Genomic DNA, 53,385 nt, shown 5'->3' with positions numbered 1-53,385 from the left:
GTGAAGGCGGCTGGCTGGCGCCGCGGGTGACGTTGTATCACGACGTCACCATCGGCAAGCGAGTGGTCATCCAGTCGGGTGCCGTGATCGGCGGCGAAGGCTTCGGCTTTGCCAATGAGAAAGGCATCTGGCGCAAGATTGCCCAGATCGGCGGCGTCACCATTGGTGATGACGTGGAAATCGGCGTCAATACCGCCGTCGACCGTGGTGCGCTGTCCGACACGCGGATCGGTGACGGGGTAAAGCTCGACAACCAGATCCAGATCGCCCACAACGTGCAGATCGGTGACCACACGGCCATGGCGGCTTGCGTGGGCATTTCCGGCAGTACGCGCATCGGCAAGCATTGCATGCTGGCCGGCGGCGTAGGCCTGGTAGGGCACATTGATATTTGCGATAACGTATTTGTTTCCGGGATGACGATGGTGACCCGTTCGATCACTGAACCCGGTTCCTATTCATCCGGCACAGCCATGCAGCCTTTGGCTGACTGGCGCAAGAGCGCTGCGCGTATCCGTCAGCTCGATGACATGGCCAAGCGTCTTCAGCAGCTGGAAAAACGCGTCGATACCGTGACCTCAGGTGGCCAGCCGACATCAGAAGGCTGATACCATTCCCTGAGCAAGAGTGAACAGTCGCTAGCTGGCTCCTCTTTGGATTGCAAAAGGAGCGTGTGGTCAGCACCTGCGCTCCCTATTCTTATTACAGGCTTCCCCCCCGAAATGATGGACATCAACGAGATTCGCGAATACCTGCCTCACCGTTACCCGTTCCTCTTGGTGGACCGAGTGACGGATCTGGACTTCGAGGCCCAGAGCATTCGTGCCTACAAGAATGTCAGCATCAACGAGCCGTTTTTCAATGGCCACTTCCCGGCGCACCCGATCATGCCGGGTGTCCTGATCATCGAAGCCATGGCCCAGGCGGCCGGCATCCTTGGCTTCAAGATGCTCGATGCCAAGCCGGCCGACGGCACCCTGTACTACTTCGTCGGCTCCGACAAGCTGCGTTTCCGTCAGCCGGTACTGCCGGGTGACCAGTTGGTGCTGGAAGCCAAGTTCCTCAGCCGCAAGAGCATGATCTGGAAATTCGAGTGCCGTGCCCTGGTCGACGGCAAGCCGGTTTGCTCGGCAGAGATCACCTGCGCGGAACGCTCCCTATGAATTCGATTGATCCTCGGGCCATTATCGACCCGTCGGCCAAACTGGCCGATGGCGTCGAGGTCGGCCCTTGGTCGATCGTTGGCCCCGATGTGGAAATCGGGGAGGGCACCGTTATCGGCCCGCATGTTGTGCTCAAAGGCCCGACCCGCATCGGCAAGCATAACCGTATCTTTCAGTTTTCCTCGATCGGTGAAGACACCCCGGACCTCAAGTACAAGGGTGAACCGACGCGCCTGGTGATCGGTGACCACAATGTGATCCGTGAAGGGGTGACCATTCACCGTGGTACCGTTCAGGACCGTGCTGAAACCACCGTGGGTGACCACAACCTGATCATGGCCTATGCCCACATCGGCCACGACAGCGTCATTGGCAATCACTGCATCCTGGTCAACAACACGGCCTTGGCCGGCCATGTGCATGTGGGTGACTGGGCGATCCTGTCCGGCTACACCCTGGTGCACCAGTACTGCCATATCGGTGCCCACGCGTTTTCCGGCATGGGGACGGCGATTGGCAAGGACGTTCCGGCCTTTGTTACCGTGTTTGGCAGCCCGGCCGAAGCCCGCAGCATGAACTTCGAGGGCATGCGCCGTCGCGGTTTCAGCGACGAGGTGATCCATGTGCTGCGCCGCTGCTACAAGATTGTCTACCGCCAGGGCCTGACCGTCGAAGACGCGCTCAAGGAGTTGGCGGAAATGGCCGCGCAACACCCTGAGGTCGAACTGTTCCGCCAGTCGATCGTGAACTCCGCCCGCGGCATCACCCGCTGACATGGCCCCGCTTTGCGTAGCCTTGGTCGCAGGTGAGGCCAGCGGCGACATTCTGGGTTCCGGCCTGATGCGTGCCCTGAAGGCGCGCCACCCGGATGTGCGTTTCATTGGCGTTGGCGGCCCGTTGATGGAAGCCGAAGGCCTGCAATCGTACTTCCCCATGGAGCGCCTGGCTGTCATGGGCCTGGTCGAGGTACTGGGGCGCCTGCGCGAGTTGCTCAAGCGCCGCAAGTTGCTGATCCAGACGCTGATCGACGAAAAGCCGGATGTATTCATCGGCATCGACGCCCCTGACTTCACCCTCAATATCGAGCTGAAACTGCGTCAGGCCGGGATCAAGACCGTGCATTACGTCAGCCCGTCGGTCTGGGCGTGGCGGCAGAAGCGCGTGCTGAAGATTCGCGAAGGCTGCGACCTGATGCTGACGCTGTTGCCGTTCGAGGCGCGGTTCTATGAAGAGCAGGGCGTGCCGGTGCGTTTTGTCGGCCACCCGTTGGCCGACACCATACCGCTTGAAGCCGACCGCCCGGCCGCGCGCGCTGCGCTGGGCTTGGGCGAGGGGCCGGTAGTGGCCCTGATGCCGGGCAGCCGGGGTGGGGAAGTCGGGCGACTGGGGGCATTGTTCCTTGATGCCGCAGAGCGCTTGTGCCAACAGGTGCCGGGCGTGCGCTTCGTGCTGCCCTGCGCAAATGCCGCGCGGCGTGCCCAGGTTGAACAGATGCTCGAAGGGCGGCAACTGCCGCTGACGCTGCTTGATGGCCAGTCGCATCAGGCACTGGCGGCCTGTGACGCGGTACTGATCGCCTCCGGTACCGCCACCCTGGAAGCGTTGCTGTACAAGCGGCCTATGGTGGTGGCCTATCGCCTTGCGCCCTTGACCTACTGGATTCTCAAGCGCCTGGTGAAAAGCCCCTACGTGTCATTGCCTAACCTGCTTGCCCAGCGCGAACTGGTGCCCGAGCTGCTGCAAGACGCTGCGACCAGCGAAGCCCTGGCCAATACCCTTGCGCCGCTGGTGCGTGATGGCAGCCGGCAGACCGAACGTTTCGACGAAATTCACCGCACCCTGCGCCTTGACGCCTCCAATCAGGCGGCCGAGGCGGTACTGGCCCTGCTCAAGGACCGCTGACATGCAAATTGGACTGGACTTCAACCTGGTCGAGGACCTGGTCGCCGGCGTCGACGAAGTGGGCCGTGGCCCACTGTGTGGCGCGGTGGTAACGGCGGCGGTGATCCTCGACCCTGCGCGCCCGATCCTTGGCCTGAACGATTCGAAGAAGCTCACCGAAGCCAAGCGCGAGGCGTTGTTCGACGAAATCCGGGAAAAGGCGCTGAGCTTCTGTATCGCCCGTGCCGAAGTCGAGGAAATCGACCGCCTCAACATCCTGCATGCGACCATGCTGGCCATGCAGCGCGCCGTGGAAGGCCTGCACATTACACCGAAGCTGGCCCTGATCGATGGCAACCGCTGCCCGAAGCTGGCCGTACCGGCTTCGCCAGTGGTCAAGGGCGATAGCCAGGTGCCAGCTATCGCGGCGGCTTCGATCCTGGCCAAGGTGACCCGAGACCGGGAGATGAGTGCCTTCGAGCTGATTTACCCAGGGTATGGCATGGGTGGGCACAAGGGTTACCCCACGCCGGTGCACCTCGAGGCCCTGGCACGGTTGGGGCCTACGCCCATTCATCGGCGTTCCTTTGCCCCGGTGCGGGCGGCCTGGGAAGCACGCGAAGGCGTCACCGATTCCCTGATCTGACCTGGTGGGGCCGCTTTGCGGCCCTTCGCGGCGGTTCGGCGCACCAACTTGCCCGCTCCACAGGTGCGGCGTCGTTCCCGAGAGCAGTGATATCCCTGTGGGGGCGGGCAAGTCGGTGCGCCGAACCGCCGCGAAGGGCTGCGAAGCAGCCCCAAATCCCATCCCCATTTAAGCTACAATCCCGCCCTTGTCGTTCAGCACTGCTACAGGATCTTCCATGTCGGTTCCCTTCGTTCACCTGCGCGTCCACTCCGAATTCTCGCTGGTCGACGGCCTGGTGCGGGTCAAACCGCTGGCCAAGGCGCTGGCGGGGATGAACATGCCGGCGGTGGCGATCACCGACCAGAGCAACATGTGCTCGCTGGTGAAGTTCTACAAGACCGCCATGGGCGCCGGCATCAAGCCGATATGCGGCGCCGACCTGTGGCTGGCCGGTGCCGACCCGGAAGCGCCGCCGTCGCGCATCTGCTTTCTGGCCATGGACCCCAAGGGCTACCGCAACCTCACCGAGTTGATCTCGCGTGGCTGGACCGACGGCCAGCGCAATGGCCTGGTCATCCTGCAGCGCGAATGGATCGCCCCTGCCAGTGAAGGCCTGATTGCCCTGTCTGCGGGCAAGGAAGGCGACATCGGCATGGCCTTGCTGGCCGGCCGGGACGATGAAGCCCAGGCCCTGCTGCAAGACTGGATGGGCATGTTCCCCGATCGCTTCTACGTTGAAGTGCAGCGCACCAACCGCGCCCGTGACGAAGAGTACGTGCACGCTGCCGTAGCGCTGGCAGACAAGCTCGGCGCCCCGCTGGTGGCTACCAACGACGTGCGCTTCCTCAAGCAGTCCGATTTCGACGCCCATGAAACCCGCGTGTGCATTGGCGAAGGCTGGACCCTCGACGACCCGCGCCGCCCGCGTGGCTACAGCGATCAGCAATACCTGAAGTCGGCCGAGGAAATGGCCGAGCTGTTCAGCGACCTGCCTGATGCCATCGCCAACACGGTCGAAATCGCCAAGCGGTGCAATATCCAGGTTCAGCTGGGCAAGTACTTCCTGCCCGACTTCCCCACGCCCAATGGCATGGGTATCGACGATTACTTGCGGCATGTGGCCCACGAAGGCCTGGAAGAGCGCCTGGCGGTGCTGTGGCCGAAAGAGACCACGCCCAATTACGAAGAAAAGCGCCAGGTGTACCTGGACCGCCTGAAGTTCGAGCTGGACATCATCATCCAGATGGGCTTCCCCGGTTACTTCCTGATCGTTATGGACTTCATCAAGTGGGCCAAGAACAACGACGTGCCGGTGGGCCCGGGCCGTGGTTCGGGTGCTGGCTCGCTGGTGGCGTACGTACTCAAGATCACTGACCTCGACCCGCTGGCCTACGACCTGCTGTTCGAGCGCTTCCTCAACCCTGAACGTATTTCCATGCCCGACTTCGACGTCGACTTCTGCATGGACGGCCGTGACCGGGTGATCGACTACGTGGCCGAGGCCTACGGCCGCAACGCAGTGAGCCAGATCATCACCTTCGGCACCATGGCCGCCAAGGCGGTGGTGCGAGACGTGGCGCGGGTGCAGGGCAAGTCCTACGGCCTGGCCGACCGCCTGTCGAAGATGATCCCGTTCGAAGTGGGCATGACCCTGGAGAAGGCCTACGAGCAGGAAGAGATCCTGCGCGACTTCCTCAAAGGCGATGAAGACGCCCGCGAAATCTGGGACATGGCCCTGAAGCTGGAAGGTGTGACCCGGGGCACCGGCAAGCACGCCGGTGGTGTGGTTATCGCGCCGACCAAGCTTACCGATTTTTCGCCGATTGCCTGTGATGAAGAAGGCGGTGGCCTGGTAACCCAGTTCGACAAGGATGACGTCGAGGCTGCCGGCCTGGTGAAGTTCGACTTCCTTGGCCTGCGTACGCTCACCATCATCAAGTGGGCGATGGAGATCATCAACCGCGAGCAGGCGAAGAACAACCTGCCCGACGTCAACATTGACTTCATCCCGCTGGACGACCGCAAGACGTACGAGCTGTTGCAAAAGGCCGAGACCACGGCGGTGTTCCAGCTCGAATCGCGCGGCATGAAGGAGCTGATCAAGAAGCTCAAGCCCGACTGCCTGGAAGACCTGATCGCACTGGTGGCACTGTTCCGTCCAGGCCCGCTGCAATCGGGCATGGTGGACGACTTCATCAACCGCAAGCACGGCCGCGCCGAGCTGGCTTACCCGCACTCCGACTACCAGTATGAAGGCCTCAAGCCGGTACTGGCACCGACCTACGGCATCATCCTGTATCAGGAACAGGTGATGCAGATTGCTCAGGTGATGGCAGGCTATACCCTGGGCGGCGCCGACATGCTGCGCCGGGCGATGGGTAAGAAAAAGCCCGAGGAAATGGCCAAGCAGCGCGGTGGTTTCATCGAAGGCTGCGTGGCCAACAATATCGACGCGGACCTTGCCGGTAACATCTTCGACCTGGTAGAAAAGTTCGCAGGTTACGGGTTCAACAAATCCCACTCCGCGGCTTATGGCCTGGTGTCGTACCAGACCGCCTGGCTGAAAACCCACTACCCGGCGCCGTTCATGGCCGCGGTACTGTCGGCGGACATGCACAACACCGACAAGGTGGTGGTGCTGGTCGAGGAGGTGCGCAGCATGAAGCTGCGCCTCGACGCGCCGGATGTGAACTTCTCCGACTTCAAGTTCACCGTCAACAACGACGGGCGCATCGTCTATGGCCTGGGTGCCATCAAGGGCGTGGGTGAAGGCCCGGTAGAGGCAATTGTAGAGGCCCGTGCCCAGGGCGGCCCGTTCAAGGACCTGTTCGACTTCTGTGAACGGATCGACCTCAAGCGGGTCAACAAGCGCACCCTGGATGCGTTGATCCGAAGTGGCGCGCTGGACCGCCTGGGGCCGCATTTCCATGACGAGATCAAGGCCTATCACGCCAACATCGACATCAACCGTGCAACCTTGATCTCCGCGTTGGGTGAAGCCATCAAGGCTGCCGAGCAGGCAGCCCATACCGCTGACAGCGGCCATGTCGACCTGTTCGGCAGCATGTTCGGCGAGGCGGATGTCGATGTTTATGCCAACCACCGCAAGGTGCGTGAACTCACCCTCAAGGAGCGCCTGAAGGGTGAGAAGGACACCCTTGGCCTGTACCTCACCGGCCACCCGATCGACGAATACGAGGCCGAAATCCGCCGCTTTGCCCGCCAGCGCATCGTCGACCTGAAGCCGTCGCGTGAAACCCAGACTATCGCCGGCATGATCATTGCCCTGCGGGTGATGAAGAACAAGAAGGGCGACAAGATGGGCTTTGTGACCCTGGATGACCGCTCTGGGCGCATCGAGGCATCGTTGTTCGCCGATGCGTTCATGGCGGCACAGTCCTTGCTGCAGAACGATGCCATGGTGGTGGTGGAGGGCGAGGTCAGCAACGACGACTTCTCCGGTGGCCTGCGCCTGCGGGTCAAGCAGGTGATGACCATGGAAGATGCGCGCACCAAGCTGGCCGAAAGCCTTCGGCTTAAGGTGGCGCACGACGCATTGAAGGGCGACCGCCTGAAGTGGCTGGGCGAGCTGATTACCCGCCATCGCGGTGCCTGCCCGATTACCCTGGAATACACCGGCAGCGATGCCAAGGCCATGCTGCAGTTCGGCGACCAGTGGGCAATCGACCCGGCCGACGGGCTGATTCAGGCGCTGCGTGACCAGTTCGGGCGTGAGAACGTCTTCCTGCAATATCGTTGAACCGAAAAAAATTTAATCTCGACCTGAATGCGCCTGATCCCTTAAGGTAGGGCGCCAAACGGATCAACCGGCCGGCCGCCTGGCCGTAGACCCAAGACGGATGACTATGAACCCGAATTTTCTCGATTTCGAACAGCCGATTGCCGACCTGCAAGCCAAGATCGAAGGCCTGCGCCTGGTAGGCAACGACAATTCGCTGAACATCAGCGATGAAATTGCCCGTCTGCAAGACAAGAGCAGCACCCTGACCGAAAGCATCTTCGGCAACCTGACCAGCTGGCAGATCGCCCGTCTGGCCCGTCATCCACGTCGTCCTTACACCCTGGACTACCTGGAACACATCTTCACCGAGTTCGAAGAGCTGCACGGTGACCGCCACTTCTCCGACGACGCCGCCATTGTGGGTGGTACCGCACGCCTGGACGGCAAGCCGGTCATGGTCATCGGCCACCAGAAGGGCCGTGAAGTACGCGAGAAGGTGCGCCGCAACTTCGGCATGCCGCGCCCGGAAGGCTACCGCAAGGCTTGCCGCCTGATGGAAATGGCCGAGCGCTTCAAGATGCCGATCCTGACCTTTATCGACACCCCGGGTGCCTACCCGGGCATCGACGCCGAAGAGCGCAACCAGAGCGAGGCAATTGCCTGGAACCTGCGTGTGATGGCTCGCCTGAAAACCCCGATCATCGCGACCGTGATTGGCGAGGGTGGTTCTGGCGGTGCACTGGCCATCGGTGTGTGTGACCAGCTGAACATGCTGCAATATTCCACCTACTCGGTGATCTCGCCGGAAGGTTGCGCTTCGATCCTGTGGAAGACTGCCGACAAGGCGGCCGATGCAGCAGAGGCCATGGGCATCACTGCCGAGCGCCTGAAGAGCCTGAACATCGTCGACAAGGTGATCCAGGAACCGTTGGGCGGCGCCCACCGCGACCCTGTCAAGATGTCGGAAAGCATTCGCGCCGACCTGGTGCAGCAGCTGGACATGCTCAGCAAGTTCGACAACGACGCGCTGCTGGCCCGCCGTTACGAGCGCCTGATGAGCTACGGCCTCTGATTCACTGATTTAGCCCAGGGGCCGCTTTGCGGCCCTTTCGCGACACAAGGCCGCTCCTGCAGGCGACCGCGTTTTCCTGTAGGAGCGGCCTTGTGTCGCGAAAGGGGTGCAAAGCCCCCCGGCAATCTCAAGCCAAGTGAGGAACAGATGATCAACCTCACCCCCTGGCTCAATGCCCCAGCCTGGTACATCGCCTTCTCCGGCGGCCTCGATTCCACTGTCCTCCTGCACCTGCTGGGCGACTACGTCCGCCACCACGCATCCCCCCCGCTGCGGGCGATTCATGTCCATCACGGTCTGCAGTCCGCCGCCGACGCCTGGCCGGCTCACTGCCAAGCCATCTGCGACAATCTCGGCATTGAACTCCGGGTCATCCACGTCCAGATCGCCCCCGGTGCCAGCCTCGAACAGGCCGCCCGCGACGCCCGCTATGCCGCGTTCGAGCAAGCCCTGAGCCCCGGCGACATCCTGTTCACCGGCCAGCACCGTGACGACCAGGCCGAAACCCTGCTGTTTCGTCTGTTGCGCGGCGCCGGCCTGCGTGGCCTGGCTGCAATGCCGGTGCAGCGGGCGCTAGGGCAGGGCAGTCTGGTCAGGCCTTTGCTGGCTTGTTCTCGGCAGCAACTGCAGGCCTATGCCCGAATGAAAGGGCTGGCCTGGATCGAAGACCCGTCAAACGCCGACACACATTTCGCCCGCAACTTCCTGCGTGGCGAGGTGCTCCCGCATTTGCAGCAACGTTGGCCGCAAACCACCCAGAACCTCGCCCGCGCCGCAGAGCACCTGGGCGAAGCCCTGGGGCTGCTGGACGAGCTCGCCCAAGGTGACCTTGCGTGCGCAGAAAGGGGGGCGCCGAAGGCCTGGGCCGGGTTGGACTCGCTCGACCTGGCATCCCTGGTCGCGTTGTCGCCCGCCCGTCAGCGCAATGCCCTGCAGTATTGGCTGAGCCTTCGCACCCGTTTGCCAGACACCCGGCACTGGGCTGGTTGGGCGGACCTGCGTGATGCTGCCGGGGATGCCCAGCCCGTCTGGCGGCTCGCCGACGGGCAACTGCTGCGCAGCCATGGGCGCATCTGGTGGCTGAGTGGTGACTGGCTACAGCTGCCCGTCGGCGAGCTGGCCTGGGTGAACCCCACCGGGCCGCTGGTGCTGCCAGGTAACGGCAGCGTGCGTCTTGCGGTCGCACAGCCGTTCGCAGACCTGCGCATCGCCTATCGCAAGGGCGGCGAAATGCTGGACGTCCCCGGCCGTGGGCGGCGCGACCTCAAGCGCCTGCTCAACGAGTTGCAGGTGCCGCATTTCCTGCGCCCACGCCTGCCGCTGCTGTATCAGGGCGAGTGTTTGCTGGCGGTGGCCAACCTGCCGGGGTTGGTGCAGGCGGATTGCCAGCTGCACTGGCAGTTACCGACGAACGCGCAAGGTTTGAGCTGAAGGGTACATTCGGGTAGACTACCCTCCCTTCTTGATACAGCTTCTGTGGGTTCCGCGAAAACACAGGAGTTGCCGATTACCAAGCAGTTTTTTGCTGGGCTGATTCTGGAAATGACGAGCGAGCTCCATGCCGGGGATACCCCTGGTCTGTACAGACGCGGCAGTTTTTCGAGATGCACTGTGATTGACGCAGGTGATCGGGGGCTTCGGCCTTCCTTCGCTTTCTCCGGCGGCGCTGGCCGCCTTAACGCAGACTTCTAGGGTTTTTCATGACGCGCTACATATTCGTCACGGGCGGTGTTGTTTCTTCATTGGGGAAAGGCATTGCCTCGGCTTCCCTGGCGGCCATCCTGGAAGCGCGGGGCCTGAAGGTCACCATGCTCAAGCTGGATCCGTACATCAACGTCGATCCGGGCACCATGAGCCCGTTCCAGCACGGTGAAGTGTTCGTCACCCACGATGGCGCCGAGACCGACCTCGACCTGGGCCACTACGAGCGGTTCATCCGCACCACCATGACCCAGAACAACAACTTCACCACCGGCCGCATCTACGAGCACGTGCTGCGTAAAGAGCGTCGTGGTGATTACCTGGGCGCGACCATCCAGGTCATCCCGCACATCACCGACGAGATCAAGCGTCGCATCATCAAGGGTGCCGGCGATGCCGACGTGGCCCTGGTGGAAATCGGTGGTACCGTGGGTGACATCGAGTCGCAGCCGTTCCTCGAGGCCATCCGCCAGCTGCGCGTCGAAGTGGGCTCCAAGCGCGCCATGCTGATGCACCTGACCCTGGTCCCGTACATCGCCACCGCGGGCGAAACCAAGACCAAGCCGACCCAGCACTCGGTCAAGGAGCTGCGCTCCATCGGCCTGCAGCCTGACGTGCTGATCTGCCGCTCCGACCACCCGGTCGATGCCTCGTCGCGTCGCAAGATCGCGCTGTTCACCAACGTTGAAGAGCGTGCGGTGATTTCGCTGGAAGACGTCGACACCATCTACAAGATCCCGGGCGTACTGCACGCACAGGGCCTGGACGATTTCGTCGTCGAGCGTTTCGGCCTGCAGTGCAGCGGCGCCGACCTGTCCGAATGGGACAAGGTGGTCGATGCCAAGCTCAACCCTGAGCATGAAGTGACCATCGCCATGGTCGGCAAGTACATGGAGTTGCTGGACGCGTACAAGTCGCTGATCGAAGCGATGAGCCACGCCGGCATCACCAACCGTACCAAGGTCAACCTGCGCTACATCGATTCGGAAGACATCGAGAACCAGGGCACCAGCCTGCTCGAAGGCGCCGATGCCATTCTGGTGCCGGGCGGTTTCGGCCTGCGCGGCGTGGAAGGCAAGATCACTGCGGTGCAATACGCCCGTGAAAACAAGGTGCCGTACCTGGGTATCTGCCTGGGGATGCAGGTGGCCGTGATCGAATTCGCCCGTAACGTCATGGGCTGGAAAGACGCCAACTCCACCGAGTTCGACCGCAACAGCGGCCACCCTGTGGTCGGCCTGATCACCGAGTGGGCCGATGCCACCGGTGCCGTCGAAACCCGCAACGAGGCTTCCGACCTGGGCGGCACCATGCGCCTGGGCGCACAGGACTGCCAGCTGGCTGCCGGTTCCAAGGTCCACGACTGCTACGGCAAGGACGTGATCACCGAGCGTCACCGCCACCGCTATGAAGTGAACAACAACCTGCTGCCGCAACTGGTCGACGCTGGCCTGGTGGTTTCTGGCCGTTCCGAAGATGGCGCGCTGGTGGAAGTGGTCGAGTCCAAGGACCACCCATGGTTCGTCGCCTGCCAGTTCCACCCGGAGTTCACCTCCACCCCGCGTGACGGCCACCCGCTGTTCAGTGGTTTCGTCAAGGCAGCCCTGGCTCAGAAGAACAAGGCCTGATCAATGACCCAGAAGATCATCCGCGTCGGTAACATCGAGATCGCCAACGACAAGCCGTTCGTCCTGTTCGGCGGCATGAACGTCCTGGAGTCCCGTGACCTGGCAATGAAGGTCTGCGAGGAGTACGTGCGGGTTACCGAGAAGCTCGGTATCCCCTACGTGTTCAAGGCCAGCTTCGACAAGGCCAACCGTTCGTCGGTGACGTCTTACCGTGGCCCGGGCATGGAAGAAGGGCTGAAGATCTTCGAAGAGATCAAGCGCACCTTCAATGTGCCGGTGATCACCGACGTGCACGAGCCTTACCAGGCCGAGCCGGTTGCCAAGGTATGCGACATCATCCAGCTGCCGGCCTTCCTGTCGCGGCAGACCGACCTGGTGGTGGCCATGGCCAAGACTGGCGCGGTGATCAACATCAAGAAGGCCCAGTTCCTCGCACCCCAGGAAATGAAACACATCCTGGCCAAGTGCGAAGAGGCCGGTAACGACCAGTTGATCCTCTGCGAGCGTGGTTCGAGCTTCGGCTACAACAACCTGGTGGTGGACATGCTCGGCTTCGGCATCATGAAGCAGTTCGAGTACCCGGTGTTCTTCGACGTGACCCACGCCCTGCAGATGCCGGGTGGCCGCGCCGACTCCGCGGGTGGCCGCCGCGCCCAGGTTACCGACCTGGCCAAGGCGGGCATGAGCCAGGGCCTGGCAGGCCTGTTCCTCGAAGCCCACCCGGACCCGGACAACGCCAAATGCGATGGCCCATGCGCCCTGCGCCTGGACAAGCTGGAGCCATTCCTGGCCCAGCTCAAGCAACTGGACGACCTGGTGAAAAGTTTTCCGACGGTAGAAACCGCGTAAAGCTCATTTCTCGGGTAAAGTACCGCCCGATCCACCCCTGACCAATCGGTCAGGGGCTCCCTTCACCCGGCCTGCCCACTGCAAATCCGCCTGGTGAACGGCAAGAATTTCTTAAGCTAAGTTGTTTTCGTCAATTCTGGAGTGCTTACAACAATGGCAAAAATCGTCGACATCAAAGGTCGTGAAGTTCTCGATTCGCGTGGCAACCCCACCGTGGAAGCCGATGTACTGCTCGACAACGGCATCATCGGCAGCGCTTGCGCGCCGTCCGGTGCTTCCACCGGCTCGCGCGAAGCGCTGGAGCTGCGTGATGGCGACAAGAGCCGTTACCTGGGCAAGGGCGTGCTGAAGGCTGTCGCCAACATCAACGGCCCGATCCGTGACCTGCTGCTGGGCAAGGACCCGGCAGACCAGAAAGCCCTGGACCGCGCCATGATCGAACTGGACGGTACCGAGAACAAGGCCAAGCTGGGCGCCAACGCCATCCTGGCTGTTTCCCTGGCTGCCGCCAAGGCCGCTGCCCAGGACCAGGACCTGCCGCTGTACGCGCACATCGCCAACCTGAACGGCACCCCGGGCCAGTACTCGATGCCGGTTCCGATGATGAACATCATCAACGGTGGCGAGCACGCCGACAACAACGTCGACATCCAGGAGTTCATGGTTCAGCCGGTAGGCGCCAAGACCTTCTCCGACGGCCTGCGCATGGGCACCGAAATCTTCCACCACCTCAAAGCCGTGCTGAAGGCCCGTGGCCTGAACACCGCCGTGGGTGACGAAGGTGGCTTCGCTCCTAACCTGGCTTCCAACGAAGACGCCCTGGGCGCCATCGCCGAAGCGGTTGAAAAAGCCGGTTACAAGCTGGGTACCGATGTGACCCTGGCCCTGGACTGCGCGGCTTCCGAATTCTATGAAGACGGCAAATACAACCTGTCCGGCGAAGGCAAGTCGTTCGACGCGGAAGGTTTCGCCGAATACCTGAAAGGCTTGACCGAGCGCTTCCCGATCATCTCGATCGAAGACGGCCTGGACGAGTCCGACTGGGCTGGCTGGAAGATCCTCACCGACAAGATTGGTGAAAAGGTACAGCTGGTTGGCGACGACCTGTTCGTGACCAACACCAAGATCCTGAAGGAAGGCATCGAGAAGGGTATCGGTAACTCGATCCTGATCAAGTTCAACCAGATCGGCTCGCTGACCGAAACCCTGGAAGCCATCCAGATGGCCAAGGCTGCCGGCTACACCGCAGTGATCTCGCACCGCTCCGGTGAAACCGAAGACTCGACCATTGCCGACCTGGCCGTCGGTACCGCTGCTGGCCAGATCAAGACCGGCTCGCTGTGCCGTTCCGACCGCGTTTCCAAGTACAACCAGCTGCTGCGCATCGAAGAGCAACTGGGTGCCAAAGCGGTTTACCGTGGTCGTGCCGAGTTTCGCGGCTAAGCAAGAGATGGTAAAAAGACAGCAGCCGGAGTTGTAGGAACGTTCGTACTGATCTTTCCTTCATCCCAACGGGTTTCTGTCAACGAAGCCTGGCCTCGGCCAGGCTTCGTGCTATTCGAGGCCCCGAAGTAACAAGTACGCGGCAGCCTTTTTAACCTGGATAACGTGATGCGCAGTCCCTATTGGGTGTTCCTCGTTCTGCTCCTGCTGCTGGGTGGCCTGCAGTACCGCCTGTGGGTGGGTAATGGCAGCCTGGCGCAAGTGACCGAACTGAAGCAGCAGATTGACGAGCAGCATGCCGAGAACGAGCGCTTGCTTGAGCGCAACCGCGTGCTCGATGCCGAAGTGCTGGAGCTGAAAAAAGGCATGGAGACCGTTGAAGAACGGGCTCGCCACGAATTGGGAATGGTCAAAGAGGGCGAAACCCTCTTCCAGTTGCCACAGAAATGATCGATACCTTACCGGCCTTCTGGGCCGTGATTCCTGCTGCGGGCGTAGGTGCCCGCATGGCTGCCGACCGCCCCAAGCAATACCTGGAGCTGGCGGGGCAGACCATTCTCGAGCACAGCCTCGACTGTTTTCTTGGCCACCCGGCCCTCAAAGGCGTGGTGGTCAGCATTGCTGACGATGACCCGTACTGGCCGGCCCTGCGTTGCGCCAGCGACCCGCGCATCCAGCGCGCCGCGGGTGGGCGCGAGCGTGCCGATTCGGTGCTCAATGCCTTGCTGTGGCTGCATGCGCAAGGCGCCTCTGACAGCGACTGGGTGCTGGTGCATGATGCTGCGCGGCCGAATTTGGCGCGCAGCGACCTGGACAAGCTGCTGTCGGAGCTGGCGGACGACCCGGTGGGTGGCTTGCTGGCGGTACCGGCGCGCGATACCCTCAAGCGTGCCGATGGCAGCGGCCGGGTAAGTGCTACCGTGGACCGCAGCACCATCTGGCAGGCCTACACACCGCAGATGTTCCGCCTTGGGGCACTGCACCGGGCGTTGGCCGAGTGCCTGGTGTCGGATGTGGTCGTGACGGATGAAGCCTCGGCCATCGAGTGGTCCGGCCAGGCGCCGCGGCTGGTGGAAGGGCGCAGTGACAACATCAAGGTCACGCGCCCCGAAGACCTGGAGTGGTTGCGTCAGCGCTGGGCTGGGCGCCGCTGAAGTCTCAAGCCCGCGAATAGGCCGGTACAGGCAATGGATTCCTTCAAGCCAGCCGATATTCCGGCAACCCCGCCAACCCCTCCTTCAGGTAATCCACCAACCGTCGCACCTTCGGCGACAGGTGCCGCTGTTGCGGATACAACGCCCACACTGCCGTATTCGGCGGCTGGTGCGCTTCCAGCAACGACACCAGAGCCCCCGTATTCAAGTGCTCCAGGACGTAATAATCCGGCAACTGGCACAACCCCATCCCCTGCAACGCCGCATCCAGCACCGCCTGCCCACTGTTGCAGCGCCAGTTCCCTTGCACCCGCTGGCTAATCTCGCGCCCATCCTGCTGCAATGCCCACAAGTCCGAACTGCCCACCAGGCAATTGTGCCTCGCCAACTCTGACAGGCTGTGTGGTCGACCATAACGTTCCAGATAAGCCGGCGAGGCACACAGGTACATGCGCCGGGGTGCGAGGCGGGCGGCCACTAACCGAGAATCGGCCAGCCGCCCCAACCGGATGGCGAGGTCCATGCCTTCGTGCAGCAAGTCGAGGGTGTGGTTGCTCAACTCCACCTCCACGCGCAACTGCGGGTACAGCGCCATGAACCGTGTCACGAGCGGCACGATGAAGCGCTCGCCGTACGCTACCGCGCACGTCATGCGCAGCAACCCCTTTGGCTCGCTGGCCAAGTCGCCCATGGCGCGCAGGGCTTCCTCGCGGCCATCCTGAAGGCGTTGGCAATGCTGCAGAAAAGTTTGCCCGGCCTCGCTCAGGGTCACCCGACGGGTACTGCGGTAGAGCAGGCGCGTTTGCAGGCGCTCCTCCAGCCGGGCGATCTGGCGACTGATGTGCGACGAGGAAACCCCCAGGCGTTCGGCCGCTGCCGTGAACTGGCCAGATTCGGCCACGGCGACGAATTCGTCGATACCTTCCCAGCGGCTGCTCATTGATTATCCCTGTATGGCAATAATGTTTTGTCTTTGCCTGGATTATTCATCAAAAGGCTGTGAATTACACTGCAGCCTGAATCGACACTCTGTCTGGAGACCTTTGATGATCAAGTCCCGTGCCGCCGTAGCCTTCGAAGCCAAGAAACCCCTGGAAATCGTCGAAGTCGACGTGGCCATGCCCAAGGCCGGTGAAGTGCTGCTGCGCGTGGTCGCCAGCGGTGTTTGCCACACCGACGCCTACACCCTGTCCGGTGCCGACCCGGAAGGCATCTTCCCGTCGATCCTCGGCCACGAAGGTGGCGCGATCGTTGAAGCGGTAGGCGAGGGCGTGACCTCGGTAGCCGTTGGCGATCATGTGATTCCGCTCTACACCCCGGAATGCGGCAAGTGCAAATTCTGCCTCTCGGGCAAGACCAACCTGTGCCAGGCCATCCGTGCTACCCAAGGCAAGGGCCTGATGCCCGACGGCACCACGCGCTTCTCCTACAAAGGCCAGCAGCTGTTCCACTACATGGGGACCTCGACCTTCTCCGAGTACACCGTGCTGCCGGAAATTTCCGTGGCCAAGATCCAGAAAGAAGCACCACTGGAAAAGGTGTGCCTGCTGGGCTGCGGCGTCACCACCGGTATCGGCGCGGTGCTCAACACCGCCAAGGTCAAGCCGGGTGATACCGTGGCCATCTTCGGCCTGGGCGGCATCGGCCTGTCGGCGGTGATCGGTGCGGTCAAGGCCAAGGCCTCGCGCATCATCGCCATCGACATCAACCCGGCCAAGTTCGAGATCGCCCGCCAGCTGGGCGCTACCGACTGCATCAACCCGAAAGACTACGACCGCCCGATCCAGGAAGTGATCGTCGACCTTACCGACGGGGGCGTGGACTTCTCCTTCGAGTGCATCGGCAACGTGCAACTGATGCGTGCGGCGCTTGAGTGCTGCCACAAGGGCTGGGGCGAGTCGGTGATCATCGGTGTGGCCGGTGCCGGCCAGGAAATCGCCACCCGTCCGTTCCAGCTGGTGACTGGCCGTGTATGGCGCGGTTCGGCGTTCGGTGGCGTGCGTGGCCGCAGCGAGCTGCCAAGCTACGTGGAAATGTCCGAGAAAGGGGAGATCCCGCTGGATACCTTCATCACCCACACCATGGGCCTGGAGGATATCAACAAAGCCTTCGACCTGATGCATGAAGGCAAGAGCATCCGCAGCGTGATCCACTTCTGAGGTACGCCATGAGCCTGGATAACATCTCCTGCCAGAAAAGCTTCGGCGGTTGGCACAAGCGTTACCGGCATCACTCCAAGGTGCTGGGCTGCGACATGGTATTTGCCGTGTACTTGCCGCCGCAGGCCGAACAGGGTGAGAAGCTGCCGGTGCTGTACTGGCTCAGCGGCCTCACCTGCACCGACGAAAACTTCATGCAGAAGGCCGGCGCCCAGCGCCTGGCCGCCGAGCTTGGGCTGATCATCGTCGCCCCCGACACCAGCCCGCGCGGCGAGCAGGTGCCGGGCGACCCGGACGGCGCCTGGGACTTCGGCCTGGGGGCGGGCTTCTACCTCAATGCCACCCAGCAGCCCTGGGCCAAGCACTACCACATGCACGACTATGTGGTGGAGGAGTTGCCCGCGCTGATCGAAGCGCACTTCCCGGCATCGGGCGAGCGCAGTATCAGTGGTCACTCCATGGGCGGGCATGGCGCGCTGGTGTGCGCCTTGCGCAACCGGGGGCGTTACCGTTCGGTGTCGGCATTCTCGCCGATCAGCAACCCGATGGACTGCCCATGGGGCGAGAAGGCCTTCAGCCGTTACCTGGGTGACGACCGTGCGCGCTGGCGTGAGTGGGATGCCAGCGTGCTGTTGGCCGAAACGCCGGCCGGCGAGTGCCCGCCGTTGCTGGTGGACCAGGGCGACCGTGACGATTTTCTCGAAAAGCAGCTCAGGCCTGAAGCGCTGGAGCAGGCGGCACGCAAAGGGGGGCATGAACTGACCCTGCGCCTGCAGCCGGGTTATGACCACAGCTACTACTTCATTGCCAGCTTCATCGAGGAACATCTGCGCCATCATGCGGTGGCACTGGGGCGGGTGTAACAGCCCGGTCCAAAAGCCGCCAAACCCGCTGCAAAGCAGGTAGAATCACGCCCTGACTCATTCAGGGCGTTTTCTTATGCGTATTGGCCACGGCTACGATGTGCACCGTTTCTGCGACGGTGATTTCATTACCCTGGGCGGGGTGCGTATCCCCCACAAATACGGCCTGCTGGCCCACTCCGACGGCGACGTGCTGCTGCACGCCCTTAGCGATGCCGTGCTGGGTGCTGCGGCGCTGGGCGATATCGGCAAGCACTTCCCCGACACCGACCCACAGTTCAAGGGGGCCGACAGCCGCGTGCTGCTGCGCCATGTGGTCGGCATCGTCCAGGCCAAGGGCTGGAAGGTCGGCAACGTCGACGCCACCATTGTCGCTCAGGCGCCGAAGATGGCCCCGCACATCGAGACCATGCGCCAGCTGATCGCCGAGGACCTGCAGGTCGAGCTCGACCAGGTCAACGTCAAGGCCACCACCACCGAAAAGCTGGGCTTCACCGGCCGCGAGGAGGGTATTGCCGTGCATTCGGTCGCCCTGCTGCTGCCAGCATGACCGAACTGGAACTGCTGGGCCCGCGCGCATCGGGCGAACCCCTGGGCACCGCCATCCTCAAGGCGGTTGCCGAAGACTTCCAGGTCGACGAAGTGCTCGATATCCCGCTCTCGGGCCAGGGCGAGCACTTGTGGCTGTGGGTCGAGAAGCGTGACCTGAACACCGAAGAGGCCGCTCGCCGCCTGGCGCGCGCCGCCGGTGTGCCGGTGCGCACCATCAGCTATGCCGGGCTCAAGGACCGTCAGGCCCTGACCCGTCAGTGGTTCAGCCTGCACCTGCCAGGCAAGGCCGACCCTGACCTGTCACGTGCCGAGGATGCCAACCTGCGCGTGCTCAAGCAGGTGCGTCACCAGCGCAAGCTGCAGCGTGGCGCGCATTCGGCCAACGGCTTCACCCTGCGCCTGACGGCCCTGGCTGCGGATCACCAGGCGCTGGATGCGCGCCTGGAACAGCTGAAGCAGCACGGTGTACCCAACTATTTCGGCACCCAGCGCTTCGGTCACGACGGCGGCAACGTCCATGACGCCCTCGACTGGGCGGCGCGCAAAGCCTTGCCCGAGCAGCGCAATGTACGTTCGCGGCTGCTTTCGGCCGGGCGCAGCTACCTGTTCAATCAGGTGCTGGCTGCGCGTGTCGCTGAAGGTAGCTGGGCGCGGGCGCAGGTCGGCGACCTGCTGGCATTCACTGACAGCCGTAGCTTTTTCCCGGCGGGAGAGGCGGAATGTGCCGACCCGCGCCTGGCGATTCTCGATCTGCACCCGACCGGCCCGATGTGGGGTGAGGGCGCTTCGCCTGCTGACGGGGCCACTGCCCGCTTGGAAAACGCCGTCGGTGCAGAGCAACCGGCACTTTGCCAGTGGTTGGCCCAGGCGGGCATGGATCACGAACGGCGCATTTTGCGGCTCCCTATTGGCGGCCTGACATGGCATTATCCCGAGCCTGATATCCTGCAACTGGAATTCGTCCTGCCGGCCGGATGCTTCGCCACCGTGGTGGTGCGTGAAGTCGTGGATCTGGTGTCGGCAGGGCAGACGGACAGCCCATGCGTATTCTGATTTCGAACGACGACGGTGTTACCGCGCCCGGCATCGCCGCGCTGCACGCTGCGCTGGCGGATTACGCCGAGTGCTCGGTGATCGCCCCGGAGCAAGACAAGAGCGGCGCCAGCAGTTCGCTGACGCTGGACCGGCCACTGCACCCGCAAACCCTGGCCAACGGTTTCATCAGCCTGAACGGCACGCCGACCGACTGTGTGCACCTGGGGCTCAATGGGCTGTTGCCGCACACGCCGGACATGGTCGTGTCGGGGATCAACCTCGGTGCCAACCTGGGCGATGACGTGCTGTATTCGGGCACGGTCGCCGCAGCGTTGGAAGGCCGCTTCCTGGGTGGCACGTCGCTGGCGTTTTCGCTGTTGTCGCGCCAGCCGGACAATCTGCCGACCGCGGCCCATATCGCCCGCCGCCTGGTCGAGGCCCAGTCGCGCCTGGCGCTGCCACCACGCACTGTGCTCAACGTAAACATTCCCAACCTGCCGCTGGAGCACATTCGTGGCATCCGGCTCACCCGCCTCGGTCACCGGGCGCGGGCGGCGGCACCGACCAAGGTGGTCAACCCGCGCGGCAAGGAAGGTTACTGGATCGCCGTGGCCGGCGATGCCGAGGACGGTGGCCCGGGTACCGACTTCCACGCGGTGATGCAGGGCTATGTATCGATCACCCCGTTGCAACTCGACCGCACCTTCAATGATGCCTTCGAGCAGCTCGACGGTTGGCTGGAGGGCCTGCTCTGATGCGCGAGGACGATATGCTGCGCCGCGGCATCGGCATGACCTCCCAGCGTACCCGGGAGCGGCTGATCCAGCGTCTGTGCGAAGAGGGCGTTTCGAACACCAAGGTGCTCGACGTGATTCGTCGCACCCCGCGCCACCTGTTCGTCGACGAGGCACTGGCGCATCGTGCCTACGAAGACACCGCATTGCCCATCGGTCACAACCAGACCATCTCGCAACCGTTCATGGTTGCCCACATGAGTGAGCTGCTGCTCGAGGCCGGGCCGTTGGACAAGGTGCTGGAGATCGGTACCGGCTCAGGTTACCAGACGGCGATCCTGGCCCAGCTGGTGGAACGGGTGTTTTCGGTGGAGCGTATCAAGGTGCTGCAGGACCGGGCCAAAGAGCGCCTGGTGGAGCTGAACCTGCGCAACGTGGTATTCCGCTGGGGCGATGGCTGCGAAGGCTGGCCGGCGCTGGCACCGTACAACGGCATCATCGTCACGGCGGTGGCGCCAGAAGTGCCGCAGGCATTGCTTGATCAGCTTGCCCCCGGGGGGCGCATGGTGATTCCGGTAGGGGCGGCCGGCGAAGCGCAGCAACTGATGCTGATCGTGCGCGAGGAGCATGGATTCTCCCGGCGCGTGCTGGGGGCCGTACGCTTCGTCCCGCTGCTCAATGGTCCGCTGGCCTGAGGCTGGCGGGTATGACTCGCGCGGTATTTTTGCCCCAGCGGCGAATTCTTGCCGCTTCGCCCTGTCTATCTGGCGGTACGAAGCGCTAGCTCGCACCGGGGTATTGCAACAGCCTTTTGCACCCGCCTGCCAATAATGGCCGGCTTGGTTATAATTGCAACAATATTGCATTTCTTGTCTTCATATCGTTTTTCGGCACCATGAGGGGAGCGCGGGTGGGTCACACAGTCATTCGGCAGCGCAAGGACGGGTCGGGTTTCAAGCTTCTGGTGATTGCACTGGCCATGGGCACGCTACTGGTGGGTTGCTCGAGCACCAGCAGCAACAGCAGCGCGCGGGTGGTCGACCGCAATAACACCGTGCCCAAGCGCCCGGCGGTGACGTCCGGGCAGTACGTCGTCAAGCCGGGTGACACGCTGTTCTCCATTGCCTTCCGCTATGGCTGGGACTACAAGGAGCTGGCCGCACGCAACGGCATCGCGGCGCCTTATACCATTCGCCCGGGGCAAGCGATTCGTTTCAGCAGCGGTTCCAGCAGCAGTACCACGGTGGTGTCCAGCCCCTCTTCATCGAGCCGCACCACGGTCACCCGCAGGCCCGTGGGCACTACTGCCGTGACACCTGCCAACACCAGCAAACCGGCAACGCCGGCAACCTCCGCCAGTACGCCGGTTGCCACCACCGTGCCTGCGGCAGAGCGCGCGGTAGGCGGCTGGACCTGGCCTGCCAACGGCGTGCTGATTGGAAAATTCGCTTCAAACGGTAGTTTGAATAAAGGCATTGATATCGCCGGTGATTTGGGACAGCCTGTTTTTGCTGCGTCTGATGGTGCGGTGGTTTACGCCGGGAGTGGTTTAAGGGGCTACGGCGAGCTGATCATCATCAAGCACAGTGATACCTACGTCAGTGCCTACGGCCACAACCGCAGGCTGTTGGTTCGGGAGGGACAGCAGGTCAAGGCAGGGCAGTCGATTGCTGAAATGGGGTCTACGGGCACAGATCGGGTGAAGCTGCATTTCGAGATTCGCCGCCAGGGCAAACCCGTCGATCCACTCCAGTTCCTGCCACGCCGTTGATCGTTGTACCCGGCCTGTTCCTGTGATGTAGAGGGGACAGGCTCAAGCGCTGCCAGGGATAAAGGTGCCGCTCGAGTCTGAGTTCGAACTCAGCAAAGGACTATAACAATGGCTCTCAGTAAAGAAGTGCCGGAGTTTGACATCGACGATGACGTCCTCCTGATGGAGACGGGTATCGTTTTGGAAACGGATGTGGTGTCAGACGAACCTGCTGTATCTTCGGTTCGGACGAGGGCCAAGTCGGGCTCTTCGCTCAAGCAACACAAGTACATCGATTACAGCCGGGCGCTCGATGCCACCCAGCTGTATCTCAACGAAATCGGCTTCTCGCCGCTGCTTTCGCCGGAAGAGGAAGTGCATTTTGCGCGTTTGTCGCAAAAGGGTGACCCTGCTGGCCGCAAGCGCATGATCGAAAGCAACCTGCGCCTGGTTGTCAAAATTGCCCGTCGTTACGTGAACCGTGGCCTGTCGCTGCTCGACCTGATCGAGGAGGGCAACCTTGGGCTGATCCGTGCGGTCGAGAAGTTCGACCCGGAGCGTGGTTTCCGTTTCTCGACCTATGCGACCTGGTGGATTCGCCAGACCATCGAGCGGGCGATCATGAACCAGACCCGCACCATTCGCTTGCCGATCCACGTGGTCAAAGAGCTGAACGTCTACCTCCGCGCGGCCCGTGAGCTGACCCAAAAGCTGGACCACGAACCCTCCCCGGAAGAAATCGCTACGTTGCTGGAGAAGCCCGTCGCCGAGGTCAAGCGCATGCTCGGCCTGAACGAGCGGGTGTCTTCGGTGGATGTGTCGCTTGGCCCGGATTCGGACAAGACCCTGCTCGACACCCTGACCGACGACCGCCCGACGGACCCGTGCGAGCTGCTACAGGATGACGACCTGTCGCAGAGCATCGACCAGTGGCTGGGGGAGTTGACCGACAAGCAGCGGGAAGTGGTGGTACGCCGCTTTGGTCTGCGCGGGCATGAAAGCAGCACCCTGGAGGATGTTGGGCTGGAGATCGGCCTGACCCGGGAACGGGTGCGGCAGATCCAGGTAGAAGGGCTCAAGCGCCTGCGTGAGATCCTGGAGAAGAACGGCCTGTCCAGCGAGTCGTTGTTCCAGTAGCGACAGCCTGCTTCACAAAGCGCCCCGATGACCTCGGGGCGTTTTTGTGTGTGATGAAAACAGTCTTTCGTTTGCGTCTGTCGGGGGGCTACAAAGCAGTCCCGAGATGTATGGCGCTACCTCGGTAACATTGCATGTAAGCCTTTTCTTACTTGTTTTGTAAGCTATCTATGCAAGTCTCAGTAAATCATTGTCGTTTTCAGCCCCGGTATTTTTCCAACTCATTGAAAATCATGCGTTATTTTGCTGTGTGGAAATGTGTCCCATGTAATACCTTGTGAGGTTTCGCGCTTGCCCGCTCAGCTGAAGCCGCTAGTATTCGAACTGTGCACACGGACATGCACAGGCTTCCAGGGAGGAGGCCAAGGACATCGCAAGACGCGATTTCATCAGGATGATGTTTGGGACAAGCAGGGACTACGGAAAAAATGTGGGCGGGTCAAACCGCCCCTTTTTTTTGCCTGCAGGAAAACAAAAAAGGCCCCGAGGGGCCTTTTTCGTGTCTGGGCGCTATCAGCGCTCCAGGTCTGCAATCTTGCCGGTCTTGCCGTCCCACTCTTCAGCGTCCGGCAGGGCGTCCTTACGCTCGGTGATGTTCGGCCAGACTTCCGCCAGTTCGGCGTTCAGCTCGATGAAGTTCTCCATCCCGGCAGGGATTTCGTCTTCCGAGAAGATGGCTTGTGCTGGGCACTCCGGTTCGCACAAGGCGCAGTCGATGCACTCGTCCGGGTGGATGACCAGGAAGTTCGGGCCTTCGTAGAAGCAGTCCACCGGACAGACTTCCACGCAGTCGGTGTATTTGCATTTGATGCAGTTGTCGGTGACGACGAAGGTCATTTCTAGTTCTCTCCTCAGGCGACGGCGGCGGCCCTTCCTCTCAGGGCCGCGCGGTTTACAGGTATGTGGCTGCAGGCCAGGCTAATAACCTGCAGCACCAGCAAACCGCGGCGGATTCTACCAGCTTGTAGTGGCTGCCGTTATAACAGGTTCTTTAGTTGATATAACATTTCGATAGCTTGACGCGGGGTCATGTCGTCCAGCTGCAGCTTGCCCAGCTTCTCGATGGCCGGGTGTGGCAGGCTGGCGAACAGGTCGCTCTGGTGCGGCACTTGTGGCGTGTCCTTGGCTTTTTGGGCCGGGGCCGGCTCATGCGGCAGGCTGGTGGTTTCCAGGCGCCCCAGGTGTTCGCGGGCGCGCTGGATGACCGCCGTCGGCACGCCGGCCAGTTGCGCCACGGCCAGGCCGTAGCTTTGGCTGGCAGGGCCCGGCAGAACGTGGTGCAGGAACACGATACGTTCGTTGTGCTCGGTGGCATTGAGGTGCACGTTGGCCACCAGCGGCTCGCTCTCCGGCAGCACGGTGAGCTCGAAGTAGTGGGTGGCGAACAAGGTGTAGGCACGCAATTGCGCCAGGCGCTCGGCGGCGGCCCAGGCCAGCGACAGGCCGTCGAAGGTGCTGGTGCCACGGCCGACTTCATCCATCAGCACCAGGCTGCGGTCGGTGGCGTTGTGCAGAATGTTGGCGGTTTCGCTCATCTCGACCATGAAGGTCGAGCGCCCGCCAGCCAGGTCGTCACTGGAGCCGATGCGGGTGAAGATGCGGTCGACCAGTGACAGCTCGCAGCTGGCTGCCGGTACGAAGCTGCCGATGTGCGCCAGCAGCACGATCAGGGCCGTCTGGCGCATGTAGGTGGACTTACCGCCCATGTTCGGGCCGGTGATGATCAGCATGCGCGTGCTGTTGTCCAGGCCCAGGTCGTTGGCCACGAATGGCGTGGTCAGCACCTGTTCCACCACCGGGTGGCGGCCCTGCTCGATGCGAAGGCACGGCTCGTCGACGAAGCGCGGGCAGTTAAGGTCGAGGTTCAGCGCACGTTCGGCCAGGTTGCTGAGTACATCCAGTTCGGCCAGGGCGGCGGCGCTGTCCTGCAGCGGCGCCAGGTGGCTGATCAGGGTTTCCAGCAGGGCGTCGTAGAGCATCTTCTCGCGGGCAAGGGCGCGGCTTTTGGCCGACAGTGCCTTGTCCTCGAACGCTTTCAGCTCAGGGGTGATGAAACGCTCGGCACCCTTGAGCGTCTGGCGGCGGATGTAGTCGCCCGGTGCCTGTTCGGCCTGCTTGGTCGGCAGCTCGATGAAGTAGCCATGCACGCGGTTGTAGCCGACCTTGAGGTTGGCCAGCCCGGTGCGGGCCTTTTCCCGGGCTTCCAGGTCGATCAGGAACTGGCCTGCGTTTTCGCTGATGGCCAGCAGCTCGTCCAGCTCGCTGTCATAGCCGGCCTTGAGCACGCCGCCGTCGCGGATTACCGCCGGCGGGTTGTCGATGATTGCACGCTCCAGCAGGCTGGCCAGCTCCGGGTAGGTGCCGGTAATGGCTGCCAGGCGCGCCAGGTGCGGCGCCTCAAGCTCGGTCATGGCGTTTTGCAGCTCGGGCAACGCGCCCAAGGCATCGCGCAGGCGCGCCAGGTCACGAGGGCGGGCATTGCGCAGGCCGATACGGGCGAGGATGCGCTCGATATCGCCAATTTCCTTCAGTTGTGGCTGCAGCTTCTCGAAGCGGTAGTTGTCGAGCAGGCAACGGATCGAGTCCTGACGTGCTTGCAGTACTTTGAGGTCGCGCAACGGCCGGTTCAGCCAACGGCTCAGCAGGCGGCTGGCCATGGCGGTCTGGCAACGATCGACCACCGATTGCAGGGTGTTGTCACGCCCACCCGCCAGGTTGACGTCCAGCTCCAGGTTGCGCCGGCTGGCGCCATCGAGGATGACCGTGTCGTCCAGGCGCTCGTGGCGCAAGCTGCGCAGGTGCGGCAGGGCAGTGCGCTGGGTTTCCTTGGCGTAGGTTAGCAGGCAACCGGCGGCGCCAATGGCCAGGGTCAGCTTGTCGCAGCCAAAGCCTTTGAGGTCCTTGGTTGCGAACTGCTGGCACAGCGCCTTGCGCGCCGAATCGCGGTCGAAGTCCCACGGGGCGCGGCGGCGGGCGCCCGGACGCTTCTCGGCAGGCAGGTCGCGTGGCCAGTCGTCGGGGATCAATAGCTCGACCGGGTTCAGGCGCTCGAGTTCGGCCAGCAGGTTTTCCCAGCCCTTGATCTCCTGCACGCTGAAGTTGCCGCTGGTGATGTCCAGTACGGCCAGGCCGAACAGGCGTTCGTCACCGAGCAGCGCGGCAATCAGGTTGTCGCGGCGTTCGTCGAGCAGGGCTTCGTCGCTGACCGTGCCGGGAGTGATGATGCGCACCACCTGGCGTTCGACCGGGCCCTTGCTGGTGGCCGGGTCGCCGATCTGTTCGCAGATCACCACCGATTCGCCCAGCTTGACCAGCTTGGCCAGGTAGCCTTCCAGCGAATGGAACGGAATCCCGCACATGGGGATGGACTGGCCAGCCGACTGACCGCGCGCGGTCAGGGTGATGTCCAGCAGTTTTGCGGCCTTCTTGGCATCTTCGTAGAAGATCTCGTAGAAGTCGCCCATGCGGTAGAACATCAGTTGGTCCGGGTGCTGGTTTTTCAGCTTCCAGTACTGCTGCATCATTGGTGTGTGGTCGGAAAGACTGGACATTCAAGGCCTTACAGCTGTTCGTCTATTAGACAATCGCGATCTGTCTAAAATTAAGTCGGGTATTCTGCCAAGATTCGTCCGCTTTTGGGACAGAGATTTCATCAGATAAAGCGTGATTGCATATTGGCACTGCCATTTCACCCATGTACCATTCGCGTCCGAATCAAGCGTTGGTAGGCGAAGCATTGGAAGCTGCAGCAAATGATCAGCTGGACGAAATCGTAAGGGTTCCCGCCAAAATTCGGCTGGAGCTTCCCAACGAAATCTCTCGTGCCTCGGTTCAGCCTGTCATAGATCAGCTGAACGCAGCACAGCCTGGTAGCAGCTTCGAGCTACATCTACGCCACAACGGCGGCGGGTGTGTAGCAACGATGATTGATCTGATCGTGGCACTGAACGAGACCAAGGGAATGGTGGAAATCACCTTTGGTCGATACGTCATGAGTGCTGCTGCCACTATTTGGCTATGGTTCTTGGTAAGAGCCACCGAGAACGTGCGATCTCTGCCTCCCCTCAAGCCTGGTGTGGTGATGTACCACCGGCCGAGGAGAACGCAGCAAGGAGAATATCTCTGCTTTGCAGACGAGGTTGAGCCTGAGCATCCGCTCAAGGAACCCTTGCAGCAGCAGTTCAAGCTGTTCGATGACCTCTTTATGGATGTCTATACAGCATTGCTTTTAATGGCTCCTGATGGTTCTGTAAGAGACGCCCCATCAGAAAGCTTGATTTGTGAGGAGGACGGGCTAACGTATCGTCATTGGCTAGCCCGACTCAAAGACGCATACCTGGGGAACCAAGACGTTTTGATTCCCGTCTGATAGAAATGAAAGACAGTGAGAAAGTGAGAAAGGGAATGGGAGATATGCATATGGTTGGGAAATCGTTGCGAAATCTAAGGCCCATGTCGCAGACAGCGCGAAAGGAAAACCTTGAGAAATCTCGAAAGTCGATCGCTGATTTCAAGCAAGCATCGCGTGATATTCACCAAATTTGTGCTGCCAACGGTCTGGCTGAGCCAGTACTGATGGCCTGATCCTTTGATCAGAAGCACAGAAAAGGCCCCTCATTTGAGGGGCTTTTTCGTTGGGCTGGATACGGATGTTTTTTCCAATGCGACTGACCTTGGGCCGGTTGCAACTTTGATATCTCGAAGGCGCAGATAGCGCTGAGTCATCCGGCCATCTGTGTGGCCACCCAGCCTCTGGGCATCATTACCCTGTTTGTCGGTATCGGTCAGCGACTTGGCTCTAAGGTCGTGGATGGTAGCTCCGGTGACTTTGGCCTTATCGCAGGCCTTCTTGAATGCATCCTTCACCGTTTCATAGGAGACCGGCTTGCCACCGCCCCGGGTGCAGAACAAGGTGAGCCCGCGAACCTTCCTGGGTATGGCCTTGGCCCTCGCGATCAGCTGCTCCAAGTCCGGTGTCATGCCCACGATGAGCTTGGCCCCAGTCTTCTGCTGGTCGAAGGCGATGCCCTTTTCGCTGATGTCCGAGAGTTTGATGGCCAGCACATCGCCAATGCGCTGCCCTGTGAGGTAGCACATTTCGAGAATCGACCGGATGTACGGGGACGCTGCGCCGCAAATCGCCGCAAATTCCTCGTCGGTGATGTACCGGTCCCGCTTCTTCTCGGCATGCCGCTTGATGCCGGTGCAGGGGTTGGAGTCGATAATCTGCTGTTCCAGCGCGTAGGCGAACACCATCCGCAGGAACGAGATCACCCGGTTGGCCATGTTCGGCGTGTCGGACATGTGCAGCTTGAGTGCGGCCACATGCCTCGGCAGCACCTGGCGTGGCTCAAACTCTGCCAGGTTTTTCTTGAGCTTCAGGGCTGCGGCCTCGTACTGCTTCACGGTGTTTTCCGCCAACCGCCCACGCATCGCGTCCAGCGCGTCATCGATCAGCTTCGGCATTCCGCCCTGTCCGTTACCGCCCATGATCTTGGCGTAGGCGAGCAGGGCGCCCTGGTAGTCCTTGTCCAGGCGCTCCCACTTTCCTTTCCTGACCAGGTAGTACGCGCCGTGCTTCATGTACATGCACGGCGGAAGATGCCTGTCCTTCTTTCGCGGCCTCATCGGTCGTCCCTTCTATCAAAACCGGAGTTCCGGTCCTTTCTTCTCAGCATGCCCGCCCAGGCGGGCGAGCACGACTTGTCTCAGCACCTTCGGCTTGCCGTCGGCGCCCAGCACATACCCAAATTTCTCTGCCTGCAACCAGCGGACCTGGTCCTTGGGGCGGAGGTAGCCCGTCATGTCGGCTACCTCATCCGGGGTCATGAACATGGTTTGTCTCCACGCCGCCGGTGGCGGCAGGTTGGTGGTCAGGCCGGAATCTTTTCGAGCACCGCGTCAGCCACCTTGATAGCGGATTGGGCGTCGTTGACGTAGGCAGGGTCGAAGCCACCGGCGTAATGGATAACGCGCTGGCAGGCGTCCAGTTCTTTGCGCGCCAGGCGCAGCGCCTGGGTCAGTTCCTCCTGCAGCGCACCCTCGGCACGGCCTATATCCCAGAACTCTTTGCCCCAATGGCCTTCCGGCGGAGGGTTGCTGTTCTGTTTGCCGAAGGCCATGGCGCCGATGATGGCGTCACAGAGCAGACGCTTGTAGATGTTCTCGCCATCAAGGCCGAGGCCACCGCGCCGACGCAGAGTGCTGACGACCTCGTCGACGTTCAGGCCGCTGTCCTTGAGCACGATGTCGAGCTCTGGTTTGTCGGTGGTGTAAATCACCAGGGCCAGCTTGGCCTCTGGCCAGAGCGCAGCGGCCAGGCGTTCCAGGCAGTCGTTTGCGGTTTGGTGGAATCGATCAGTTGCGGACATATGGAATCCTCGCCCGCCCATGTCGGCGGGCTCATGTGGTTTAATCGGGATTCAATAGGAGGAACGATATGGCCAAGGAAACTAGAAAGCCGTGGGGCTACGCAGCTGTCACACTGATACCAACTGGTATCGGGTTCGCTTTCAGTGGGCTGATGACAGAGCAGCCTGCATTCATCTATAGCGGCCTTGGCATGGCCATACCGGGTGTGTTGCTGGCTGTGACGCATTTCTGGTCGGCGCGCCGGCGGGCTTGAGTAGTAGGGGGAGGGGTTAGGCTTTCCGAGGCGTTTCGCCGGCTGTCCGGGCTTTCAGCATCAGCGCTTCTATAGGTTCCCGTTTTTCTGGATGCTTCCTGTGCCAGGCAGCATCACCAATCACATAATCGCCACCAGGTGAGCCGCGCCTGATTCGCTCGGGGTATTTACCGTGCTGGCGGTACCACTCAAGCTCGAAAAGTCTTGGGTTGCTCATCGCAGCCCCCTGTAGATCAGGTAAGCCATGTAGGCGAGGGCTATCATGGCTTCCACCTCTTGCCGACGCGGTACACCATCATCATGTTGTGATGGATCGGAACTTTGAGGACGTGATCGAAGAACTCGCCCTTTCCAGAGATGAATCCGGTAGGCACCTTGGTTCCTCCGGCGCCGAATTCACGCCAGCATTCTTCGCCGCCGTTATTTTCCCAGTAGGAGCGCTCGCGTTTTGGGATCTCATCGTAGGTTTTTTCGAACACGGAGATATCCGGGATATCACAGATCCGGCGCCATGCGGGATTGCGTTTGCACCATTCAGCAGCATGCTGAGAGGCTTGATCGACAGAGTAGAATTCCTTGGTGCTTTGTTCGGTCATAGCATCAGCTCCTTCGGCACCTGGACGGTATCGCCTAGCATCAACGCAACCACCACACCGCAGGCCGCTATGGTTTCAGTGGTCCCGCCCATGAGCACGTCCTTATCATCGATCGTTCTCCAGGCTGCCCAGCAGTCCGAACCGTGCTGAGGGGCGTGAAGGCTGATGTTGTGCTTGCGTATCAGGGCGCCGGCCAGCGACCAGTTCTCGTGTGGGTCATACCGAACATCGCGGATGGTGACCTCGCCGGTGTAGCGCACGAAGACCCGCCACGGGTTGCCGTAGATTGGCGGGGCGAGGAGCACGTCGAGCCCTTCAGCTTTGCCGACGGCCCAGGCCAACTGCTCGCCAACCAGGTCGGCTGTCTTCACTTCGATCAGGTCGGTCATGGCCGTTCACCTCGAAACGCCCGGTATCCGGCGGCGATTGTCTCTCCGAAAAGCAGCCAGGCCACCCACGCTGCACACAGTGGGTACCAGGCCCAGTCCGGCACGAACTGGAGCTGCCAGATGAAGGGGAGGCCGATGGCGAGCACGATCAGGCAGAAGACAATCATGAACAGGTGAAGCCCCAGATCACGCTTACCGGTTCGGTTCATGGCAGATAGCGCGGCGCGCAGTCGCTCTTTTGTAGGGCTCACAGTTGATACCTCTCATCAATCCAGCGCCCAGGCGCCAGAGCGGGTGTAGGTTCGGGTTGGGTTTCGTGCGGGGAGAGCTGGCGCTCGTGATGGGTAACGCAAGGCGCCGCCTGCTCGTCCTTGTGGTGACTCATCCACGATGCGCCGATCAGCGCGCCAATGGCGCCGTAGGTCAGAACCTCGATCAGCCAGCCGATCATGCGTGCACCTCGCTTGCGCCGGCGCCGGTGGCCAGCAGCAGGAGGCAGAGGGCGAGGCGGTTCATGATGGTTCGTTTCCTTCACGCATGGCGCGCAGCTTGTCGCGCTTAATGATTTCGGTGCACTCCTGCAACCCGTGGCAGCATTGATCTGGCATGCCTTCGTTGAAGGTGTAACAACAGTCCGCGCAAACCCAAGGGCATTCGCCGTGGGCGGCGCGATCTGTCCAGTCGCGCGTAACCTGGTCCAGCGCACTGATGTAATCCGGCAGCTTGTTTGCGGGCATTTCGGTGACGGTGATTTCGAAGTCGCTCATATGCTTACCTCGCCGTTGTAGCGCTTGTAGTCTTCACCGAACTCCCAGCAGTAGGTCGCCGGCCAAGCGCCTGGCGTGCCTGCCTCGACGAACACGTATCGGTGCGCAAACTCTCCAGAGCGATCCGGCACCGTCTTGCACCATTTGTGCTGCGGGCCACCCAGGAACCAGCCCGGGTGTTCCTTCACGGCTTCAGCCATGAACACATCCAGGTCGTGGTGACCCTTGCTCATAGCGATATATGTGTCGCTGCCGACGCTTTGCACCTCCAGCGGATACTGTTTTGCAGGCATGCGGGTTCCTTGGCCGCCATATCGCGGCAGTGAATAGAGGGGGAGGGACACAGCTCAATAGCGAAACGGTTCAAGCGAACCGCCCAATGGTCCAGCGCGCTAAAGATTTGTGTGCGTTACTAGGTGGTCATGAATAAGGAAAATAAAGATGAGAACTCGAGGCTCGAAATACTGGGGCTGGGCAGACCCGGCCCTACATTCACGATGTCATGAGGAGTCCTACGCCGACGGGGTGAGCATCGATGTTCAGGTCCGGCTGTCCAGCGAGGGCGTAACGCAGCTGTTCATCGGTGTCTATACATCAGCGGTCATACCCTTGCTTGAGGAGGCTTACGACTCTCGGCCTCACGAAACCATGACTCAGGCCCTGGCCTGGGGTGTGGGCCGGGCTCGAGCCGCCGCTGCTGAACGCTCGCCTTCCATGCCCCGGGTTTCGGGGCAGCGATAGAGGGGAGAGGGGTTGCAGCTGGGCGGAGTACAAATGTGCTCCATGCGTCAGGCGGGCTCTTGGATAGTGTTCGGCTGAATCGCGAGACCCCTGACGGCTTCGCTGTAGATGTACTTAATCTTGTCCCAGGGGATGATGTGGCGCTGGCCGTACTCACCCTCGCCATCGCATATCTCGCAGCCTTCAACAGGCTCATCCAGTTCGCGGCATTCCGGGCATTCCTGGGTGACCTCCAGCTTGAACTCACCGCGCAGCAGTGCCTTGGCGCCGTTCTCGGCCGTTAGCCGCTTGGGCATCAGGCAGTATCCGTCAGGGATGGATACCAACGGTCCAACAGGGACAATCGGCAGCCCAGTCTCCGCTGCATCCCTCTCTGCCTCTTCTTTGGTCCACCAGATGGCAGTACCAACCATCCAGGCTAATGGTTCGGGGTGGGGCTGCGGAGCTTGCGCCTGTCCGGCGATCTGCGCGACTCCAATCCGCAGGTGCTGGCGAGCTTGGGCATGTGCCATTTCGTGGGATGTGGCTTCACGAACCGAGTAGGGCAGGCCTCCAGTAATTTTCCTGAACACCCAGCCGTAATGGCTGAGGTTCTTGTCCATTTGGATTAGGTGCAGGCCGTCGTCGCATGCTATCCAGCCGTCGGCGTCGTTGGATCGGTTTTCTGTGGGCATGGGGATACCTCGCGGCTATAGTTCGCCAAGGGCTTTAAGGGGATGAACTTTGTCATTTTGTTTAGCATTCACTGACGCAGACTGGTCGTTGACGAAAGATGCGTTCTCCATCATCGGTACAATCATCAGTGGCGTAATGGTCGGAGTGGCGATCTACTTCGGTCGTGCAGGTCTTCATACCTGGAGAAGGCAGCTCCGAGGGTCGTCAGATCACGACTTAGCACGGCGAATTTTGATTGAACTCTACAGGCTGCGGGATGCGATTCAGAGGGCCCGGTCGCCAGCTATCTTTTCGTTCGAGTCAATGCCCTTCGATGGCGAAGTCGAATCAGCAGATCCCAGGCAAGCAAGCTTCGACTCGTCGTCCAGAGCATATCGTCGCCGGATGGCGGCGATGGATGAGGCTAGACATCCATTGCTAGCCACAATGCTGGAGGCAGAAGCTGTATGGGGCAAGCGTCTGAAAGAGTTGATAGCTCCAGTTTTCAAGCTGGAGCGGGAATTTGTAATCTTTGTCCGCCTTCATCTCAATTCGATAGATCCACGTAACAGCGTACAAGGGCAATTCTCACGACAGGAGCTTCTAGGGGGGCGAAGAAATATTCTTTACGACCTCGACGACGCTGATGATGTGTACTGGGAAGAGGTACTCAAAGCGCTCAATGAAGTGGAAATTTATCTGCGCAGCCGCTTAATACCGGATTAAGTGGATCTCGGTTACGGTAAGTAGAGCACAAGCTCAGGCCGCCAGGCGCTGGTAAAGTTCGATGAGGTCGGAAGCGTTGGCGGCAACCAGTGCCCGGGCTTCGTCCTTGCAGACGCTGTTACCCAGCAGCTTCACCTGGTTGGCACCGGAGATTGCCTTCCAGTAAAGCTGGCCGGTTTTCTCGTCGAGGAACAGCCCGCGGTCGATGATGTAGTCAGCCCGGAAGCCTTGAGCGCGCTTCAGTTCGTGTGGCTTGAGCATGCGAAGCGTGATATCGATCATCACGTAGTCGCCGATCATCACCACGTCGGCGTGCTCGGTGAAGTGTTGGGGCAGGTACTTGCGCATGAAGGCAGCACACTTACGGGCGCCGGCCAGTTGCTCGTCCGTCAGGGTGTGGGTCTGCAACTGCACGACTTGAACGACCGCCATCCGATCCTTCGACGGGATGGTATGCATCGGCTCTCGCATGGAGATGCCGTCCTTCTCCGCCCCGTAGTACTTGACCAAGTAGGCCGTGACCAGGCGCTGATTGGAGCCCTTGCCCAGGATCGTCGAAAAGGGATCGTCTGCACTGCGACCGGCGCCCTTATAGAATCCGCCATTCGCCTGCTCAAGGTGGGCCGATGCTATAGCGTGGTGCCCGCCGCTCTGGGTGATGCATCCGATCGGTTTGGAAACTGGAGCACCGACGCAGCCGCTGCGCAGGGTGACCAAGTTGGCGGTGATCAGCGCGAAGTGCCCGCCCTTGACCTGGGCTACTTGCGTCCGAAGCGGCTCTTGAGCATCGAAGGTCCGCTGTGTTGAGCCATTCGCATGCTCCGTCAGGCAGCCGGCCACAGCCATTGTCGGCTGAACCAAGGCGTGATGAGTACCGCCGCCGCTGATGGTGGATACCGGATCGTCGACGCTGTGCGTGCTGGTGTGCGACTTCGAGGTGCCACGCAGCGGGACAATGAACGGGTCGTTGCAGGCCAGGGTGTGTCGCCACAGGCCTTTGGCGATGCGGTTCATGGTGTTCTCTACCAAGGCATCGTCGCGGAAGATCGTGCGGCCCTGCAGTTCCCAGTCGATGCATTCGGCGGCGGAGCGCCAGGCTTTCTGCCCTTTGCCCGGGTTCTTGTGATGCGTCGGCGCCGGCCAGACGATTGGCTTGCCATCGCGCCGAGCTATGCCGTAGAGGCGCTTGCGGATGGTGGGGGCTCCCTGGTCTGCGGCGACACGAACCTGGTGCTCGAAGTTGTAGCGCAGGCCGCGCACCAGCGCTTCCTTGGGTACGTGGTCGCCGATCTCGGCCAGGATTTCTGGCAGGTCCGGGTGGTCCTCTGGGATGCCGTTGCCCAGCACGTTTACGAAGGCCTGGAACGTCCGGCCTTTCTCCGCCTTGATCGGTCGTCCTTCATCGTCGAGCGGTCCCCAGTCGGCGAACTCTTCTACGTTTTCAAGGAAGATCAGTCGTGGGCGGGTCTGGTAGGCCCAGCGAATGATCACCCATGCCAGGCCCCGAATCTTACGGTCCCGTGGCTTCCCTCCCTTTGCCTTGCTGTGATGCCGGCAGTCTGGCGAGGCCCACAGGATGCCGACAGGCTGGCCCTTGGTTGCCAAGATTGGGTCCACTTCAAACACATCGGCCACGTAGTGCTCGGTGTTCTGGTGGTTGGCGCGGTGCACAGCCAAGGCGATTGGGTTGTGGTTTACCGCCACATCCGGTTCGCGGTACGCCTCGGCGATGCCGCTGCTGGCGCCGCCGCCGCCGGCGAAGAGATCAACAACCAGCTCCTTTTCGAAGGGAAGGGCGAGGGAGGTCATACAGGTCATGTTGTGGTCCTTGCGTGCAGGCGCCGCCCTCGCCGGGGAGGCGTTGGTTGTCGGAAATGAATGGCTATTTGCAATCAACGAGCGTATTGATACGGCTCACCCCATATCGGGGCTGGAGAAGACTCCGTGGATATCGAGCCGACCGATCAAGAAGTCGCAATTGCAATGGGAATCGATGAGGCGGAGGTCCAGCGCTACCGAAGGGAAACTACCCGACTCAATGATGGTGCCTGGCTTATTCATTTCGCTTACGAAATGCCCAAGGAGCTACGACATCACTTCACCGGAAGCTTCACAGCGCTTATAGAGCGAACGCTTCCGCCCTACGATTTGAGGAAGAGTGGTTAGTTTTCGCCTCACTTCAAGTCAAAGAATGACTGCCAGGCAGATCAAGTTTTCAGATCAGCCCTCGCCGGGGAGGCGTTATCGTTGAATAGGGGAAGGCGCTGGCGGTCAGCGCCGGAGGGTCAGGCGGCAGCCGATCGCTTTAGTTGGTCTACCAGCTGCGTCGGGAGGTTATTGATGGTTAGACTTGCGCTGGCCTGGTCGAACTCGACTCGCTCACCAAGCAGGTGCGCCTCAAAGCTGATCGACATGCCTTCGGCGCGTCCGGTGTAGCGGCGATACTGGTTGAGCGTGCGCTTGTCGGCGGCAAAGGCCTCGGAGATGCCGTAATCGCCGGCCCTGATGAAGTCAGCGAAGCTCTTCGGCCTGTCCTCGTCCAGTACCTCGGAGAGTTCGTCGACGCTGATCGGCTCGCCGATCTTGCCCTGCGCCTGGGCATAGGCCACCAGGTTCTGGCTCTTCTCGCTTGCGCTTTCGCTCGGCAGGTCCTCCGCCTTCACGAAGTCGGTGAAGGCTTTGAGCAGCGTGCGCGTTTCGCCTGGGGCGTCGACGCCTTCTTGGGCTCCGATGAAGTCTCGGAAGTAGGCGGTAGACTTGCGACCGCCCTTCGGCTTGATGAAGGAGACGTACTGCCGCGATGCCGGGTTGTGCTTCCACTCGCTCAGGTTGATGCGAGCGGCGAAGTGCAAGGTTCGGGTATCGATCTGGCGAGAGGTGGCCACCGTCAAGTCGTGAGCAACGGCTACCGTATCGACCTGCTGCAGGATGGCGATCATCAGGTAGTCTGTCATTCCCTGGGTGTAGAGGGCGAACAGAACGTGGCCGCCGACCGAAAGGTTCGACTCCTCCATCAGCTTGGTCAAATGCTCCGCCGAGGTGCGGGTGAAGTCGATGAACGCCATTTCGTCGATCATCGTTTTGGCAAGCCAGCCGCTGAACGGGTACGCGCCGGACATGGGGTGGAAGAAGCCCCAGCCCTTGCCCGTCTTGGCGTTGTAGGTACCGTTCACTTCGAACAGCAGGTTATCAATGGCGCCGCTATCGGGAAGCTCTGAGCTGGCCAGGTGCAACACCGCCGGACTGCCATCCGGCTTCTTGTCGATGAAGTGCATCACTGCGTGGCGAATGGGCATGGGTGTTCCTCCGTGGCCGGCTGGCGGCATGGTGGCAATTTGGTTTGGGATGGGGTGAAATACGCAGCGGCAATTGGCCATATAACTCAAAGGACTAGTTATGCGTATTTCCAGTGATGCATGTCTTCGAATCGCTCATGCAGGTGGCAGCTTGATTGTCGACAGCTCGATCTCGTCTGACGCGATGTTGCGAATCGCAAATGCTGTTCAGGTTAGGGGCGTTGGGCACCTAACTGTCAAGGCTTCCGGCATTAGCAGTGACGCAATGATCCGAATCTCCAATGCCGCTCCAGGGCGGGTCACATTTGATGTGACTGATCCGGTGGAATAATTTCATCGCCCGGGCTGCGCCTTATCTCGGCCGAGCTGGCCGCTTCGAACTGACGCGCTAGTTTTGGCGAGATGTAAAAAGCTGGCGCGTCAGGTCGTTCAAGACGACGCGCCCGCTCCTCGGGATCCTGCGCAATCCACGACAAGGCCAGGTCCTGCCAGAGTTCCTGCACCTGGTCGTAGCCGTGACACTCGATCTCGGCAGCCATGGCAGCCTTGATCCCTTCCGGCATGTTGAAGAACACCTTCTCGATGCCCAGCTTTGCGGCAGTCTTCTTCTGGCGGTCTCGGTAGTCCGCTGAGTGTTTCGCGGCTCCGGTCTTCTGCTCGGCCATGGCCGATACCTCCCAAGCCGCTGGGCGGCAGATTGATGTGTTGCTGGCGCCGGCCGTGCCGGACGCGGGCGGTGATGCGTTTCATGGTTTGCGGCTGGCCTTCTTCTCGGCAGTGGTCGGGTAACTGATGCCGAAGTCATCCATGATTCGATGAATCAGCTTGTAGGAGATGCCCATACGGCGTATCGCCTCTGCCATCGTCACTCCTGCGTCGCGGGCGGCGATGATTCGTTCGGCTAGGGCCTTGTCCTGCGCCGGGTCGCCGAGCTTCCTGCCCAGGTTGCCCTTGCCTCGATTAGGGTTGGGCTTGAACTGGAAGCCGCCGTCTGCCGCTGCTCGGTGTAGCGTCGACTGCGACAGCCCGGTGTGCGCCATTACTTCTGCGCAGCACATCGTCTTGGCCAGCACCCTAACTTCAGCGATCATCTTTTCGCGTCGGGTCATTTCTGGTTCACCCTTCGGCACGGTTGATGCGCGGATCGCCTCAAGGTCGCGGTGTGGCCGGTGAGGAACGTACTTTCCACCAGGCAGCTCTTCGACGGCGCCGCCCTTCGCAAAGAAGCTATCGATGCTGGCATTGAGCTGGGCCAGCACCGCTTCACGCTGATCGGGAGCTTGTGAACTGTTCATTGCATGCCGCCTTGCTTGCTCGCTGCGCCTGCCTCCATCGCATCCACGAACTGCAAGGCCGCACGGTAGCTGTAGGTGAAGCCCTGGACTACGCCAGTGGCGATTTCCACCACATCCCAGGTGCGACCCTTGCCGGAGGCCTGGTAACGCGGGGCGCCTTTGCCGATTCGAGCGAAAGCTTCGTTTCTCGCTTCCTGGCTGCGCTCGAGCAAGGCTGCGAGCACCATCCGTTTGTCCTCAAAGGCTTTATGCACGGCTGTCTGCATGGGGTGATCCTCGGTAGGGTCAGGCGTGGAGCTCGAAGGCCTCGGCCTTGCGAACGATTCGAACTTGGGCAGTACGGCGCTCCGGCGCGCGGCGGTCGCGGCGCATGGGGTCGCTGTCGTTGATCACTGCGTGCAAGGCGATGAGGCCGGCTAGCGCAATGCAGAGCGGACTGATGATCTGTTGGCGCATGGCCTTCATCACTGCATCCAGGCGCCGCTTCGCTTCCATCTTGTAGAGCGCGCTGTCGATGCGGTTGGCCACGGTGCCCGGGCTAACTGCCATCTGGCGGGCGATTTCTTTAGTGGAGAGGCCTTGGGCCACCCACAGCAGTGCTTCGAGCTCACGTGGAGCCAGCGCCTTGCCGAGCTGGCCAATCCATGAGCCGCAAGTGATCGTTTCCATGAAGTGTCCTCGGTGGGCTGCATTGGTCGTGACGCTCGCTGCCGTTTACCTCCCGGACCAGGGGAGGGCGAACGCCACGACCGATGCAGCCTGGTGATGGGGAACCAGGTGGATCGGGCAGTTTTCGTCAGGCTGACGGGTGCCGGTGGTTCAGTCGTCCTCGCCCTGGGCCAGCATCTTCTCGATGTCTGCCGAAGCGGGCCTGTTCCAGTTCTTGATTTGGCCTGTCTTGAGGTCGATGTTCAGGATCAGGTAGTCGCCGTAATGGTTACCTGGGAAGAAGTCCGGCACGTAGCCTTCGTAGCTTCCGACCTCGTCGCCTTGCGCATCTTGCAGGCCGGCGGCGAAGCCATCGCGAACCTTGATGTGCAAGCGAATTTCGGTCACATCGACCAGGACCGTTTTCTGCTGGTTGATCTGCATGCTGCATTCCTCGGTTGATTTCCCGTCTGGCCCTGTCGCCAAGGCCAGCCAGTGAAATCGAAGTGATCCAGGCGCCCATCGCTCTCTGGGCTACGCGCTTCCCCGCATTGGCATGCGCGCCGCTTGGTTACCTGAACCCAGCTCACTGCATGAGGCAGCTGCTGCCCTCATGTGCCGCTGAGGGTGACGGGTGTCGAGTTGTGTAAAGAGCGGTGGCTGCCGTAGCTGCCTATAACTTGTGTTATGGGTCGAATCATAACGCATGTTTTCTTTGTGTCAATAACCCAAGTTATAAATCCGACCAAAAAAAAGCCCGCGTTATGCGGGCGCTCGTTCATGCTTCAGTAAATCCTCGCCATCCAATCCTGATGAGGCCTGAGTCCAAGGTGTCGATCGTGATACCTGAAGTCTCTTCCAGGTCGGCGAGCAATCGCTGCCAGTCGGCAGGGGATTCATCCGCGCTCGGCTTGACCTCAACAAACTGCCTTTTCTGTACGTGGGGTGATGCGATTGCTTGCTGGATACGGTATCCGAGCCGTTCGTAGGACAACGATGGGGAATGCGAAAAGGCAGGGTGAGGCATGGCATGAAACTCCTTGTACTGTATGTGCATACAGTTATCCTTTGCTTTAGGCATTTTCAATAGCCGAGAGCTAATTTTTTTTAGCTTGCATTCTTCGGGCAAAAAAAAGCCCAGCATTCCGCCGGGCTATTTAGGCCAAGTATCGTCAGAGCTTGATGGTAGCGCGTACCACGACACCCACGATTCTGCAGCCCTCCATGCACATCTCCATAGGGTATGCGGGATTGAGTGGCTTCAAGAACCTCCGCCCGCCGTCTTCCACAAGTTTTTTGAACGTCGCTTCATTGCTGTCGGCCAGCTTGGCAACGACAAGCTTTCCAGGAGCGGCCTCAGCTTCGGTGTCGACCAGGATGAGCATCCCCTCAGGGATGCTTGTGCCGACCGGTGAAGTCATCGAGTCTCCTTTGACCTCCAGCCAAAACGCTGCCCCTTTGGAGTCGTAATCAGACATTTCGTAGCGGTCAGAAAACCCGGGTGGGAATGGTTCGACCGCTTCCGCCCAGGCTCCCGCTGCGACCCAGCTAATCACCGGATACCTGAATGATTCGGGCTGCTCTTTCAGCGCCCTGACATTGCTCGGCTCTCGCTGCGCCCCTTGTCCGGACGCCAGCCATTCGGCAGTCACTCCAAGAGCCCTCGCTATTTCAAGCAGCTTTTTGGAGGTCGAGTTTCGACCACTTTCGAGGTGCTGGATCGTGACCTGGCTTACCCCGGCTTTCTCCGCCAGCTGGGCCTGACTTAGGCCAAGCGCCGTGCGACGTTCAAGGATTCGGTCTTTGAGCATTTCGGAAGGTTTGTTCATGCCTGCAAGGGTAAAACACACGTTATTAGCCTTCAAATAACATGTGTTTGCCTTATCTATAACTTGAGTTATCATCGAGTGCACGATCCATTGAGGCACGCAGACATGCCGAACACAGAAAGACCAATTGACGAGGTCGTGCGGTTGGCCGGAGGCCAAGCAGAGCTCGCCCGAAGATGCAACACCAGCCAGCCGCGTATTTGGCAGTGCGTTCACCGGAACCAGAAGGTGCCGGCAGATCTAGTGATTCCGTTTGAGAAGGCGGTTGGTGGTCAGGTTACCCGCCATCAGCTGAGGCCGGATCTCTATCCGGCAGAAGATAAGGCGGCTTCGTGATGAGCATTATGCATCTGAGGGCTTTTCGCCAGTAGATGACCGAAACACCTGCGAATCCATCCAGTACCGGAATCGCGGACGAAAAAAAACCGCCTGGCAGGGCGGCTTTCTCTACAGCATTTCAACGGGTTTAAGCATGACAAACATCGTCCCACTTGACAAGTCCAGGGGGTTCACCCGGATGGACAACCAGCTCATGGATGGCCTGCTGGCTATCGATCTCCCAGCTCGGGAGATGAAGATTGTGCTGTACGTGGCCAAGGCCACCATCAACTTCGGCGCGGGCGCCCAGCGCATTCCCGCGACCGACATCGCGAAGGCCATCCACGCTCACCCTGACACCGTGTCCAAGGCGGTTTCCAGCCTGCTGCGCCGTCGCGTCTTGTTCCGTGAGGGTGGTGCCCGGGGTGACATCGGTGTGAATGACCCGAAGGACTGGATCTACGTAGATCCGAAACAGACCAAAACAGCCGACTCGGCTGAAGTGGTCCGAATCGGCTCAGAGTCGAAACAGACCAAAACCGCCGACTGCCTTCTTTATTCTAAGAATCTAACCCCCTATGTATTTCTTCCTTCGGAAGAAAATACATGCCCCCCCAGCGATGAGCAGCCGGCTGTGGTCAAGGCTGACCGCAAGGCCCCGTTTGGGAAGGCCGCCATGCTGGCCGACAACCCTCACGATCTGGACGAGTCGCTGATCGCTGACTACCTGACGGTTCGCAAGGCCGCCAAGGCCCCAGTTACCGCTCGAATCTGGGCCGGCCTGAACGTCAAGCTGGAGCAGTGCAAGGCTTTCGGCATTCAGCCAGCCCAGGCCTTGGAAGTCGCCGTCGAGAACGGATGGCGTGGTTTCGAGGTGGAGTGGGTCACCAAGCGCATCAGCGCACAGCTGCCGGCCCAGGCAAAACCTCACAGCCGTCACCACGGCTTCAACGAGCGCGACTACACCGCCGGCCTGGCCGAGCGTGAGGACGGCACCTATGCGATCTGAATCGGTGATCACCATGTCCGAGGTGAAAAACGCCGCTGGCTTCCGTATCCAGCCAGCGGATTGCGAGCACCACGGCGCCTTCGAGCAGCGGGTGACCATGCTGATGGGCCGCGAGATCGTTGGCCGATGCCCTGAGTGCGAGAAGAGCGCCATTGCTGAGCGCGAGGCCAAGCAGCTGGCGGAGGAGACCCGCCTAAAGCGTGAGGCCATGACCCGCAAGCTGGGCTCGGCGCTGATCCCGAAGCGCTTCGCCGACCGCACCCTGGCCAACTACCGGGTCGAGCACGAGGGCCAGCGCAAGGCCCTGGCCTACTGCACTCGCTACGTGGCAGCCTTCGAGGAAATCGAGCGCACCGGCCGCTGCCTGATGCTGCTGGGCAAGGTAGGTACCGGCAAGACGCATCTGGGCGCCGGCATGGCCAACGAGCTGATGCGCAACACCTCGGCCACCGCCGTCTACCGCACGGTGGGCGCGATCCTGCAGTCCATTCGCGCGACGTACGACCGCCACAGCGATCAGTCCGAGGCCGACATCCTGTCCAGCCTGATCGAACCTTCGCTGCTGGTGCTGGACGAGGTCGGCGTCAGCAAGGAGCAGCCGAGCGACTTCGAGCTGACCACCCTGTTTTCGATCATCAACGGGCGCTACGAGCAGATGCGCCCCACGGTGGTGATTTCCAACCTGGAGCCAGCCCAGCTGCGCCACGCCATGGGCGAGCGGTGTTACGACCGACTGCGCGAGGGCGGCGGGGTGGTGGTGCCCTTCGAGTGGGAATCGCATCGTGGCAAGGAGGAGTTCTGACCATGCGGCAAACCAAGCTGACCAAGGCCGCGCGCGGACGGGAGTGCCAGGTACGTATCCCGGGCGTGTGCAATGGTAACCCCGAGACCACCGTCCTTGCGCACTACCGCTTGGCCGGCACCTGCGGAGTCGGCAAGAAGCCGCACGACATGCAGGGCGCCTGGTGCTGCAGCGACTGCCACGACGCATGCGACGGCCGCAGCCGGGCCGTTGACCGCGACACCGCCCGCCAGTACCACGCCGAGGGCGTCATGCGCACCCAGGCTCTGCTGATCAACGAGGGGGTGCTGATCGCATGAATGCTCCTGCCCTTCGTCCGTACAAGCCCAGGGTGCCGCGTGCCAAGCCAGTTGACCGGGAAGGGCAGGAGCAGGCTGCACTGCTCGAAGAGATCCAGCTTCGCTATCCCGAGGTCTTCGAACTGATCTACCACGTCCCAAACGGCGGTCACCGGCACAAGGGCGTGGCGTCGAAGCTCAAGGCCCAGGGCGTGAAGGCCGGCATCCCCGACCTGGTGTTGACCATGGCCCGAGGCGGGCACTTCGGTTTGTACATCGAATTCAAGGCGACCGTTGACCCGGCGCCCGTCTCGTCCAGCCAGCAAGCGTGCATCCGCCGGCTGAACGACCAAGGCTACCTGGCCGTTGTGTGTCAGGGGCATTTCGACGCCATGGAGTGCCTGAGGGCGTACCTGGCCCTGCCAAAAACGGAGGTTGTAGCATGACCAATACCGCCGCTGTGAAAATCAGCGATGCAGAGATTCGCCGGCAGGCCGCCGGCCAGGTGCGCGACCTGCGCGCCCTAGGCAACCATGGCCTGTATTTTCGGTTTCACCGGTCCCGTGAGCGCGGGTCTTGGTACCTGATCCACAAGGGCAAGTGGAACCTGATTGGCTCATACCCTGAGCTGAGCTCTGCCAAGGTGGCGGCGGCCCTGCCGGATATCCGCCTGCGCCTCGAGGCCGGTGAGGGTTCGAGCCTGTCGAGCTGGGTGCTGACCGGCGAGCTGCTGGCCTGGTTCGCTGAGCGCATGTCCCGTGACCGCAGCCTGTCGGCCAAGCGCAAGAGCACGGCGGCGTCGGCGATCAAGCAGCACCTGGCGCCGCGCCTGGGCGAAACACCCCTAGCCCAGATCGACAAGGCGCTGCTCGACCGAGAGCTGATGTGGCCGCTGCAAGAGTCGCTTTCGATCGACTACGTGCGCCTGGTCTTTCAGCTGCTCGCGCTGGCCTTCCGGCAGGCCGCCAAGCTCGGGCTGATCAGCACCAACCCCATGGCTGGCATCCGCTTTCGTGACTTCTCCAAGGCCAAGGTTACGGTCAAGCCGTCTCGGCTCCGTGGCGTGCACCTTGAAGACCTGATGGCGCGCATGAAGAGCACTCTGGCCCACAACCCGCAGCATGGCCTGCTGGCCCTGATGATGTTGTGCCACGGCACCCGCCTGGGCGAAACCCGCCTGGCCCGCTGGAGCCATATCAGCCTGGCCGAACGGGAGTGGTTCATTCCTGCCGAGCACACCAAGACCGGCGTGCAGCACCGCCTGCCACTGACCGACCAGGTGCGCTTCCTGCTGATGGCCTGCCGCGAGATCCAGCTCAAGCAGGGTTACGAGGGCGAGTTCCTGTTTCCGGGGCGGCAGGGCAAGCCCATGAGCGAATCGAAGGCCTCTGCGGTGTTCGCGATCATGGGGCAGGGCGAGTGGACCAGCCACGACCTGCGCAAGCTGGCCCGCACCGGTTGGGCTGACCTTGGCGTCGATCATCTGGTGGGTGAGCTGCTGATCAACCACGCCATGGGCCACAACGTGAAGGTGTACATCCAGTCCGACGTCATGGCCCGCAAGCGTGAGGCTCTGGAGAAGTGGCACGCACATCTTGATCAGAAGGGTTTCGCTTCGGTTCACGGCTTGACCGGTGATAGATCAACGGATTCATGGATTCTCTGCGAGGTCGCGGGGCGCGCGGGCTTCGATGGCCTCCCGGTATCCACCATAAGCGAGGATTCGAAATGACAGGGAAGAGCCACGGCCCCGCCTTCAAGAAGGCTGTGATCGAGTTGGCTCAGTGCCCTATGTGCCGTGGGAGAGCGGTCACCAAGAGCTTGCTCTACGAACTGCCATGCGACCACTGCAACGCCTCGGGCTTTGTGGCGGCTGCAACTGGCGAGGCCCTGGGCCTGGATGAGCTGGTGACCCAGCTCAGCATGGCCCTGCAGGCCGCGCGCCGGCAGATCGAGCAGTTGAAGAACCCTCAGGCATCCGGGCCTGAGGCGACATATCAGGGAAGCAACCGGCGCGGCGCCGGTGGCACCAATTACACCGGGGATTGAGGGGGAAGGACATGAAAAAACGAACCTACGTAGACAAGGCCCTTGGTGACACCGCTTACATGCTCGAGCAATGGGGCTGGTGGCGCATGGATGGCATGGGCGTACCTCAGTATGTATGTCCGCTGTATGCGCTCATGAAGGAGCACGCTCCAGCGGAAGGAGGGCTCAAGCAATACGTGATCACGGACGACCTAGCACTTGCGGTGGACGGGGCCGTAGCCAGGCTGAACAAGCGCAACCCGCAGATGGGCGGATTCGTCTGGCTGTACTTCGGTGCTAAGTGGCCGGCGCTGCGGATCGCCCGCGAGCACAAGATGAGCGAAGCCAAGGCACGCGAGCTGATCAACACTGGAGTGGCCTGGATCGATTGTGCCCTGGAGCAATTGCGCGAGGCTGCATAAAAAGCTTTCCGCGCGGATAAACACCTGTTTTCATAGCAGCGTGTCCAGCTTGCAAGCAACGCGACACAGTGAGATCCCGGCGAATGTGACCGGGATTTTGCGTTTTGGAGATGATCAAAGCCCGGCGGGAACGTGCAGGGGTAACAGTCAGCGTGGGGACTGGAGGGAAACGCCACGACATCGACCTGACAGGGTCGACATCTCCGCCAATTCGAAGCCTCGGCACTTGCCGGGGCTTTTTCGTTTTCGGCTCTACCACGCCCATCGCCCCGAGCTGGGAGTGCTGTTGGGGCCGAACCTACTGCGCTCCCCAAAAGGGAGGAATCGAGATGCCAAACATGCCCGAGAAGGATCCTGGCCTGTGGGCCGCTGTGCTCACCTGGGTGCTGGCCCATCAGCCTCAGCTGTATGCCGCTGGCTTGTCAGTCGCGATCGCTGTCCTCCGGGTGGTGTATGGCGGTGGCACCCGCCGGCAGATGTTCTTGGAGGGCGCATTGTGCGGCCTCATCACCCTGGCCCTGGTGCCGTTGCTCGAATGGATGGGCCTGCCACAGGGCATGGCCACCTTCGCAGGCGGAATGGTCGGCTTCATGGGGGTTGAGAAGCTTCGCGGCTATTCCGACCTGTTCCTGTCTCGCAAAGCACAGGGGTGACCTGATGATTACGCTGACTGACGTCAACCGCCGCCAGCACTATCTGGCCCCGGCCGCCATTGCCCGCGTGCAGGAGGCCGGCACTAGCTCGCAGTGGCACGGCATCTGCGCCATCGTCCACACGTTCGACGGCCAGGTGCTGGAAGTGCGTGAGCGTGCTGCCGATATCGCGCAGCAACTCAACATGCGCAGGACTGAGTGATGGCCTGCAGTGGGTGCGCCGCCCGGCGCGAATGGATCAACAAGTGGACAAAGGTGGCATATGAGCGAGCCAAGCAAATCCTTGATGGTGGCGACGGTCGTGCCGGCACCAAAGAGCAACCCAAGCAGCCCGCACCAGGTGATGGGAACCAAGGTGCTGCTGAGTGATGGCAGTGAGCTTGCAGGTGTTTTGAGCGTTGAGCTCAAGGCGTCAGTCGATAATGGCGCTTGGCACGCGGTGATCACCGTGATGCCCCGTGAGATCCCCGCTGTTTCGGCAGAGGCCAGAGTGGTTGAGGTGGATGTAACTAGCCTCGCTGACGAAACCCGGCGATACGCTCAGGTGGAGCGATGAGCCTTTCAACTGAGAAGGTGCAGGAGAAGATCCTTGTCGAGCTACAGAAGCACACGGGCCTACTGGAGCAGATCGCGCTGAACCAGATCGCATTGATCGAAGCGCTGGCTGATGGTGAGGATGTAGATCGTGACCCGGACGCTGAGCCGGGCACCTACCTGGATGGCTCGCCATGCCGTTGAGACCTCAGCGCCCCTGCCGCGCCCAAGGCTGTCGTGCTCTACACCGCAATGCCAATGGCTACTGCGATGGTCATGCCGACCTGGCTGCCGAGCAGGCAAAGGCTTGGGCGACCCGCAAGGGGTCGGGGCGTGGTGGGCGCCCATGGCGGCGTAAGCGCGAACGAATCCTGAAACGAGACCAGTACCTCTGTCGATGTGACGACTGCGTCCAGCTTGGCCGCATCCGAGAGGCGCATGAGGTGGACCACATCGTGGCCCTGGCCCACGGTGGCACGGACGATGACGACAACCTTCGGGCGATCAACCGCGACTGCCACAAGGCGAAGACGCAGCGGGAGTCGAAAACGATCAAAAAATGATCGAAAACGGCGAAAATGAGATTAGGTCTCGTTGGCGGGGAGGGGGAGGGTCAAAAGTTCAGGCCCTTTCACTCGGACACCGCGCCCTCAGTCGTTTTTTTACACCCGCGAAATATAAAGTTTAGTGGAGGCGCCGATGCCAGGGGTTGCCGGGCGCTCCGGCCGTCGCCCAAAACCCACGGCCCAGAAGGCGTTGGCCGGCAATCCCGGCAAGCGCAAGTTGAACAAGGACGAGCCTGATTTCGCCCTGGTGACCAACGTTGACCCGCCCGAATGGTTGTGCGAACACGCGACTCGGGTTTGGGAAATGCTGGTTCCGGAATTGCTCCGGGCCAAGGTTCTTGCCCTGACCGACATGCACAACGTCGAGGCGTTCTGCTCTGCCTACGGTAACTGGCGACGGGCACAAGAATCGGTTATCGCCCACGGCATCGTGGTGGCCGGAGCTACTGGCGGACCGGTGAAAAATCCGGCGCTCACTGCGGCCAACGAAGCGATGCGCCAGATGGTCACCTTCGGTTCGATGCTGGGCCTGGACCCGGCCAGTCGCACGCGGATCATCGGCGGCAACAAGCAGAAATCCACCAACGAGTTCGCAGCCCTACTGAGTTCCTGATGGCCAGAGCCAAATACACCAACGTCGACAAGGCGATGGCGTGGGCAAAGTCCGTCCTCAAAGGAAAGTTTCCCGCTTGCCTATTCATCCATCAGTCGATCGAGCGGCACTTCGATGACGTAGCGTCCAGCCGCTCAAAGGACTACCCGTACAAGTTCGACCCGGCCAAGGCCGAGAAAAAGCTGCGCCTGATGCAGCTGCTGCCCCACACGAAGGGCGAGTGGGCGTTCAAGCGACAGCTCATCACGCTGGAGCCTTGGCAGCTGTTCGGCCTGGCCTGCACGTTCGGCTGGGTCAGGAAGAAGGGCGGTTACCGGCGCTTTCGCGAAAGTTACTGGGAAGTGCCGCGCAAGAACGGCAAGTCGGTGATCGCCGCCGGCGTCGGCATCAGCATGTTCACCGCTGACAACGAGTTCGGCGCCGAGGTCTACTCCGGTGCGACGACCGAGAAGCAGGCGTGGGAGGTATTCCGGCCTGCAAGGCTGATGGTCAGCCGGTCGCCCATGTTGATCGAGGCAGCCGGCATCGAGGTCAACGCCTCGAACTTGAACATCCCGTCGAACGGCAGCCGCTTCGAGCCGCTGATCGGAAACCCGGGTGATGGTGCGTCGCCGTCCTGCGCGATCATCGATGAATATCACGAGCACGACAGCGCGGCCCAGTACGACACGATGCTCACCGGCATGGGGGCACGCCGGCAGCCGTTGATGTTCATCATCACCACCGCCGGCGCAAACATCGAGGGGCCGTGCTACGACAAGCGTCGCCAGGTCATCGAGATGCTCAACGGCACCGTGCCGGACGACGAGCTGTTCGGCTACATCTGGACGCTCGACGAGGGTGACGACTGGACCGATCCGAAGAACCTGGCCAAGGCCAACCCCTGCATGGGTGTGTCGGTGTTTCGGGAGTACCTGGAGAGCCAGCTGGCCAGGGCGATCCGCTCGGCGCGCTTCACCAACACGTTCAAGACCAAGCACCTGAACCTGTGGGTGAGTGCCAAGTCCGGCTTCTTCAACATGGAAAGCTGGAAGGCCTGCGAGGACAAGACGCTTACGCTTGAGCAGTTCGAGGGGCAAGAGTGGATTGCCGGCTTCGACCTGGCCCGCAAGCTGGACATGAACTCCAGGGCCAGGCTGTTCTGGCGAGAGATCGATGGAAAGATCCACTACTACAGCGTGGCCCCCGCGTTCTGGGTTCCTGAGGACACCGCTAACGACGTGGACAACAAGCGGATGGCCGAGCGCTTTCAGGCATGGGTAAATACCGGCCACCTGACCGCTACGCCAGGCGCAGAGGTGGATTACCGCGAAATTCTCGAAGACACCAAAGAAGCCAACAAGCTGGCGCCGATCAGGGAGTGTCCGATCGACCCGCACGGCGCCACTGGTCTGAGCCATGACCTGGACGACGAGGGCTTCAACCCGATCACCATCACCCAGAACTACACCAACATGTCCGACGGCATGAAGGAACTGGAGGCAGCGATCGAGGCGGGGCGTTTCCACCATGACGGCAACCCGATCATGACCTGGTGTATCGGCAACGTGATCGGTAAATACCTGCCCGGCAATGACGACGTTGTCCGTCCGATAAAGCAGGGCGATGACAACAAGATCGACGGCGCAGTAGCGCTGATCATGACGATAGGCCGGGTACTCGCCAATGCGGACACTCAGGGCTCTGTCGACGACTTCCTTTCCAGACCGATGAGCATGTGATGGCAGACACCGATTACAGCATTGACCTGCGCACCCGCAGCCCATTCTGGGCGCGCATGGCGAGCTTCTTTGTCGGCGGCCGCCTAGTGTCGCCGGAGAAGGGATCCCAGAACGGGCCAGTGTCCGCCTCTGGGGTGGTGGGCGATTCGGTCGTGAGCGACGAGCGATCGTTGCAGATTTCCACGGTGTTCGCATGCGTCCGTCTGATCTCCACGGTCACGGCCGGCCTGCCGCTGGATGTTTTCGAGACCACCGGCGATGACCGGAGAAAGGTCGGCATCGACAACCCGCTGGCCCGTCTTCTTCGATTCAGTCCAAACCAGTTCATGACCGCGGTGGAGTTCCGCGAAGCCATGACCATGCAGCTGTGCTTCTACGGCAACGCCTATGCCTTGATCGAGCGGAACAGCGTCGGGGATGTGATCAGCCTCACGCCTCTCATGTCGGTCAACATGGATGTGCGCCTGGAGAACAAGCGTGTGGTCTATCGGTACCGCCGTGACAACGAGTATGCGGATTTCAAGGCATCGGAGATCTTCCACCTCAAGGGGTTCGGCTTCAACGGCCTTGTGGGGCTGTCACCGATCGCTTTCGCGGCCAAGACCACCGGGGTAGCCGTTGCCATGGAAGACCAGCAGCGCGACTTCTATGCCAACGGCGCCAAGTCACCTCAGTTGCTGATGACCGGCGAGGGCAAGGTGCTTAACAAAGAACAGCGCGCCCAGGTTGAAGAGAACTTCAAGGAGATATCCGGCGGGCCGGTCAAAAAGCGTCTGTGGATTCTGGAGGGCGGATTCACCACTCAGCCCATTGGCGTCAGCCCTCAGGACGCAGAGACCATGGCCGCTCGTAAATTCCAGGTCAGTGAGCTGGCCCGGTTCTTCGGGGTGCCGCCGCATCTGGTGGGCGATGTCGAGAAATCGACCAGTTGGGGTACCGGCATCGAGCAGCAGAACCTCGGATTCTTGCAGTACACCTTATCGCCTTACCTCAACCGCTGGGAGTACGCCATTGAGCGATGGTTGCTGAAGCCCAGCGACGTTGGGCGGTACCACGCGGAGCACAACATTGATGGCCTGCTGCGGGGCGATTCAGCTGCCCGAGCATCCTTCATGGGTACGCTGGCAGATAAAGGCCTTCGGACCATCAACGAGCTTCGGCGGCTGGACAACATGCCGCCCCTGGCTGGAGGCGATGTCGCCACCCGGCAATCACAGAACGTGCCCATCACTCAACTCGGTAACCCAGACCCCGCTCAGAGCGGGGTTTGATCTTTCTGGAGGCAGCAAATGCCCAGCGTTTGCAAAAACTTGGCCTTCGATCAGGCCGCAATCAAGTTCGCCAACGGTGGCGCTCAAGGCGTTTTCGAAGGCTATGCCAGCGTCTTCGGCGTGGTCGACAGCGATGGCGACATCATCGAGCCCGGCGCCTTCGCCCAGGCCTTGAAAACTCAGTCCCGTGCCGTGGCCATGTTCTTCAATCACCGGCGCAACGAGATACCGGTGGGCAAGTGGCTTGACCTATCCGAGGACAGTAAAGGCCTGTATGTGCGCGGTGAGCTCACACCAGGCAACCCCCAGTCCGAAGCGCTCAAGGCCGCCATGATTCACGGCACGGTCGGAGGTATGTCCGTCGGCTTCAGTGCAGCCAAGGGTGATGTTTCCTCTATCGCTACCGGCTACTCCTTCCGCAACGTATCGCGCTTGAGCGAGATCAGCGTGTGTACCTTCCCGGCCAACGAAGCGGCCACCGTCTCCACGCTCAAGAGCATGGAGACCATTGAGAGCATCCGTGATGCGGAGAACTGGCTGAGGGAATCCGCCGGCCTCTCCAAGTCCGAAGCGCAGGCGTTGATCGCCCGCATCAAGTCCGCGGTTCGGAGCGATTCCGAAAGCGGCGACCCCACTGAAATCGCCGCGCTCCTGGAGCGCTTGAAAACCTTCCCGCAACTTTGAACCGAGGATCCACCCATGTCCGAACTGGCCCAAGTCCAGAAGGCGATCGAAACCGCGCAGACCCGCATGCAGGAGCTGTTCGACGCCCAGAAAACCGAAATTCAACAGAACGGTGCCGTGAGCAAAAAGCTGCAAGAAGACCTCACGACCGTTCAGGAAGAACTGAAAACCGCCGGCACTCGTCTGTTCGACATCGAGCAGAAGCTGGCCGGCAACAACCCTGATGACCCATCTACCAAGAAGAGCTTCGCAGCCCAAACGGCCGAAGACCTGAAGAAGTCCTGGGACGGTAAGTCCTCGGGCAAGGTCGACGTGAAGAGCTTCGACAAGCAGCTGGGTAGCGGCGCCGCCTCCGCCGGTGCATTGATCCAGCCGCAGATGAATCCAGGCATCTTGATGCCAGGCCTCCGCCGTCTGACCATCCGAGACCTGCTCGCTCAAGGGCGTATCAGCTCGAACTCGCTGGAATACGTTCGTGAGAACGTGTTCACCAACAGCGCTGCGCCGGTCGCCGAAGGCACCCTGAAGCCTGAATCCAACCTGACCTTCACCAAGGAAACAGCGAACGTCAAAACCATCGCTCACTGGATCCAGGCATCCCGCCAGGTGATGGACGATGCGCCGATGCTCGAGTCCTACGTGAATAACCGCCTGCTGTTTGGCCTGGCCCTGGTTGAAGAAGGGCAGCTGCTGAATGGCGATGGCACCGGTGACAACCTCACCGGGTTGAACAAAGTCGCAACCGCCTACGACACCGCACTGAACGCCACCGGTGACACCCGCGCGGACAAGATCGCTCACGCCATCTTCCAGACCAGCGAGTCGGAATTCGAGGCCTCGGGCATCATCCTGAACCCTCGCGACTGGCATGCCATCGCACTGCTGAAGGACGCGGAAGGCCGCTACATCTTCGGCGGTCCGGCAGCGTTCGCCGCGAAGGTCATGTGGGGGCTGCCGGTAGTGGCCACCAAGGCACAAGCACTCGGTACCTTCACCGTCGGCGGCTTCGACCTGGCATCCCAAGTGTGGGATCGCATGGACGCCACTGTTGAAATCAGCCGCGAAGACCGCGACAACTTCGTGAAGAACATGCTGACCATCCTGTGCGAAGAGCGCCTGGCGCTGGCCCATTACCGTACCAGCGCGATCATCAAGGGCACCTTCACCGTCCCAACCCCATAATCCAACCAATGGGCCGGGGCAGGTAACTGCCCCGCTTTGATCATGAAAAAAATTCGCGCACTGCGTCAGTTCTCGCACTACCACGCCGGTAACTTCGACCAGCACGAAACCCGTGCTGTGTTGGACGAGTATGCAGAAGCTCTGATCGGGATGGGGCTTGCAGAGGAAGTTATCGACCCCGAGCATTTGCCAGAGCCAGAGCCAGAGCCAGAGCCAGAGCCAGAGCCAGAGCCAGAGCCAGAGCCAG

66 protein-coding genes (1 of these 66 cut by a window edge) are annotated in these 53,385 nt (G+C 61.2%); 44 read left to right on the top strand and 22 right to left on the bottom strand.

Annotated features, from left to right (window positions below):
- The 13 genes from lpxD to ispD all read left to right on the top strand — a co-directional run.
- Positions 1-608 carry the 3' portion of a UDP-3-O-(3-hydroxymyristoyl)glucosamine N-acyltransferase gene (lpxD, locus tag B9A31_RS10500; protein ID WP_019097116.1) on the top strand. The gene continues 448 nt to the left of window position 1, outside the view, so the window shows 608 of its 1,056 coding nt (coding positions 449-1,056); its start codon lies off the left edge, out of view; it ends in the stop codon at positions 606-608.
- A 114-nt stretch (positions 609-722) separates the two neighbouring features.
- Positions 723-1,163: a 3-hydroxyacyl-ACP dehydratase FabZ gene (gene fabZ, locus B9A31_RS10495; RefSeq protein ID WP_003252314.1), complete on the top strand. Its 441-nt coding sequence runs from the start codon at positions 723-725 to the stop codon at positions 1,161-1,163.
- Positions 1,160-1,936, top strand: coding sequence for an acyl-ACP--UDP-N-acetylglucosamine O-acyltransferase (gene lpxA, locus B9A31_RS10490; RefSeq protein ID WP_016712927.1), 777 nt, complete (start codon positions 1,160-1,162; stop codon positions 1,934-1,936). Before fabZ ends, lpxA begins: the two co-directional genes overlap by 4 nt.
- Before the next feature lies 1 nt (position 1,937).
- Positions 1,938-3,065, top strand: a complete 1,128-nt coding sequence (gene lpxB, locus B9A31_RS10485) for a lipid-A-disaccharide synthase (RefSeq protein ID WP_019097117.1) — start codon at positions 1,938-1,940, stop codon at positions 3,063-3,065.
- Position 3,066: 1 nt separating this feature from the next.
- Positions 3,067-3,690 carry a ribonuclease HII gene (gene rnhB / locus B9A31_RS10480; protein ID WP_019097118.1) on the top strand — a complete coding sequence of 208 codons (624 nt, stop codon included), beginning with the start codon at positions 3,067-3,069 and terminating at the stop codon, positions 3,688-3,690.
- A 217-nt stretch (positions 3,691-3,907) separates the two neighbouring features.
- On the top strand, positions 3,908-7,432 hold the full coding sequence (gene dnaE, locus B9A31_RS10475) for a DNA polymerase III subunit alpha (protein ID WP_027609875.1): 3,525 nt from the start codon (positions 3,908-3,910) through the stop codon (positions 7,430-7,432).
- Between the two features lie 106 nt (positions 7,433-7,538).
- Positions 7,539-8,486, top strand: coding sequence for an acetyl-CoA carboxylase carboxyltransferase subunit alpha (locus B9A31_RS10470; protein ID WP_025755052.1), 948 nt, complete (start codon positions 7,539-7,541; stop codon positions 8,484-8,486).
- Positions 8,487-8,633: 147 nt separating this feature from the next.
- Entirely contained in the window at positions 8,634-9,917 is a 1,284-nt protein-coding gene (gene tilS / locus B9A31_RS10465) for a tRNA lysidine(34) synthetase TilS (RefSeq protein ID WP_025755053.1), read from the top strand.
- 269 nt (positions 9,918-10,186) lie between these two features.
- Complete coding sequence (locus B9A31_RS10460; protein ID WP_019097122.1) at positions 10,187-11,815, top strand: CTP synthase; 1,629 nt, start codon at positions 10,187-10,189, stop codon at positions 11,813-11,815.
- Between the two features lie 3 nt (positions 11,816-11,818).
- A complete protein-coding gene (kdsA, locus tag B9A31_RS10455) occupies positions 11,819-12,664 on the top strand; it encodes a 3-deoxy-8-phosphooctulonate synthase (RefSeq protein ID WP_019097123.1) in 846 nt (281 codons plus the stop codon).
- A 153-nt stretch (positions 12,665-12,817) separates the two neighbouring features.
- Positions 12,818-14,107: a phosphopyruvate hydratase gene (gene eno / locus B9A31_RS10450; RefSeq protein WP_016712919.1), complete on the top strand. Its 1,290-nt coding sequence runs from the start codon at positions 12,818-12,820 to the stop codon at positions 14,105-14,107.
- A gap of 168 nt (positions 14,108-14,275) precedes the next feature.
- Complete coding sequence (ftsB, locus tag B9A31_RS10445; protein ID WP_016712918.1) at positions 14,276-14,557, top strand: cell division protein FtsB; 282 nt, start codon at positions 14,276-14,278, stop codon at positions 14,555-14,557.
- A complete protein-coding gene (gene ispD / locus B9A31_RS10440) occupies positions 14,554-15,261 on the top strand; it encodes a 2-C-methyl-D-erythritol 4-phosphate cytidylyltransferase (protein WP_084296977.1) in 708 nt (235 codons plus the stop codon). The genes ftsB and ispD overlap by 4 nt, the downstream gene beginning before the upstream one ends.
- A 43-nt stretch (positions 15,262-15,304) precedes the next feature.
- On the opposite strand, the gene B9A31_RS10435 is transcribed toward ispD, so the two are convergent.
- Positions 15,305-16,201, bottom strand: coding sequence for a LysR substrate-binding domain-containing protein (locus B9A31_RS10435; protein ID WP_019097125.1), 897 nt, complete (start codon positions 16,199-16,201; stop codon positions 15,305-15,307).
- Between the two features lie 106 nt (positions 16,202-16,307).
- On the opposite strand from B9A31_RS10435, the gene B9A31_RS10430 reads away from it, so the two are divergent.
- From B9A31_RS10430 to rpoS, 8 genes are all read left to right on the top strand, one after another.
- On the top strand, positions 16,308-17,420 hold the full coding sequence (locus B9A31_RS10430) for an S-(hydroxymethyl)glutathione dehydrogenase/class III alcohol dehydrogenase (protein ID WP_016712915.1): 1,113 nt from the start codon (positions 16,308-16,310) through the stop codon (positions 17,418-17,420).
- A gap of 8 nt (positions 17,421-17,428) precedes the next feature.
- Entirely contained in the window at positions 17,429-18,283 is an 855-nt protein-coding gene (gene fghA / locus B9A31_RS10425; protein ID WP_027615813.1) for an S-formylglutathione hydrolase, read from the top strand.
- Positions 18,284-18,359: 76 nt separating this feature from the next.
- Positions 18,360-18,833: a 2-C-methyl-D-erythritol 2,4-cyclodiphosphate synthase gene (gene ispF / locus B9A31_RS10420; protein WP_084296976.1), complete on the top strand. Its 474-nt coding sequence runs from the start codon at positions 18,360-18,362 to the stop codon at positions 18,831-18,833.
- Positions 18,830-19,888, top strand: coding sequence for a tRNA pseudouridine(13) synthase TruD (truD, locus tag B9A31_RS10415; protein ID WP_025754875.1), 1,059 nt, complete (start codon positions 18,830-18,832; stop codon positions 19,886-19,888). The genes ispF and truD overlap by 4 nt, the downstream gene beginning before the upstream one ends.
- Positions 19,876-20,625 (top strand): 5'/3'-nucleotidase SurE, encoded by a 750-nt coding sequence (gene surE, locus B9A31_RS10410; protein WP_016712911.1) that lies wholly within the window; start codon positions 19,876-19,878, stop codon positions 20,623-20,625. The genes truD and surE overlap by 13 nt, the downstream gene beginning before the upstream one ends.
- A 35-nt stretch (positions 20,626-20,660) precedes the next feature.
- A complete protein-coding gene (locus B9A31_RS10405) occupies positions 20,661-21,299 on the top strand; it encodes a protein-L-isoaspartate(D-aspartate) O-methyltransferase (protein WP_161751472.1) in 639 nt (212 codons plus the stop codon).
- Positions 21,300-21,514: 215 nt separating this feature from the next.
- Positions 21,515-22,375 (top strand): peptidoglycan DD-metalloendopeptidase family protein, encoded by an 861-nt coding sequence (locus B9A31_RS10400; RefSeq protein WP_019099318.1) that lies wholly within the window; start codon positions 21,515-21,517, stop codon positions 22,373-22,375.
- Between the two features lie 108 nt (positions 22,376-22,483).
- Positions 22,484-23,491 carry an RNA polymerase sigma factor RpoS gene (rpoS, locus tag B9A31_RS10395; protein WP_003252351.1) on the top strand — a complete coding sequence of 336 codons (1,008 nt, stop codon included), beginning with the start codon at positions 22,484-22,486 and terminating at the stop codon, positions 23,489-23,491.
- A 513-nt stretch (positions 23,492-24,004) separates the two neighbouring features.
- Here rpoS and fdxA read toward each other — a convergent pair.
- Both fdxA and mutS read right to left on the bottom strand, forming a co-directional pair.
- On the bottom strand, positions 24,005-24,328 hold the full coding sequence (gene fdxA / locus B9A31_RS10390) for a ferredoxin FdxA (protein WP_012270863.1): 324 nt from the start codon (positions 24,326-24,328) through the stop codon (positions 24,005-24,007).
- Between the two features lie 140 nt (positions 24,329-24,468).
- The gene (mutS, locus tag B9A31_RS10385; protein ID WP_084296975.1) at positions 24,469-27,042 is read right to left on the bottom strand and encodes a DNA mismatch repair protein MutS; all 2,574 of its coding nucleotides are present in this window, start codon (positions 27,040-27,042) and stop codon (positions 24,469-24,471) included.
- Between the two features lie 143 nt (positions 27,043-27,185).
- On the opposite strand from mutS, the gene B9A31_RS10380 reads away from it, so the two are divergent.
- On the top strand, positions 27,186-27,860 hold the full coding sequence (locus tag B9A31_RS10380) for a hypothetical protein (protein ID WP_084296974.1): 675 nt from the start codon (positions 27,186-27,188) through the stop codon (positions 27,858-27,860).
- A 245-nt stretch (positions 27,861-28,105) separates the two neighbouring features.
- Here the strand turns inward: B9A31_RS10380 and B9A31_RS10375 are convergent, their stop codons facing one another.
- From B9A31_RS10375 to B9A31_RS10365, 3 genes are read right to left on the bottom strand one after another with little or no spacing between them, the layout of a single operon-like run.
- Positions 28,106-29,119 carry a tyrosine-type recombinase/integrase gene (locus tag B9A31_RS10375; protein WP_143512033.1) on the bottom strand — a complete coding sequence of 338 codons (1,014 nt, stop codon included), beginning with the start codon at positions 29,117-29,119 and terminating at the stop codon, positions 28,106-28,108.
- Between the two features lie 15 nt (positions 29,120-29,134).
- Complete coding sequence (locus tag B9A31_RS10370; RefSeq protein WP_039614784.1) at positions 29,135-29,326, bottom strand: DUF4224 domain-containing protein; 192 nt, start codon at positions 29,324-29,326, stop codon at positions 29,135-29,137.
- A 38-nt stretch (positions 29,327-29,364) separates the two neighbouring features.
- A complete protein-coding gene (locus B9A31_RS10365) occupies positions 29,365-29,862 on the bottom strand; it encodes a hypothetical protein (RefSeq protein ID WP_084296973.1) in 498 nt (165 codons plus the stop codon).
- 68 nt (positions 29,863-29,930) lie between these two features.
- Between B9A31_RS10365 and B9A31_RS10360 the strand changes: the two genes are divergently transcribed.
- Positions 29,931-30,116, top strand: a complete 186-nt coding sequence (locus tag B9A31_RS10360; RefSeq protein WP_019097776.1) for a hypothetical protein — start codon at positions 29,931-29,933, stop codon at positions 30,114-30,116.
- A 260-nt stretch (positions 30,117-30,376) separates the two neighbouring features.
- On the opposite strand, the gene B9A31_RS10355 is transcribed toward B9A31_RS10360, so the two are convergent.
- The 6 genes from B9A31_RS10355 to B9A31_RS10330 form a co-directional block, all read right to left on the bottom strand.
- Positions 30,377-30,712, bottom strand: a complete 336-nt coding sequence (locus B9A31_RS10355) for a hypothetical protein (protein WP_084296972.1) — start codon at positions 30,710-30,712, stop codon at positions 30,377-30,379.
- Positions 30,709-31,101: a phage protein NinX family protein gene (locus B9A31_RS10350; RefSeq protein ID WP_084296971.1), complete on the bottom strand. Its 393-nt coding sequence runs from the start codon at positions 31,099-31,101 to the stop codon at positions 30,709-30,711. The genes B9A31_RS10355 and B9A31_RS10350 overlap by 4 nt, the downstream gene beginning before the upstream one ends.
- The gene (locus tag B9A31_RS10345; RefSeq protein ID WP_084296970.1) at positions 31,098-31,310 is read right to left on the bottom strand and encodes a hypothetical protein; all 213 of its coding nucleotides are present in this window, start codon (positions 31,308-31,310) and stop codon (positions 31,098-31,100) included. The genes B9A31_RS10350 and B9A31_RS10345 overlap by 4 nt, the downstream gene beginning before the upstream one ends.
- A gap of 38 nt (positions 31,311-31,348) precedes the next feature.
- Positions 31,349-31,552 (bottom strand): hypothetical protein, encoded by a 204-nt coding sequence (locus tag B9A31_RS10340; RefSeq protein WP_084296969.1) that lies wholly within the window; start codon positions 31,550-31,552, stop codon positions 31,349-31,351.
- 61 nt (positions 31,553-31,613) lie between these two features.
- Positions 31,614-31,868 carry a hypothetical protein gene (locus B9A31_RS10335; protein WP_084296968.1) on the bottom strand — a complete coding sequence of 85 codons (255 nt, stop codon included), beginning with the start codon at positions 31,866-31,868 and terminating at the stop codon, positions 31,614-31,616.
- The gene (locus B9A31_RS10330; RefSeq protein WP_084296967.1) at positions 31,865-32,161 is read right to left on the bottom strand and encodes a hypothetical protein; all 297 of its coding nucleotides are present in this window, start codon (positions 32,159-32,161) and stop codon (positions 31,865-31,867) included. Before B9A31_RS10330 ends, B9A31_RS10335 begins: the two co-directional genes overlap by 4 nt.
- Before the next feature lie 148 nt (positions 32,162-32,309).
- On the opposite strand from B9A31_RS10330, the gene B9A31_RS27475 reads away from it, so the two are divergent.
- Positions 32,310-32,609: a hypothetical protein gene (locus tag B9A31_RS27475; RefSeq protein WP_084296966.1), complete on the top strand. Its 300-nt coding sequence runs from the start codon at positions 32,310-32,312 to the stop codon at positions 32,607-32,609.
- 47 nt (positions 32,610-32,656) lie between these two features.
- Here the strand turns inward: B9A31_RS27475 and B9A31_RS10320 are convergent, their stop codons facing one another.
- A complete protein-coding gene (locus B9A31_RS10320; RefSeq protein WP_084296965.1) occupies positions 32,657-33,283 on the bottom strand; it encodes a hypothetical protein in 627 nt (208 codons plus the stop codon).
- Positions 33,284-33,371: 88 nt separating this feature from the next.
- Between B9A31_RS10320 and B9A31_RS10315 the strand changes: the two genes are divergently transcribed.
- The gene (locus B9A31_RS10315) at positions 33,372-33,989 is read left to right on the top strand and encodes a hypothetical protein (RefSeq protein WP_143512031.1); all 618 of its coding nucleotides are present in this window, start codon (positions 33,372-33,374) and stop codon (positions 33,987-33,989) included.
- Between the two features lie 33 nt (positions 33,990-34,022).
- On the opposite strand, the gene B9A31_RS10310 is transcribed toward B9A31_RS10315, so the two are convergent.
- The 9 genes from B9A31_RS10310 to B9A31_RS10265 form a co-directional block, all read right to left on the bottom strand.
- Positions 34,023-35,807 (bottom strand): DNA cytosine methyltransferase, encoded by a 1,785-nt coding sequence (locus B9A31_RS10310; RefSeq protein WP_084296963.1) that lies wholly within the window; start codon positions 35,805-35,807, stop codon positions 34,023-34,025.
- Positions 35,808-36,274: 467 nt separating this feature from the next.
- The gene (gene yejK / locus B9A31_RS10300) at positions 36,275-37,285 is read right to left on the bottom strand and encodes a nucleoid-associated protein YejK (protein ID WP_084296961.1); all 1,011 of its coding nucleotides are present in this window, start codon (positions 37,283-37,285) and stop codon (positions 36,275-36,277) included.
- A 299-nt stretch (positions 37,286-37,584) separates the two neighbouring features.
- Complete coding sequence (locus B9A31_RS10295) at positions 37,585-37,950, bottom strand: hypothetical protein (protein ID WP_084296960.1); 366 nt, start codon at positions 37,948-37,950, stop codon at positions 37,585-37,587.
- 81 nt (positions 37,951-38,031) lie between these two features.
- Positions 38,032-38,580, bottom strand: coding sequence for a hypothetical protein (locus B9A31_RS10290; protein ID WP_084296959.1), 549 nt, complete (start codon positions 38,578-38,580; stop codon positions 38,032-38,034).
- Positions 38,577-38,846, bottom strand: a complete 270-nt coding sequence (locus B9A31_RS10285; protein WP_084296958.1) for a hypothetical protein — start codon at positions 38,844-38,846, stop codon at positions 38,577-38,579. Before B9A31_RS10285 ends, B9A31_RS10290 begins: the two co-directional genes overlap by 4 nt.
- Before the next feature lie 19 nt (positions 38,847-38,865).
- Complete coding sequence (locus tag B9A31_RS10280) at positions 38,866-39,249, bottom strand: response regulator transcription factor (protein WP_084296957.1); 384 nt, start codon at positions 39,247-39,249, stop codon at positions 38,866-38,868.
- A 150-nt stretch (positions 39,250-39,399) separates the two neighbouring features.
- Positions 39,400-39,672, bottom strand: coding sequence for a hypothetical protein (locus B9A31_RS10275; RefSeq protein ID WP_084296956.1), 273 nt, complete (start codon positions 39,670-39,672; stop codon positions 39,400-39,402).
- Positions 39,673-40,006: 334 nt separating this feature from the next.
- A complete protein-coding gene (locus tag B9A31_RS10270) occupies positions 40,007-40,285 on the bottom strand; it encodes a DUF1654 domain-containing protein (RefSeq protein WP_256576192.1) in 279 nt (92 codons plus the stop codon).
- A gap of 115 nt (positions 40,286-40,400) precedes the next feature.
- Positions 40,401-41,132, bottom strand: a complete 732-nt coding sequence (locus tag B9A31_RS10265; RefSeq protein WP_084296955.1) for a LexA family protein — start codon at positions 41,130-41,132, stop codon at positions 40,401-40,403.
- A gap of 30 nt (positions 41,133-41,162) precedes the next feature.
- Here B9A31_RS10265 and B9A31_RS10260 point away from each other — a divergent pair, with 30 nt between their 5' ends.
- From B9A31_RS10260 to B9A31_RS27470, 19 genes are all read left to right on the top strand, one after another.
- Positions 41,163-41,393 (top strand): transcriptional regulator, encoded by a 231-nt coding sequence (locus B9A31_RS10260; RefSeq protein ID WP_080563748.1) that lies wholly within the window; start codon positions 41,163-41,165, stop codon positions 41,391-41,393.
- 136 nt (positions 41,394-41,529) lie between these two features.
- Positions 41,530-42,384 carry a replication protein gene (locus tag B9A31_RS10255; protein ID WP_084296954.1) on the top strand — a complete coding sequence of 285 codons (855 nt, stop codon included), beginning with the start codon at positions 41,530-41,532 and terminating at the stop codon, positions 42,382-42,384.
- Positions 42,374-43,186: an ATP-binding protein gene (locus B9A31_RS10250; protein ID WP_084296953.1), complete on the top strand. Its 813-nt coding sequence runs from the start codon at positions 42,374-42,376 to the stop codon at positions 43,184-43,186. The genes B9A31_RS10255 and B9A31_RS10250 overlap by 11 nt, the downstream gene beginning before the upstream one ends.
- A gap of 2 nt (positions 43,187-43,188) precedes the next feature.
- Complete coding sequence (locus B9A31_RS10245) at positions 43,189-43,485, top strand: DUF1364 domain-containing protein (protein ID WP_084296952.1); 297 nt, start codon at positions 43,189-43,191, stop codon at positions 43,483-43,485.
- Complete coding sequence (locus tag B9A31_RS10240) at positions 43,482-43,910, top strand: VRR-NUC domain-containing protein (protein ID WP_084296951.1); 429 nt, start codon at positions 43,482-43,484, stop codon at positions 43,908-43,910. The genes B9A31_RS10245 and B9A31_RS10240 overlap by 4 nt, the downstream gene beginning before the upstream one ends.
- The gene (locus tag B9A31_RS10235; RefSeq protein ID WP_084296950.1) at positions 43,907-45,196 is read left to right on the top strand and encodes a tyrosine-type recombinase/integrase; all 1,290 of its coding nucleotides are present in this window, start codon (positions 43,907-43,909) and stop codon (positions 45,194-45,196) included. The genes B9A31_RS10240 and B9A31_RS10235 overlap by 4 nt, the downstream gene beginning before the upstream one ends.
- Positions 45,193-45,513, top strand: coding sequence for a hypothetical protein (locus B9A31_RS10230; RefSeq protein ID WP_084296949.1), 321 nt, complete (start codon positions 45,193-45,195; stop codon positions 45,511-45,513). The genes B9A31_RS10235 and B9A31_RS10230 overlap by 4 nt, the downstream gene beginning before the upstream one ends.
- Before the next feature lie 11 nt (positions 45,514-45,524).
- Positions 45,525-45,914 carry an antiterminator Q family protein gene (locus tag B9A31_RS10225; protein ID WP_027609633.1) on the top strand — a complete coding sequence of 130 codons (390 nt, stop codon included), beginning with the start codon at positions 45,525-45,527 and terminating at the stop codon, positions 45,912-45,914.
- Between the two features lie 329 nt (positions 45,915-46,243).
- Positions 46,244-46,567, top strand: coding sequence for a phage holin, lambda family (locus B9A31_RS10220; protein WP_010952643.1), 324 nt, complete (start codon positions 46,244-46,246; stop codon positions 46,565-46,567).
- A 4-nt stretch (positions 46,568-46,571) separates the two neighbouring features.
- Complete coding sequence (locus tag B9A31_RS10215) at positions 46,572-46,769, top strand: hypothetical protein (RefSeq protein WP_084296948.1); 198 nt, start codon at positions 46,572-46,574, stop codon at positions 46,767-46,769.
- Positions 46,770-46,829: 60 nt separating this feature from the next.
- Complete coding sequence (locus B9A31_RS27200; protein ID WP_159453278.1) at positions 46,830-47,123, top strand: hypothetical protein; 294 nt, start codon at positions 46,830-46,832, stop codon at positions 47,121-47,123.
- On the top strand, positions 47,120-47,305 hold the full coding sequence (locus B9A31_RS10205; protein WP_084296946.1) for a hypothetical protein: 186 nt from the start codon (positions 47,120-47,122) through the stop codon (positions 47,303-47,305). The genes B9A31_RS27200 and B9A31_RS10205 overlap by 4 nt, the downstream gene beginning before the upstream one ends.
- Entirely contained in the window at positions 47,296-47,664 is a 369-nt protein-coding gene (locus B9A31_RS10200; RefSeq protein ID WP_084296945.1) for an HNH endonuclease, read from the top strand. Before B9A31_RS10205 ends, B9A31_RS10200 begins: the two co-directional genes overlap by 10 nt.
- A gap of 136 nt (positions 47,665-47,800) precedes the next feature.
- Positions 47,801-48,280 carry a phage terminase small subunit P27 family gene (locus tag B9A31_RS10195; RefSeq protein ID WP_084296944.1) on the top strand — a complete coding sequence of 160 codons (480 nt, stop codon included), beginning with the start codon at positions 47,801-47,803 and terminating at the stop codon, positions 48,278-48,280.
- Positions 48,280-50,001: a terminase large subunit gene (locus B9A31_RS10190; protein WP_084296943.1), complete on the top strand. Its 1,722-nt coding sequence runs from the start codon at positions 48,280-48,282 to the stop codon at positions 49,999-50,001. The genes B9A31_RS10195 and B9A31_RS10190 overlap by 1 nt, the downstream gene beginning before the upstream one ends.
- Positions 50,001-51,272 (top strand): phage portal protein, encoded by a 1,272-nt coding sequence (locus B9A31_RS10185; RefSeq protein WP_084296942.1) that lies wholly within the window; start codon positions 50,001-50,003, stop codon positions 51,270-51,272. The genes B9A31_RS10190 and B9A31_RS10185 overlap by 1 nt, the downstream gene beginning before the upstream one ends.
- Positions 51,273-51,290: 18 nt before the next feature.
- Positions 51,291-51,956 (top strand): HK97 family phage prohead protease, encoded by a 666-nt coding sequence (locus B9A31_RS10180; RefSeq protein ID WP_084296941.1) that lies wholly within the window; start codon positions 51,291-51,293, stop codon positions 51,954-51,956.
- Between the two features lie 15 nt (positions 51,957-51,971).
- On the top strand, positions 51,972-53,138 hold the full coding sequence (locus B9A31_RS10175) for a phage major capsid protein (RefSeq protein WP_084296940.1): 1,167 nt from the start codon (positions 51,972-51,974) through the stop codon (positions 53,136-53,138).
- Positions 53,139-53,180: 42 nt separating this feature from the next.
- Positions 53,181-53,385 (top strand): hypothetical protein (locus tag B9A31_RS27470; RefSeq protein ID WP_256576191.1); only part of this gene is annotated, 205 nt, incomplete at its 3' end.

This window comes from Pseudomonas sp. URIL14HWK12:I5, assembly GCF_900176445.1.
In the GTDB taxonomy this organism is placed as follows: domain Bacteria; phylum Pseudomonadota; class Gammaproteobacteria; order Pseudomonadales; family Pseudomonadaceae; genus Aquipseudomonas; species Aquipseudomonas monteilii.
This window is presented reverse-complemented; position numbering and strand designations above follow the sequence as displayed.

Excerpts from the sequence above, each read along its gene's own strand:
- B9A31_RS10205 (WP_084296946.1), top strand. The coding sequence starts at position 47,120 with ATGAGCCTTTCAACTGAGAAGGTGCAGGAGAAGATCCTTGTCGAGCTA.
- B9A31_RS10320 (WP_084296965.1), bottom strand. The coding sequence starts at position 33,283 with ATGCCCACAGAAAACCGATCCAACGACGCCGACGGCTGGATAGCATGC.
- B9A31_RS10180 (WP_084296941.1), top strand. The coding sequence starts at position 51,291 with ATGCCCAGCGTTTGCAAAAACTTGGCCTTCGATCAGGCCGCAATCAAG.
- rnhB (WP_019097118.1), top strand. The coding sequence starts at position 3,067 with ATGCAAATTGGACTGGACTTCAACCTGGTCGAGGACCTGGTCGCCGGC.
- ispD (WP_084296977.1), top strand. The coding sequence starts at position 14,554 with ATGATCGATACCTTACCGGCCTTCTGGGCCGTGATTCCTGCTGCGGGC.
- dnaE (WP_027609875.1), top strand. The coding sequence starts at position 3,908 with ATGTCGGTTCCCTTCGTTCACCTGCGCGTCCACTCCGAATTCTCGCTG.
- B9A31_RS10195 (WP_084296944.1), top strand. The coding sequence starts at position 47,801 with ATGCCAGGGGTTGCCGGGCGCTCCGGCCGTCGCCCAAAACCCACGGCC.
- B9A31_RS10225 (WP_027609633.1), top strand. The coding sequence starts at position 45,525 with ATGAAAAAACGAACCTACGTAGACAAGGCCCTTGGTGACACCGCTTAC.
- mutS (WP_084296975.1), bottom strand. The coding sequence starts at position 27,042 with ATGTCCAGTCTTTCCGACCACACACCAATGATGCAGCAGTACTGGAAG.
- lpxB (WP_019097117.1), top strand. The coding sequence starts at position 1,938 with ATGGCCCCGCTTTGCGTAGCCTTGGTCGCAGGTGAGGCCAGCGGCGAC.
- truD (WP_025754875.1), top strand. The coding sequence starts at position 18,830 with ATGACCGAACTGGAACTGCTGGGCCCGCGCGCATCGGGCGAACCCCTG.
- B9A31_RS10215 (WP_084296948.1), top strand. The coding sequence starts at position 46,572 with ATGATTACGCTGACTGACGTCAACCGCCGCCAGCACTATCTGGCCCCG.
- B9A31_RS10250 (WP_084296953.1), top strand. The coding sequence starts at position 42,374 with ATGCGATCTGAATCGGTGATCACCATGTCCGAGGTGAAAAACGCCGCT.
- B9A31_RS10270 (WP_256576192.1), bottom strand. The coding sequence starts at position 40,285 with ATGCACATACAGTACAAGGAGTTTCATGCCATGCCTCACCCTGCCTTT.
- surE (WP_016712911.1), top strand. The coding sequence starts at position 19,876 with ATGCGTATTCTGATTTCGAACGACGACGGTGTTACCGCGCCCGGCATC.
- B9A31_RS27200 (WP_159453278.1), top strand. The coding sequence starts at position 46,830 with ATGAGCGAGCCAAGCAAATCCTTGATGGTGGCGACGGTCGTGCCGGCA.
- B9A31_RS10340 (WP_084296969.1), bottom strand. The coding sequence starts at position 31,552 with ATGATCGGCTGGCTGATCGAGGTTCTGACCTACGGCGCCATTGGCGCG.
- B9A31_RS10335 (WP_084296968.1), bottom strand. The coding sequence starts at position 31,868 with ATGAGCGACTTCGAAATCACCGTCACCGAAATGCCCGCAAACAAGCTG.
- kdsA (WP_019097123.1), top strand. The coding sequence starts at position 11,819 with ATGACCCAGAAGATCATCCGCGTCGGTAACATCGAGATCGCCAACGAC.
- rpoS (WP_003252351.1), top strand. The coding sequence starts at position 22,484 with ATGGCTCTCAGTAAAGAAGTGCCGGAGTTTGACATCGACGATGACGTC.
- B9A31_RS10240 (WP_084296951.1), top strand. The coding sequence starts at position 43,482 with ATGAATGCTCCTGCCCTTCGTCCGTACAAGCCCAGGGTGCCGCGTGCC.
- B9A31_RS10430 (WP_016712915.1), top strand. The coding sequence starts at position 16,308 with ATGATCAAGTCCCGTGCCGCCGTAGCCTTCGAAGCCAAGAAACCCCTG.
- B9A31_RS10280 (WP_084296957.1), bottom strand. The coding sequence starts at position 39,249 with ATGGAAACGATCACTTGCGGCTCATGGATTGGCCAGCTCGGCAAGGCG.
- B9A31_RS10285 (WP_084296958.1), bottom strand. The coding sequence starts at position 38,846 with ATGCAGACAGCCGTGCATAAAGCCTTTGAGGACAAACGGATGGTGCTC.
- B9A31_RS10405 (WP_161751472.1), top strand. The coding sequence starts at position 20,661 with ATGACCTCCCAGCGTACCCGGGAGCGGCTGATCCAGCGTCTGTGCGAA.
- B9A31_RS10290 (WP_084296959.1), bottom strand. The coding sequence starts at position 38,580 with ATGAACAGTTCACAAGCTCCCGATCAGCGTGAAGCGGTGCTGGCCCAG.
- B9A31_RS10375 (WP_143512033.1), bottom strand. The coding sequence starts at position 29,119 with ATGAGGCCGCGAAAGAAGGACAGGCATCTTCCGCCGTGCATGTACATG.
- ispF (WP_084296976.1), top strand. The coding sequence starts at position 18,360 with ATGCGTATTGGCCACGGCTACGATGTGCACCGTTTCTGCGACGGTGAT.
- eno (WP_016712919.1), top strand. The coding sequence starts at position 12,818 with ATGGCAAAAATCGTCGACATCAAAGGTCGTGAAGTTCTCGATTCGCGT.
- B9A31_RS10255 (WP_084296954.1), top strand. The coding sequence starts at position 41,530 with ATGACAAACATCGTCCCACTTGACAAGTCCAGGGGGTTCACCCGGATG.
- B9A31_RS10365 (WP_084296973.1), bottom strand. The coding sequence starts at position 29,862 with ATGTCCGCAACTGATCGATTCCACCAAACCGCAAACGACTGCCTGGAA.
- fghA (WP_027615813.1), top strand. The coding sequence starts at position 17,429 with ATGAGCCTGGATAACATCTCCTGCCAGAAAAGCTTCGGCGGTTGGCAC.
- B9A31_RS10175 (WP_084296940.1), top strand. The coding sequence starts at position 51,972 with ATGTCCGAACTGGCCCAAGTCCAGAAGGCGATCGAAACCGCGCAGACC.
- B9A31_RS10245 (WP_084296952.1), top strand. The coding sequence starts at position 43,189 with ATGCGGCAAACCAAGCTGACCAAGGCCGCGCGCGGACGGGAGTGCCAG.
- yejK (WP_084296961.1), bottom strand. The coding sequence starts at position 37,285 with ATGCCCATTCGCCACGCAGTGATGCACTTCATCGACAAGAAGCCGGAT.
- B9A31_RS10330 (WP_084296967.1), bottom strand. The coding sequence starts at position 32,161 with ATGCCTGCAAAACAGTATCCGCTGGAGGTGCAAAGCGTCGGCAGCGAC.
- B9A31_RS10200 (WP_084296945.1), top strand. The coding sequence starts at position 47,296 with ATGCCGTTGAGACCTCAGCGCCCCTGCCGCGCCCAAGGCTGTCGTGCT.
- B9A31_RS10460 (WP_019097122.1), top strand. The coding sequence starts at position 10,187 with ATGACGCGCTACATATTCGTCACGGGCGGTGTTGTTTCTTCATTGGGG.
- fdxA (WP_012270863.1), bottom strand. The coding sequence starts at position 24,328 with ATGACCTTCGTCGTCACCGACAACTGCATCAAATGCAAATACACCGAC.
- B9A31_RS10355 (WP_084296972.1), bottom strand. The coding sequence starts at position 30,712 with ATGACCGAACAAAGCACCAAGGAATTCTACTCTGTCGATCAAGCCTCT.
- lpxA (WP_016712927.1), top strand. The coding sequence starts at position 1,160 with ATGAATTCGATTGATCCTCGGGCCATTATCGACCCGTCGGCCAAACTG.
- B9A31_RS10345 (WP_084296970.1), bottom strand. The coding sequence starts at position 31,310 with ATGAACCGAACCGGTAAGCGTGATCTGGGGCTTCACCTGTTCATGATT.
- B9A31_RS10220 (WP_010952643.1), top strand. The coding sequence starts at position 46,244 with ATGCCAAACATGCCCGAGAAGGATCCTGGCCTGTGGGCCGCTGTGCTC.
- B9A31_RS10235 (WP_084296950.1), top strand. The coding sequence starts at position 43,907 with ATGACCAATACCGCCGCTGTGAAAATCAGCGATGCAGAGATTCGCCGG.
- B9A31_RS27475 (WP_084296966.1), top strand. The coding sequence starts at position 32,310 with ATGAGAACTCGAGGCTCGAAATACTGGGGCTGGGCAGACCCGGCCCTA.
- B9A31_RS10295 (WP_084296960.1), bottom strand. The coding sequence starts at position 37,950 with ATGGCCGAGCAGAAGACCGGAGCCGCGAAACACTCAGCGGACTACCGA.
- B9A31_RS10310 (WP_084296963.1), bottom strand. The coding sequence starts at position 35,807 with ATGACCTGTATGACCTCCCTCGCCCTTCCCTTCGAAAAGGAGCTGGTT.
- tilS (WP_025755053.1), top strand. The coding sequence starts at position 8,634 with ATGATCAACCTCACCCCCTGGCTCAATGCCCCAGCCTGGTACATCGCC.
- B9A31_RS10360 (WP_019097776.1), top strand. The coding sequence starts at position 29,931 with ATGGCCAAGGAAACTAGAAAGCCGTGGGGCTACGCAGCTGTCACACTG.
- B9A31_RS10260 (WP_080563748.1), top strand. The coding sequence starts at position 41,163 with ATGCCGAACACAGAAAGACCAATTGACGAGGTCGTGCGGTTGGCCGGA.
- B9A31_RS10185 (WP_084296942.1), top strand. The coding sequence starts at position 50,001 with ATGGCAGACACCGATTACAGCATTGACCTGCGCACCCGCAGCCCATTC.
- B9A31_RS10470 (WP_025755052.1), top strand. The coding sequence starts at position 7,539 with ATGAACCCGAATTTTCTCGATTTCGAACAGCCGATTGCCGACCTGCAA.
- B9A31_RS10265 (WP_084296955.1), bottom strand. The coding sequence starts at position 41,132 with ATGATAACTCAAGTTATAGATAAGGCAAACACATGTTATTTGAAGGCT.
- B9A31_RS10350 (WP_084296971.1), bottom strand. The coding sequence starts at position 31,101 with ATGACCGACCTGATCGAAGTGAAGACAGCCGACCTGGTTGGCGAGCAG.
- B9A31_RS10380 (WP_084296974.1), top strand. The coding sequence starts at position 27,186 with ATGTACCATTCGCGTCCGAATCAAGCGTTGGTAGGCGAAGCATTGGAA.
- B9A31_RS10190 (WP_084296943.1), top strand. The coding sequence starts at position 48,280 with ATGGCCAGAGCCAAATACACCAACGTCGACAAGGCGATGGCGTGGGCA.
- B9A31_RS10275 (WP_084296956.1), bottom strand. The coding sequence starts at position 39,672 with ATGCAGATCAACCAGCAGAAAACGGTCCTGGTCGATGTGACCGAAATT.
- fabZ (WP_003252314.1), top strand. The coding sequence starts at position 723 with ATGATGGACATCAACGAGATTCGCGAATACCTGCCTCACCGTTACCCG.
- B9A31_RS10370 (WP_039614784.1), bottom strand. The coding sequence starts at position 29,326 with ATGTTCATGACCCCGGATGAGGTAGCCGACATGACGGGCTACCTCCGC.
- ftsB (WP_016712918.1), top strand. The coding sequence starts at position 14,276 with ATGCGCAGTCCCTATTGGGTGTTCCTCGTTCTGCTCCTGCTGCTGGGT.
- B9A31_RS10230 (WP_084296949.1), top strand. The coding sequence starts at position 45,193 with ATGACAGGGAAGAGCCACGGCCCCGCCTTCAAGAAGGCTGTGATCGAG.
- B9A31_RS10435 (WP_019097125.1), bottom strand. The coding sequence starts at position 16,201 with ATGAGCAGCCGCTGGGAAGGTATCGACGAATTCGTCGCCGTGGCCGAA.